At 71.0% G+C, this 55,466-nt stretch carries 56 protein-coding genes (1 of these 56 running past the window's edge); 36 read left to right on the top strand and 20 right to left on the bottom strand.

The features are described 5' to 3' along the window. Positions 1-580, top strand: the 3' portion of a protein-coding gene (locus QOZ89_RS20600; protein WP_071053232.1) for an SDR family NAD(P)-dependent oxidoreductase. It extends 167 nt beyond the left edge of the window; the window shows 580 of its 747 coding nt (coding positions 168-747); its start codon lies beyond the left edge, outside the window; the stop codon is at positions 578-580. 4 nt (positions 581-584) lie between these two features. Continuing rightward, positions 585-1,538 carry an LLM class flavin-dependent oxidoreductase gene (locus QOZ89_RS20595; RefSeq protein WP_083419814.1) on the top strand — a complete coding sequence of 318 codons (954 nt, stop codon included), beginning with the start codon at positions 585-587 and terminating at the stop codon, positions 1,536-1,538. A gap of 87 nt (positions 1,539-1,625) precedes the next feature. On the opposite strand, the gene QOZ89_RS20590 is transcribed toward QOZ89_RS20595, so the two are convergent. Together QOZ89_RS20590 and QOZ89_RS47435 are read right to left on the bottom strand one after the other, a co-directional pair. After that, complete coding sequence (locus QOZ89_RS20590) at positions 1,626-2,489, bottom strand: alpha/beta fold hydrolase (protein WP_071053231.1); 864 nt, start codon at positions 2,487-2,489, stop codon at positions 1,626-1,628. A gap of 33 nt (positions 2,490-2,522) precedes the next feature. After that, entirely contained in the window at positions 2,523-2,693 is a 171-nt protein-coding gene (locus tag QOZ89_RS47435) for an SDR family oxidoreductase (RefSeq protein WP_397428815.1), read from the bottom strand. A 233-nt stretch (positions 2,694-2,926) separates the two neighbouring features. Here QOZ89_RS47435 and QOZ89_RS20585 point away from each other — a divergent pair, with 233 nt between their 5' ends. The 9 genes from QOZ89_RS20585 to QOZ89_RS20545 are packed head-to-tail and all read left to right on the top strand — an operon-like array spanning position 2,927 to position 11,134. Beyond that, positions 2,927-4,210 (top strand): aromatic ring-hydroxylating oxygenase subunit alpha, encoded by a 1,284-nt coding sequence (locus QOZ89_RS20585; protein ID WP_071053230.1) that lies wholly within the window; start codon positions 2,927-2,929, stop codon positions 4,208-4,210. An 8-nt stretch (positions 4,211-4,218) separates the two neighbouring features. Further along, complete coding sequence (locus QOZ89_RS20580) at positions 4,219-5,181, top strand: DODA-type extradiol aromatic ring-opening family dioxygenase (protein ID WP_071053229.1); 963 nt, start codon at positions 4,219-4,221, stop codon at positions 5,179-5,181. Continuing rightward, positions 5,178-6,077, top strand: coding sequence for an alpha/beta fold hydrolase (locus QOZ89_RS20575; RefSeq protein WP_198543569.1), 900 nt, complete (start codon positions 5,178-5,180; stop codon positions 6,075-6,077). Before QOZ89_RS20580 ends, QOZ89_RS20575 begins: the two co-directional genes overlap by 4 nt. Before the next feature lie 26 nt (positions 6,078-6,103). Further along, entirely contained in the window at positions 6,104-6,241 is a 138-nt protein-coding gene (locus QOZ89_RS20570) for a hypothetical protein (RefSeq protein WP_157910615.1), read from the top strand. Between the two features lie 11 nt (positions 6,242-6,252). Beyond that, positions 6,253-7,131, top strand: coding sequence for an alpha/beta fold hydrolase (locus tag QOZ89_RS20565; RefSeq protein ID WP_198543568.1), 879 nt, complete (start codon positions 6,253-6,255; stop codon positions 7,129-7,131). Further along, positions 7,128-8,129 (top strand): quinone oxidoreductase family protein, encoded by a 1,002-nt coding sequence (locus QOZ89_RS20560; protein WP_198543567.1) that lies wholly within the window; start codon positions 7,128-7,130, stop codon positions 8,127-8,129. Before QOZ89_RS20565 ends, QOZ89_RS20560 begins: the two co-directional genes overlap by 4 nt. A 47-nt stretch (positions 8,130-8,176) precedes the next feature. Next, positions 8,177-9,025 carry a 2-keto-4-pentenoate hydratase gene (locus tag QOZ89_RS20555; RefSeq protein WP_312624613.1) on the top strand — a complete coding sequence of 283 codons (849 nt, stop codon included), beginning with the start codon at positions 8,177-8,179 and terminating at the stop codon, positions 9,023-9,025. After that, positions 9,022-10,353, top strand: a complete 1,332-nt coding sequence (locus QOZ89_RS20550) for a M20/M25/M40 family metallo-hydrolase (RefSeq protein ID WP_071053226.1) — start codon at positions 9,022-9,024, stop codon at positions 10,351-10,353. The genes QOZ89_RS20555 and QOZ89_RS20550 overlap by 4 nt, the downstream gene beginning before the upstream one ends. Positions 10,354-10,363: 10 nt before the next feature. Further along, positions 10,364-11,134: an IclR family transcriptional regulator gene (locus tag QOZ89_RS20545; protein WP_071053271.1), complete on the top strand. Its 771-nt coding sequence runs from the start codon at positions 10,364-10,366 to the stop codon at positions 11,132-11,134. A gap of 9 nt (positions 11,135-11,143) precedes the next feature. Here QOZ89_RS20545 and QOZ89_RS20540 read toward each other — a convergent pair whose 3' ends face one another. From QOZ89_RS20540 to QOZ89_RS20500, 9 genes are all read right to left on the bottom strand, one after another. Then, positions 11,144-11,959: an enoyl-CoA hydratase/isomerase family protein gene (locus QOZ89_RS20540; RefSeq protein ID WP_083419813.1), complete on the bottom strand. Its 816-nt coding sequence runs from the start codon at positions 11,957-11,959 to the stop codon at positions 11,144-11,146. Beyond that, positions 11,956-14,268: a CaiB/BaiF CoA-transferase family protein gene (locus QOZ89_RS20535; protein WP_312624609.1), complete on the bottom strand. Its 2,313-nt coding sequence runs from the start codon at positions 14,266-14,268 to the stop codon at positions 11,956-11,958. Before QOZ89_RS20535 ends, QOZ89_RS20540 begins: the two co-directional genes overlap by 4 nt. An 86-nt stretch (positions 14,269-14,354) precedes the next feature. After that, the gene (locus tag QOZ89_RS20530; RefSeq protein WP_312624607.1) at positions 14,355-15,284 is read right to left on the bottom strand and encodes an ABC transporter substrate-binding protein; all 930 of its coding nucleotides are present in this window, start codon (positions 15,282-15,284) and stop codon (positions 14,355-14,357) included. 167 nt (positions 15,285-15,451) lie between these two features. Next, a complete protein-coding gene (locus QOZ89_RS20525) occupies positions 15,452-16,168 on the bottom strand; it encodes an ABC transporter permease subunit (protein ID WP_312624605.1) in 717 nt (238 codons plus the stop codon). A gap of 101 nt (positions 16,169-16,269) precedes the next feature. Next, entirely contained in the window at positions 16,270-17,115 is an 846-nt protein-coding gene (locus tag QOZ89_RS20520) for an ABC transporter ATP-binding protein (protein WP_071053223.1), read from the bottom strand. 649 nt (positions 17,116-17,764) lie between these two features. Beyond that, a complete protein-coding gene (locus tag QOZ89_RS20515) occupies positions 17,765-18,991 on the bottom strand; it encodes an acyl-CoA dehydrogenase family protein (RefSeq protein WP_071053221.1) in 1,227 nt (408 codons plus the stop codon). 59 nt (positions 18,992-19,050) lie between these two features. After that, positions 19,051-19,362: a hypothetical protein gene (locus tag QOZ89_RS20510; RefSeq protein ID WP_071053220.1), complete on the bottom strand. Its 312-nt coding sequence runs from the start codon at positions 19,360-19,362 to the stop codon at positions 19,051-19,053. 146 nt (positions 19,363-19,508) lie between these two features. Next, positions 19,509-20,318 carry a FadR/GntR family transcriptional regulator gene (locus QOZ89_RS20505; RefSeq protein ID WP_083419810.1) on the bottom strand — a complete coding sequence of 270 codons (810 nt, stop codon included), beginning with the start codon at positions 20,316-20,318 and terminating at the stop codon, positions 19,509-19,511. A gap of 7 nt (positions 20,319-20,325) precedes the next feature. Continuing rightward, positions 20,326-21,153, bottom strand: coding sequence for an enoyl-CoA hydratase/isomerase family protein (locus tag QOZ89_RS20500; protein ID WP_071053219.1), 828 nt, complete (start codon positions 21,151-21,153; stop codon positions 20,326-20,328). A gap of 242 nt (positions 21,154-21,395) precedes the next feature. Here QOZ89_RS20500 and QOZ89_RS20495 point away from each other — a divergent pair, with 242 nt between their 5' ends. The 10 genes from QOZ89_RS20495 to QOZ89_RS20450 all read left to right on the top strand — a co-directional run bounded on the left by QOZ89_RS20495 (position 21,396) and on the right by QOZ89_RS20450 (position 31,874). After that, positions 21,396-22,553, top strand: a complete 1,158-nt coding sequence (locus QOZ89_RS20495) for an acyl-CoA dehydrogenase family protein (RefSeq protein ID WP_071053267.1) — start codon at positions 21,396-21,398, stop codon at positions 22,551-22,553. Between the two features lie 11 nt (positions 22,554-22,564). Beyond that, positions 22,565-23,347 (top strand): enoyl-CoA hydratase/isomerase family protein, encoded by a 783-nt coding sequence (locus QOZ89_RS20490; protein ID WP_071053266.1) that lies wholly within the window; start codon positions 22,565-22,567, stop codon positions 23,345-23,347. A gap of 99 nt (positions 23,348-23,446) precedes the next feature. Next, positions 23,447-24,679 carry an acyl-CoA dehydrogenase family protein gene (locus tag QOZ89_RS20485; RefSeq protein WP_241842314.1) on the top strand — a complete coding sequence of 411 codons (1,233 nt, stop codon included), beginning with the start codon at positions 23,447-23,449 and terminating at the stop codon, positions 24,677-24,679. Between the two features lie 76 nt (positions 24,680-24,755). Continuing rightward, positions 24,756-26,195 (top strand): OB-fold domain-containing protein, encoded by a 1,440-nt coding sequence (locus tag QOZ89_RS20480; protein ID WP_312624597.1) that lies wholly within the window; start codon positions 24,756-24,758, stop codon positions 26,193-26,195. A gap of 3 nt (positions 26,196-26,198) precedes the next feature. After that, positions 26,199-27,401 carry an acetyl-CoA acetyltransferase gene (locus tag QOZ89_RS20475; protein WP_071053217.1) on the top strand — a complete coding sequence of 401 codons (1,203 nt, stop codon included), beginning with the start codon at positions 26,199-26,201 and terminating at the stop codon, positions 27,399-27,401. Positions 27,402-27,458: 57 nt separating this feature from the next. Beyond that, positions 27,459-27,872, top strand: a complete 414-nt coding sequence (locus tag QOZ89_RS20470) for a Zn-ribbon domain-containing OB-fold protein (protein WP_241842313.1) — start codon at positions 27,459-27,461, stop codon at positions 27,870-27,872. Continuing rightward, positions 27,869-29,020, top strand: a complete 1,152-nt coding sequence (locus QOZ89_RS20465; RefSeq protein ID WP_071053215.1) for a thiolase family protein — start codon at positions 27,869-27,871, stop codon at positions 29,018-29,020. The genes QOZ89_RS20470 and QOZ89_RS20465 overlap by 4 nt, the downstream gene beginning before the upstream one ends. A gap of 129 nt (positions 29,021-29,149) precedes the next feature. Beyond that, on the top strand, positions 29,150-29,998 hold the full coding sequence (locus tag QOZ89_RS20460; protein WP_071053214.1) for an enoyl-CoA hydratase-related protein: 849 nt from the start codon (positions 29,150-29,152) through the stop codon (positions 29,996-29,998). After that, complete coding sequence (locus QOZ89_RS20455; protein ID WP_083419808.1) at positions 29,995-30,915, top strand: enoyl-CoA hydratase-related protein; 921 nt, start codon at positions 29,995-29,997, stop codon at positions 30,913-30,915. The genes QOZ89_RS20460 and QOZ89_RS20455 overlap by 4 nt, the downstream gene beginning before the upstream one ends. Positions 30,916-31,028: 113 nt before the next feature. Continuing rightward, positions 31,029-31,874 carry an acyl-CoA thioesterase gene (locus tag QOZ89_RS20450; RefSeq protein ID WP_157910613.1) on the top strand — a complete coding sequence of 282 codons (846 nt, stop codon included), beginning with the start codon at positions 31,029-31,031 and terminating at the stop codon, positions 31,872-31,874. A gap of 110 nt (positions 31,875-31,984) precedes the next feature. Here the strand turns inward: QOZ89_RS20450 and QOZ89_RS20445 are convergent, their stop codons facing one another. Both QOZ89_RS20445 and QOZ89_RS20440 read right to left on the bottom strand, forming a co-directional pair. Further along, complete coding sequence (locus QOZ89_RS20445; protein WP_071053213.1) at positions 31,985-32,470, bottom strand: MaoC family dehydratase; 486 nt, start codon at positions 32,468-32,470, stop codon at positions 31,985-31,987. 241 nt (positions 32,471-32,711) lie between these two features. After that, positions 32,712-33,788, bottom strand: coding sequence for an amidohydrolase family protein (locus tag QOZ89_RS20440; RefSeq protein WP_071053212.1), 1,077 nt, complete (start codon positions 33,786-33,788; stop codon positions 32,712-32,714). A 247-nt stretch (positions 33,789-34,035) separates the two neighbouring features. On the opposite strand from QOZ89_RS20440, the gene QOZ89_RS20435 reads away from it, so the two are divergent. Both QOZ89_RS20435 and QOZ89_RS20430 read left to right on the top strand, forming a co-directional pair. Further along, on the top strand, positions 34,036-35,535 hold the full coding sequence (locus QOZ89_RS20435; RefSeq protein WP_312624586.1) for an aldehyde dehydrogenase family protein: 1,500 nt from the start codon (positions 34,036-34,038) through the stop codon (positions 35,533-35,535). Next, positions 35,532-36,398, top strand: coding sequence for an SDR family NAD(P)-dependent oxidoreductase (locus QOZ89_RS20430; RefSeq protein ID WP_071053210.1), 867 nt, complete (start codon positions 35,532-35,534; stop codon positions 36,396-36,398). Before QOZ89_RS20435 ends, QOZ89_RS20430 begins: the two co-directional genes overlap by 4 nt. 291 nt (positions 36,399-36,689) lie before the next feature. Here QOZ89_RS20430 and QOZ89_RS20425 read toward each other — a convergent pair whose 3' ends face one another. Continuing rightward, positions 36,690-37,694, bottom strand: a complete 1,005-nt coding sequence (locus QOZ89_RS20425; protein ID WP_071053209.1) for an LLM class F420-dependent oxidoreductase — start codon at positions 37,692-37,694, stop codon at positions 36,690-36,692. Between the two features lie 33 nt (positions 37,695-37,727). Next, entirely contained in the window at positions 37,728-38,507 is a 780-nt protein-coding gene (locus tag QOZ89_RS20420) for an enoyl-CoA hydratase/isomerase family protein (protein ID WP_071053208.1), read from the bottom strand. Positions 38,508-38,591: 84 nt separating this feature from the next. Between QOZ89_RS20420 and QOZ89_RS20415 the strand changes: the two genes are divergently transcribed. The 3 genes from QOZ89_RS20415 (at position 38,592) to QOZ89_RS20405 (ending at position 39,897) form a co-directional block, all read left to right on the top strand. Beyond that, positions 38,592-39,083: an FAS1-like dehydratase domain-containing protein gene (locus QOZ89_RS20415; RefSeq protein ID WP_312624582.1), complete on the top strand. Its 492-nt coding sequence runs from the start codon at positions 38,592-38,594 to the stop codon at positions 39,081-39,083. Further along, positions 39,080-39,493 (top strand): MaoC family dehydratase, encoded by a 414-nt coding sequence (locus QOZ89_RS20410; RefSeq protein WP_071053206.1) that lies wholly within the window; start codon positions 39,080-39,082, stop codon positions 39,491-39,493. The genes QOZ89_RS20415 and QOZ89_RS20410 overlap by 4 nt, the downstream gene beginning before the upstream one ends. Positions 39,494-39,555: 62 nt before the next feature. Beyond that, positions 39,556-39,897 (top strand): LLM class oxidoreductase, encoded by a 342-nt coding sequence (locus QOZ89_RS20405; protein WP_071053205.1) that lies wholly within the window; start codon positions 39,556-39,558, stop codon positions 39,895-39,897. An 82-nt stretch (positions 39,898-39,979) separates the two neighbouring features. Here the strand turns inward: QOZ89_RS20405 and QOZ89_RS20400 are convergent, their stop codons facing one another. Then, on the bottom strand, positions 39,980-41,239 hold the full coding sequence (locus tag QOZ89_RS20400; RefSeq protein WP_312624580.1) for an ABC transporter substrate-binding protein: 1,260 nt from the start codon (positions 41,237-41,239) through the stop codon (positions 39,980-39,982). 121 nt (positions 41,240-41,360) lie between these two features. On the opposite strand from QOZ89_RS20400, the gene QOZ89_RS20395 reads away from it, so the two are divergent. After that, positions 41,361-41,945, top strand: coding sequence for a nuclear transport factor 2 family protein (locus tag QOZ89_RS20395; RefSeq protein WP_071053203.1), 585 nt, complete (start codon positions 41,361-41,363; stop codon positions 41,943-41,945). Between the two features lie 250 nt (positions 41,946-42,195). Here the strand turns inward: QOZ89_RS20395 and QOZ89_RS20390 are convergent, their stop codons facing one another. Then, positions 42,196-43,029, bottom strand: a complete 834-nt coding sequence (locus QOZ89_RS20390) for a FadR/GntR family transcriptional regulator (protein ID WP_083419805.1) — start codon at positions 43,027-43,029, stop codon at positions 42,196-42,198. Positions 43,030-43,180: 151 nt separating this feature from the next. Here QOZ89_RS20390 and QOZ89_RS20385 point away from each other — a divergent pair, with 151 nt between their 5' ends. The 5 genes from QOZ89_RS20385 to QOZ89_RS20365 all read left to right on the top strand — a co-directional run bounded on the left by QOZ89_RS20385 (position 43,181) and on the right by QOZ89_RS20365 (position 47,192). After that, complete coding sequence (locus tag QOZ89_RS20385) at positions 43,181-43,741, top strand: PaaI family thioesterase (protein WP_241842312.1); 561 nt, start codon at positions 43,181-43,183, stop codon at positions 43,739-43,741. Beyond that, a complete protein-coding gene (locus QOZ89_RS20380) occupies positions 43,738-45,042 on the top strand; it encodes a phenylacetate--CoA ligase family protein (protein WP_071053202.1) in 1,305 nt (434 codons plus the stop codon). Before QOZ89_RS20385 ends, QOZ89_RS20380 begins: the two co-directional genes overlap by 4 nt. Then, entirely contained in the window at positions 45,039-45,728 is a 690-nt protein-coding gene (locus QOZ89_RS20375) for a hypothetical protein (RefSeq protein ID WP_071053201.1), read from the top strand. The genes QOZ89_RS20380 and QOZ89_RS20375 overlap by 4 nt, the downstream gene beginning before the upstream one ends. Before the next feature lie 297 nt (positions 45,729-46,025). Continuing rightward, complete coding sequence (locus tag QOZ89_RS20370; RefSeq protein ID WP_071053200.1) at positions 46,026-46,868, top strand: mycofactocin-coupled SDR family oxidoreductase; 843 nt, start codon at positions 46,026-46,028, stop codon at positions 46,866-46,868. 141 nt (positions 46,869-47,009) lie between these two features. Beyond that, positions 47,010-47,192, top strand: a complete 183-nt coding sequence (locus tag QOZ89_RS20365; RefSeq protein WP_241842311.1) for a ferredoxin — start codon at positions 47,010-47,012, stop codon at positions 47,190-47,192. A gap of 200 nt (positions 47,193-47,392) precedes the next feature. Here the strand turns inward: QOZ89_RS20365 and QOZ89_RS20360 are convergent, their stop codons facing one another. Next, positions 47,393-48,643, bottom strand: a complete 1,251-nt coding sequence (locus tag QOZ89_RS20360; protein WP_071053199.1) for a cytochrome P450 — start codon at positions 48,641-48,643, stop codon at positions 47,393-47,395. A 326-nt stretch (positions 48,644-48,969) separates the two neighbouring features. Here QOZ89_RS20360 and QOZ89_RS20355 point away from each other — a divergent pair, with 326 nt between their 5' ends. Continuing rightward, positions 48,970-50,205 (top strand): CaiB/BaiF CoA transferase family protein, encoded by a 1,236-nt coding sequence (locus QOZ89_RS20355; RefSeq protein ID WP_071053198.1) that lies wholly within the window; start codon positions 48,970-48,972, stop codon positions 50,203-50,205. A 21-nt stretch (positions 50,206-50,226) separates the two neighbouring features. On the opposite strand, the gene QOZ89_RS20350 is transcribed toward QOZ89_RS20355, so the two are convergent. Further along, complete coding sequence (locus tag QOZ89_RS20350; RefSeq protein ID WP_312624569.1) at positions 50,227-50,733, bottom strand: carboxymuconolactone decarboxylase family protein; 507 nt, start codon at positions 50,731-50,733, stop codon at positions 50,227-50,229. 197 nt (positions 50,734-50,930) lie between these two features. On the opposite strand from QOZ89_RS20350, the gene QOZ89_RS20345 reads away from it, so the two are divergent. Beyond that, the gene (locus QOZ89_RS20345) at positions 50,931-52,115 is read left to right on the top strand and encodes an amidohydrolase family protein (protein ID WP_071053196.1); all 1,185 of its coding nucleotides are present in this window, start codon (positions 50,931-50,933) and stop codon (positions 52,113-52,115) included. Positions 52,116-52,252: 137 nt separating this feature from the next. Continuing rightward, on the top strand, positions 52,253-52,819 hold the full coding sequence (locus QOZ89_RS20340; protein WP_083419801.1) for a MarR family winged helix-turn-helix transcriptional regulator: 567 nt from the start codon (positions 52,253-52,255) through the stop codon (positions 52,817-52,819). On the opposite strand, the gene QOZ89_RS20335 is transcribed toward QOZ89_RS20340, so the two are convergent. Next, positions 52,758-54,446 (bottom strand): N-acyl-D-amino-acid deacylase family protein, encoded by a 1,689-nt coding sequence (locus QOZ89_RS20335; RefSeq protein WP_071053195.1) that lies wholly within the window; start codon positions 54,444-54,446, stop codon positions 52,758-52,760. The genes QOZ89_RS20340 and QOZ89_RS20335 overlap by 62 nt on opposite strands. 116 nt (positions 54,447-54,562) lie before the next feature. Between QOZ89_RS20335 and QOZ89_RS20330 the strand changes: the two genes are divergently transcribed. Then, the gene (locus QOZ89_RS20330; protein ID WP_071053194.1) at positions 54,563-55,411 is read left to right on the top strand and encodes a mycofactocin-coupled SDR family oxidoreductase; all 849 of its coding nucleotides are present in this window, start codon (positions 54,563-54,565) and stop codon (positions 55,409-55,411) included. Positions 55,412-55,466: the final 55 nt, after the last annotated feature.

Below are 55,466 nucleotides of genomic sequence, written 5' to 3'. Positions count from 1 at the left end.
CGTGGGCGTCGACATCACCGACGCGGCGGGCGTCAGCGCCGCCGTCGCACGGGTGACGGGGGCTCTCGGCCCCGTCGAGGTCCTCGTCAACAACGCCGGCGTCGATGTGATCAAGCCGTTCCTCGAGTCCACCGAGGAAGAGTGGGCCCGCATCGTCTCGGTGAACCTGCTCGGCACGATCCGGGTGACCCGGGCCGTGCTCGACGCGATGGTGGAACGCGGCTGGGGTCGCGTCGTGATGATCGCCTCGGACGCAGGCCGGGTCGGCTCGTCGGGCGAGGTCGTCTACAGCGGCTCCAAGGGCGGAGTGATCGCCTTCGGCAAGGCCCTGGCCCGCGAGGTCGCCCGGCACGGCGTGACGGTGAACAGCGTCTGCCCCGGGCCGACGGACACCGCGCTGCTCGACCAGGTCGCCGCCGTCAGCCAGAAGCTCTATGACGGCCTGGCGAAGGCGGTCCCGATGCGCCGGATCGCCACCCCCGAGGACATCGCGCCAGCCGTCGTCTTCCTCGCGTCGGACGGCGCCGGCTACACGACCGGCCAGACTCTGTCCGTCAGCGGCGGCCTGACGATGGCCTGACCCGGTGGCCACGTCGACCAGGCCGGCCGCAGCCGGCGCGGCACCGGGCGGCCTTCGCGTGGGCCTGCGGGTCCCGCGCGGCCTGTTCGCCGCTGGCCGCCTGCGGGCGGCCGTGGACAGTGCCGAGGCCGCCGGCCTGGACCTGCTCGCCGTGGGGGACCACGTGACCTTCCACGGCGGGCAGGGCGGGGACGGCCTCGTCCAGGCCGCCGCCCTGGCCGTGCTCGCCCGCCGGGCGCGGGTGGCGGTGTCGGTCTACCAGCTGGCGCTGCGCCATCCCGTCGCCGTAGCCCGCCAGGTCGTCGACGTCGCCGCCCTTGCCCCTGGCGGCCTCACCCTCGGCGTGGGGGTGGGCGGCGAGGACCGACGGGAGGTGGAGGCGCTCGGTGTCGACCCGGCCACCCGGGGCCGCCGGCTCGACGAGGCGCTGACGGTGCTGCGTCGGCTCCTCACCGGCGAGCCGGTCAACCACGACGGCCGGTTCTTCACGCTGTCCGGAGTGGCTGTCCGCCCCGCGCCGGTTCGACCTGTGCCGATCATCGTCGGCGGACGGTCGGACGCGGCGCTGCGCCGGGCCGCGCTGCACGGCGACGGCTGGCTCGGAGTCTGGGTCTCGGCCGCCCGGTTCGCCGAGGCAGTACGGCAGGTCGAGGCGATCGCCGCCGACGCGGGGCGGGCGACGCCCGCCTGGCGCCACGGGCTACAGGTCTGGTGCGGGTTCGGCGACGACCCGCGACGCGCCGCGGCGACGCTGGCCGCCGAGATGGAGGGGCTGTACGCCCTGCCCTTCGAACGGTTCGCCCGTTGGTGCCCGGCCGGGCAGCCCGAGGACGTCGCGGAGTTCCTCGCGCCCTATGCGGCCGCCGGCGCGCGCGACGTGTGCCTGATCGCCGTCGCCGACGACCCGCTGGAGGCGGTCGCCGGCGCCGCGGCCGTCCGCGAGCTGCTCGCCGGGTAGCATCCCGCTTCGCCGGGGCGCCTACGACTGAGGGTGGGTCGCGGCCCACGTAGCCCGATCGATGGCGTGGACGCCGTGGTCACAGCCCTAGCGGCCGAGGAAGCCCAAGCGGCCGAGGAAGTCGGTCACAAGCTGAGCCACCCGCTCGGGCTGCTGCTCCATCAGGGGGATGGTGCCGTCCTCAATGACCGTGACGTCGACCGAGCGGGCGTTGACGAGATTCGCCTGCAGCTTGGCGACAGCAGGGAGCGCGAAGGGGTCCGCCTCGGCCCCGATCAGCAGGACCGGCGCCGTGACGAGGGGGATCCGGTCTTCCATGAGGTAGCGGGCACAGGCACGGTGCCCCTCCATGGGGTCGACCCCTGGGGCCAGGGCATCGCGGATGAAACGGTCGAGCAGGTCCGGCCGGCCGGCGGGATAGTAGGGCCGTCGCAACGACCAGAGTTCCAGGAGGTGAGCGCCGTCTTCCGCCACCGTGGCCGCGTCGACCCCCGGCCCGTCGGCGTGGGACGCGCGGTAGTCCGCGTTCGTCCACGGGCTGGAGGACAGCACCAGCGCATCGACCCGCCCCGGTGCGCTCGCCGCCATCTCGACCGCTACGACCGCCCCCGTATGGTGCCCGATCAGGACGGCAGAAGCGATGCCGAGGGCGTCGAGCAGGGCAAACGCTCCCTGCGCCAGCTGCTCAATAGTCTGCGGCCGCGGCAGGGGAGCACTCATTCCGAACCCCAGCATGTCCATCGCGATCACTCTGTGGCCGGTCGCCAGGAGCGGCTGTACCTCCCGGAACTCGTCGTGTGAGCGCGGTGTCTGATGGAGCAGGAGCATCGTGGCCCCTGTGCCCTGTTCGGCGTAGTGGAGTTGACCGAACCGGGTGTCGGCATACGCGCGCCGTAGCCCCGAGGATCGAGGTGAGTCGGCGGGGGGGACGGCGGAAGCCGTGATGGTCATCGCATGCTCCTGTTCGCGGTTCGGAGGGCTGGGTCAATGGGCCGTGTAGCCGCCGTCTACGTGGATGGCGGCGCCCGTCGTCCAGGCGGACTCCGCCGCCAGCAGGAAGAGCGCCGCGTGCGCGATGTCACCCGGGGTTCCCCATTGGCCGAGCGGAACCCGCCTGGTGAACCTCTCGTCCGCGGCGGCACGACGGAATGGGATGGAGCCGTTCGCGACCGAACGTAGGTCGCCGCTCGGAACGGGTCGCCTCAGCCGGACCGCTGAACGAAACCTGAGACGGGTGACTCGGCTGGGCGGCGGAGAGTCGGCCTCGGTTCCGTCAGGCGAACCAGTGATCTTGTCCTCGCTCCGCGCTCGGTGGTCTGCTCGCTGAATCCAGCACGTCGTGTACTCGACGCATGCGTCCGTTGCCGTGAGCCAGACGTGGAGCAGACATGAACGAGTCCGTGCACCCGAGGGTCGAGGCGCCCGAGGCCCGCACCGCCAGGTCGCCCAGAACGAGGGGCGCGGGACACCGGGCGGGCGAGCTCCCGGGACGTCAGGACTGGTCGACCTGGCCGCACTACCAGGCTGCCGAGGCCGGCTTCCGCGGCTACTGGTACCCCGTCTGCTTCTCCTCCCAGGTTGGCGAGAAGCCGCGCAAGGTGACCCTGCTCGGCGAGGACCTGTTCGTGATCCGCGACAAGGGCAAGGTCTTCGGGATGAAGGATCGCTGCCCGCACCGCGGGGTGCCCCTGAGTCTCGGCAACAAGCAGTTCCCGGGCACCGTCTCGTGCGTGTACCACGGTTGGACGTTCGATCTGGAGACGGGCGAGCTCAAAGCCGCCATCACCGACGGCCCGCAGTCGCCGATCTGCGGCAAGGTCACCCAGCCGACATACGACGTCGAGGAGCGCCTCGGCATGGTCTGGGTCTTCGTCGGTGACGGCGAGGAACCGCACTCGATCGACGACCAACTGCCGGAAGAGCTCGTCGGGAAGGCGGCGGTAGTGGGTGCTCGTATCCAGCCTCGCCCGGGTAACTGGCGGTTTGCGTGCGAGAACGGCTATGACGAGGGCCATGCCAAGTACCTGCACCGGACTTCCCTGTGGCGGCTGTTCAAGCCAATGCCGGTGTGGAACACGACCAAAATTGTACGGCGCGGCCGCTGGATCTACCGCGTCCAGCAGGAGCAGTTCTGGGAAGCGGAGTTTCCTGGTCTGGGTCGCTGGTCGGGCCAGGCCTGGTACAAGCTCAAGCCACCCAGGGAGACGAAGAACGTCGGAAACACCACCTCGCACCGCGCGGTGAACCCGGTGATCGCCGCGCAGGACTTTCCCGGGTTCGCGTCCGTGAGTATGCCGGGTATGCTGCGGATCGTCTACCCGACCTTCATCCACTACGAGTTCTATGTGTCGGTGGATCGCGACCACCACCTGTACGTCGGCGTCCTGGCTGACTTCAAAAAGGGCCTCCGGACGCTCCCGTTCTACGCCAAGTATCTCGGCGCCGTTCGCTGGCTCTTCCACGGGCAGTTCTCCGCGCAGGACAAGTGGATGGTCGAGATGACCGATGCGCCCCCGGAGAAGCTCTACCGTCCGGACGACTCGCTGCTGCAGTGGCGCAAGCTCGCTGACAACACCGCCAGGGACCGCCTCGCGGCGCTGCGCGAGAAGGGCCTGGACCCTGTTGTCGCGACGGCGGACCGATCCGGCGCGCGGACCGTGGGCGAGAGCTGACGGCCTCGATGTCGTCGATCGTGCTGGGTGTGGGCGCCTCCCACTCCACCCTGATGAACACGCATTGGGACGAGGCCGTGCACACTGATCGCGCCGAGGCTTTCCGGGTGGCGCTCATGGCGGCCCGGGACAACATCGCGCGGGTCCGACCGGATGTGGCTGTCATCGTCGGATCAAATCACTTCCGCGGTTTCTGGCTGGACCTCATCCCGGCCTTCACGATGGGCGTCGGTGAGGTCATCGCGTCGGGTGAGGCCGGCACGCCGGCAGGCCCGCAGAAGACCGACCCGGAGTTCGCGAGATCCCTTGCGGCGGAGCTCGTCGAAGCCGGCACGGAGGTCGCCGTCTCCGCTCGGCTGCAGATCGACCACGGGCAGTCGCATGCCATCCAGTACCTCCTGGACGGCATCGACATACCGGTAGTGCCGCTGGTGGTGAACGTGTTCGCGGCACCGCTGCCGAAGCTTTCTCGGTGCGTCGAGCTGGGTGGCAACATCGCGAATGCGGCTGGTCGCGTCGGCGGCGACAGGCGGGTGGTGGTCATTGCCTCCGGCGGCCTGTCGCACCGGCTGCCCTGGCCGAGTGACTGGAGTGCCCCAGCGGGCGCTGACGAGGCGTTCCTGGTCGAGGCATGGCTCAACGGCCGAGGTCAGTGGGAGCGTTATGACAAGCGGCGGCGCGAGATCATCGTCGCGGCCCAACCCGCTATCCGCGCCGAGTTCGACAAGCAGTTCCTCGCCGACCTGGAACGAGGACAGCTGCGCCGCTACGCATCTATGAGCAGCGGCGAGATCGAGGCCGTTGCCGGCAACGGCGGCCAGGAGCTGCGGACCTGGCTGGTGATGGCGTCCGCCCTGGGCTTCCAGCCCGGCCGGGCGCTGGTCTACTCGCCGATGCCCGAATGGCTGACGGGTATGGGCGTCGCTCTCATCGAGCCGTCCGAACGTCTCTGCGGAGGGGGATCCCTGTGAAGACTGCCACCGACGCCGCTGACCGACTCGCCTCGCCCGCCGCGGGCCCGATGCCCGCCAGCCGGTTCGCCGCGGCCAGCGGAGTCCAGTACCACTATCTTGAGCTCGGCTCGGGGCCGGACACGATCTTCCTCCACGGCGGAGGCCCGGGCTGCACGGGCTGGAGCGACTTCGGGCCGGTCGCTCCCTACTTCGCGGTCGACCGCCGCTGCGTCATCGTGGATATTCTGCAGTACGGACAGTCCGAGAAGTGCCATATCTCCGGGCCCATGTGGGACTTCCATGCCGCGAAGACCGTCGCCCTGATGGACGCTCTCGGAATCGGGACCGCGGACTTCATCTGTAACTCATGGGGCGGGACCATCGCCCTCTGCCTGGCTGCCCGCCACCCCGCACGAGTTCGCTCGCTCGTGATCACGGGCAGCATGCCGGTGTTCTACGGGCCACTGGCGCCGCTTCCTGAGGGTGGCCGGCGCGGCCGGAACGCGCGCGATGTCTACTACGGCGGCACGGGCCCGACGCGGGAGAAGATGCGTGACCTCATCAGCAGGCTCGAGTGGCACGACCCGGACCGGCTCCCCGGGGAAACCGTCGAGATGCGCTGGCGACAGAGCCTCGACGAGGGCGAACGCGAACTCGCCGCCAGGTCGGACTCCCCGCGCGGCGACTGGCAGGACCTCACCGACGAACTCGCTCTCATCGAGGCTCCGACACTGTTCATGTGGGGCCGCGAGGACGCATTCCTCACCCCCGACTATCCGATGATGCTCGCGCGGATGGTCAAGCGCGGGAGTCTCCACGTCATGGACCACGTCTCACACCATCTCCAGGAGGAGCGCCCCGCCGCATACCACGCCGTGGTGGACGGCTTCCTCCGCTCCGTCGACCACCCATGAATCCCTCCCGCCAGTTCAGGACACCGATGAAGAAGCTCCTCGCCCTGCTCGTCGTCGGCGCCGCCGCTGCCTACGCGCTGCCCAGGCTGCTGGCCCGCAGCAACACGCAGGTGCACCGCATCAACCAGAATCGCGCGGCACCTGGAGCGTCCACCCATGGATGATGGAGCAAAACGTGACCACTGACGATGTTGCCCGGACCATCTGGACAGAGTTGGCCGGCTTCGACTTCGGCCTGACCACGGTGCGTGCGGGCGGGATCCCGACCCGCGCGCTGCGCGCCGGCTCCGGCGAGGCCGTGATCTTCCTTCATGGCACGAGCGGTCACCTGGAGGCGTTCATGCGCAACATCCGTGCGCACGCCGCCAGCTACGCCTGCCACGCCATCGACATGCTCGGCCACGGATATTCAGGAAAGCCCGACTATCCCCATGAGATCCCGCGTTACCGCGACCACCTGTTGGCCTATCTGGACGCCGTCGGGGTGGAGAAGGCGCACATTGTCGGTGAATCTCTGGGCGGCTGGGTCGGTGCCCGCACGGCGATGGACAATCCCGACCGGGTCGCCTCGCTGCAACTGCTCTGCGCCGGCGGGACGGTGGCCAATCCGGAGGTGATGGCACGCATCCGCACCAGCACGCGTAGAGCGGTCGAATCGGACGATGTCGACATCACCCGTAGTCGGCTGCGCCTGCTGATGAACGATCCCGCGGATGCGACCGAGGAGCTTGTCGCGGTTCGACACGCGATCTACCACCAGCCCGACTTCGTCGCCAACCTCGACAACCTGCTGTGCCTGCAGGACCTCCAGACCCGGCTGCGCAACCTTCTGCAACCCGAGGACCTGGCCCAGATCACCGTGCCGACGCTGGTCGTGTGGGGCCGCAACAACCCGTTCGGCGAGGTGCCGGAGGCGAACGCGATGCATGAGGCGATCGCCGGCTCGGAACTCGTGCTCTTCGACGAGTGCGGGCACTGGCCGCAGCACGAACAGGCCGACCGCTACAACGACCTCAGCCTCCAGTTCCTCGCCAAGCATCCCGCGGTGTCATGACCGGGCAGACGATGCGCGCCGTGCGCGTCCACGGGTGGGGAGGTCCCCTGCGTGTGGACGACGTACCGGTACCGCGACGAGGCGAGGGCGAAACCCTGGTGAGGGTCGAGGCGGCGGCCGTCGCCCACCTCGATCTCACCGTGGCCAGCGGAAACTTCACCATCAAGCCCGAGCTGCCCTACGTCGGCGGGGTCGAAGGCTGCGGCGTCGTGGTCGAGTCCGATGCGCTCGAGCCCGGCACCCGCGTCCTCCTGCGCGGTGGCGGCCTCGGCCTGATCCGCGGCGGCACCTGGGCCGAGTATGTCGTCACCAGGTCGAAGACGCTCGTTCCGGCGGTGGAGGGCCTGTCGCCCGAACTCGGGGCCTGCTTCTTCGTTCCGACCACGACGGCCCACGTCGCCCTGCACGAGGTGGGCCGGATCGGCGCCTGGGGTGTCGAGGGGGTCGAGAAGACCAGCGACGAGGTGGTGGTCGTCGCGGGTGCGGCCGGTGCGGTCGGGTCGATGGTGGTGCAGCTCGCGTTGCGAGCCGGGTGCTCGGTGATCGGCCTGGTCGCCCGGGAGGAGCAGCGCGGGCTTGTGGCCCCGGGCGCCGAGGCGATCGCGGCTGATCAAGCCGATCGGCTGGCAGCCCTGGCGAAGGACCGCACCGCGACACTTCTCGTCGACACGGTGGGGGGCGCCGACCTGCCGGGCCGCTGCACGTGGGTCCGCCCCGGTGGCCGGGCCGTACTCGTCGGGTACGTGGCCGGTACCGACATCGACATCCATCTTCCGAACTGGCTGCTCGACGATGTCGCGTTGCTGCCCGTCAACATGATTCGGCGCGAAGTCGCGGCCCGCGAACACGCTCACGCGCTCGCGGAGATGCTCGTGAGCGGCGACCTGACCCTGGGCGTGGAGAGCTTCCCGATGGAGGAAGCGGGCCGGGCGATCGATCTGCTCGCCGCCGGCCGGGTCGGAGGTCGCGCCGTGATCGTCCCACCTGCCCTTGAGTGACGTCGACGAACGAGTCCGATGAGCCAGTCCGATGAACGAGGTGGAAAATGGCAGCTCCCAGCACGGTCCCTGCCGTGGTCCAGCAGGCCTCGGAGCGGCTACGCCTGGCCGGGTCGCTGCGGCGACCGTGCCCTCCCGTCCGTGACCTGATCGACGAGATGGACCTGGACACGGCGTACGCGGTCCAGCGTCACGTCACCGAGCTCCAGCTCATCAGCGGTGCCCGGCCGGTGGGGCGCAAGATCGGGATGACCTCACCCGCCGTGCAGCGCCAGCTTGGCGTGAGCCAGCCCAACTCCGGGGTCCTGCTGGACACCATGCACGTCAACGATGGTGCGGCGGTCGCGACCAGCCGCCTGCTGCAGCCGTTGATCGAGGCCGAACTGGCCGTGGTCCTGCGCGCCGACCTGGACGGCGACGACCTGACCCTCGAGGACGTCAGGTCGGCGGTCGGGACCGTCCATGCCGCGCTCGAGATCGTGGACAGCCGCATCGAAGGCTGGGACATCACGATCGTCGACACGATCGCGGACAACGCGTCGTCCGGCGTGTACGTGATTTCCTCGGACTACCAGCAGCTGGGGGACCGTGACCTGCGGACCATGGAGATGGAGCTGCGGCGGAACGGCACGGTCGTCTCCGCCGGCACCGGTGCGGCATGCCTGGGCGACCCGCTGCACGCTCTCGCCTGGCTGGCAGCGACGGCCCAGGCCCAGGGAGTGCCGCTGCGGGCGGGCGAGACCGTCCTCACTGGCGCCCTCGGCCCCATGGTGCCGATCGCCGAGGGCGACACCTTCACGGGAACCATCGGCGACCTCCGGCCCGTGTCGGTCCGGTTCCTGGCCTCGGCCGAGCTGTTGGCCAGGGGCGTTGAGCGTGGAGAGAGCGTCCCATGACGGCGCGGACCGGACCGGACGACAAGCTCGTCGCCCGGGTCATGCAGTTCGCCACCCGTGACCTCCTCGAGGAAGCCGTCCGCGGTGTCGTCGGCATCGCGAGCCCGACCGGTCACGAAGCTCCGCTGGCCGAGTGGATCTCGTCGCAACTGGCGGGCCGTGGGCTGACGACGCGGATACAGCGCCTCGACCCGTGGCAGGCGAACGCGGTCGGCGTCCTCCCGGGTCGAGGGGACGGGCCCTCCGTTCTCCTGTACGCGCCGCTGGACACGTTCACGACCGGTGACCCCGAGCGGGACCTGCCCTGGGCCGGGCCCGTCATGCGCACGGACATGCTGGCGCGGGCAACCGTGCACGGTCACCTGGTGGAAGGTCTGGGCGCCGGGAACCCGAAGGGGCACGCGGCGTGCGTCATGGTCGCATGCGAGGCCCTGGCGGCCGCCGGTGTCGCGCTGCCGGGTGACGTGGTCGCGGGGTTCGGGGCCGGCGGGATGCCCAGCTTCGCCGTCGACGGGGCCGGCGCCAGCGGCCGGGCCAACACCGGCCACGGCGTGGGTGCCGGCTTCCTGCTCGAGCGGGGATTCACCACGGACCATGCCGTGATCGCCAAGCCGGGCTGGCATGTGTCCCACGAGGAGGTCGGCCTGGTGTGGCTGGACGTCCTCGTCCCCGGCATCCACACCTATGTCGGCAGCCGCCACCGGCTGCCGTACCGCAACGCGGTGGCCGTCGCCGGTGAGGTCGCCAGCCGGCTCGAGTCCTGGTTGGAGGGCTACGCAGGCCGGCACGAGCACGCCACAATGAAGCCGCAGGGGGTCGTCTCGTCCATCCAGGGCGGCTTCGAACGACTGGCGGCCTCGACCCCGGCAATGGTGCGGATACGGCTGGACCTGCGCATCACGACGCAGCAGACACCGCCGGGGGTGGTGCGGGAAGTGGCTCGCGAACTGGCCCGGATCGGGCGCGAGCTCGGCGCGGACCTTCGGGTCGAGCAGGTGGCGGCCATCCCGGCGAGCCGGACCCCGCCGGACGCCCCCGTGGTCCGGGCCGCCGTCGCGGCCTGGGAAGCGGTCGCCGGTGCGCGGCACGAGCGGGTCCTGGCGAACAGCGGGGCCACCGACGCCAACATCCTGCGTATGCGGGGCGTTCCGACGGCTCGCGTGGGGATGCCCAAGGTCGTGGTCGCCCCGGACGGCGGACCGGTCGACTTCACCCGGGGCATGAACCTCGTTGACCTACGCGAGATGCGCCGACTGACCGAGGTCCTGGTGCGCACCGTTCTAGGGCTGGTTGACGGGGACGTGCCGCCGCGGCAGGAGATCGACTGACGTGACAGAGATGCGCTCGAGCGGGTACGGCGAGGGCCTCGGCGATGGGGCCAACAGCGTGCTGGGCAAGGCGCGCCTGATCCTCGAGGCGTTCCAGATCGAGGATGTCGACCTGTCGCTGTCAGAACTCTCGCGCCGCACCGGCATCTCCAAGGCGTCGGTCCATCGCCTTGCCCAGGAGCTGCTCAGCTGGGGGATGCTGGAGCGGTCCGGACAGGAGTACCGGCTGGGGATGCGGGCGTTCGAGCTCGGCAGCCGGGTCCCGCGTTTCCGGGTCCTGCGGGACGCGGTTCGTCCGTTCATGGAGAGTCTGCACTTCGCGACCAGGGAGACCATCCACCTGGCCGTTCTCGACGGCCTGGAGGTGCTGTACCTCGAGAAGATCACCGGTGTGCGGCAGACCACGCGGCCGTCACGGATCGCCGGCCGGATGCCGCTGCACTGCACCGCGACCGGCAAGGTGCTCCTCGCCTACAACCCACCGACGCTGCTCGACGACGTCGTTGCCACGGGCCTGCGGCGGATGACACCCTCGACGATCGTCCTTCCCGGAGTTCTCGCCGAGCAGCTACGCAGGGTGCGCGCGAATGGCCATGCCACCGAGCACGAGGAGACGAGGACGGGCTACTGCTCGGTCGCCGTGCCGCTTTTCGGCGGCAGCGGCCTGCTTCTCGCCGCCCTTTCCATCACCGCCCCGGCTTTCCGGGCCGACGTCAACAAGTTCGCCGCCGCGCTGACCGCGGTAACCCGCAACGTCGCGGCCACCGGTTTGATCAACTGATGCTCGCGGTCAGCGGCCGGTGAAGCGGGCGGGCCGTTTGTCCAGGAAGGCCTGGAGGCCCTCGGCGGCGTCCGCCAGCTCAAGGTTCCGCAGGACGTGCTGTTCCTCGACCGCCATCGCCTCGTCCATGGGCAGTCCCCACCCCTGGTCGATGACCTGCTTGATCAGACCGATGGTTGCCGTGGGCCGCGAGGCGAGGCGGTCGGCCTCGCGGTCGACCACGGCGTCGAAGTCGTCTCCCGCCACCATGTCGACCAGGCCCCAGGCGAGCGCCTCCTCGGCGGCGAGCCGGGTGCCGTCGATGATCAGGCGCTTCGCCCGGTGCGGGCCGATCAGCCGGGGCAGCCGCTGCGATCCGCCGGCGCCCGGGAAGATCCCCAGGTTGGACTCCGGAAACCCGAATGTCGCACCCGCCTTCAGGATGCGCAGGTCGCAGGCGAGGGCCAGCTCCGCGCCGCCGCCGAGGGCATGACCATTGAGCGCGGCGATGACCGGCTTGGCGGCCAGCTCCAGCATGCGCTGGACGTCAACCCAGCGGCGCATCGCCTGGTAGATGTCGGGGTCCAGGCGCCGCATGACGGAGATGTCGGCCCCGCCGACGAAGATCTTTCCCTTGCCGCGAACGATGATGCAGCGCACTGCTGGGTCCTGGGTGATGGCGGGCAGGTGTTCGATCAGTCGCGCGATGAGGCCCGGATCGACGATGTTCACCGGCCCGTGGTCGATCACCAGGGTGGCCACGGGCCCGCGGCGCTCGATCCGGAATCCCGCCTCCTGCCGGACTGGACTGGTACCGGTCTCGGTCTCGGTGCTCGACGGTGTCATTCCAGCGCCCCTTCGTCGTGCAAAGTTCGCAGCTCGTCCGGGCCGAGGCCGAGCAGCTCGACCAGCAGTTCGTCGGTGTGCTGGCCGAGCAGGGGGGCTGGCCGCCGGATGGCGCCGGGTGTCTCGCTCAGATGGGCGACGACCCCCTCGTGTGCCACCTTCCCGACGAGTGGGTGTTCGAGGTCGACGTAGAAGCCCCGAGCCGCCAGCTGCTCGTCGGCCTCCACCAGGTCGCGCCCGTCTCGCACCGGGTAGGCCGGGACTCCCAGCTGTTGTAGCTGCGCGGCGAGTTCGTCGGCGTCGCGCTCCGCCACCGCGGTACTGATCATGCGGGCGAAATCGGTATGCTCGTCGGCCTCGCGTTCGATCTTCAGGGCGGTGGTGAGAAGTTCCGGCGCCGCCGAACCGATCGCGATCCAGCGGTCGTCGCCGCGAGTTCGGAAGACGTCGGGCAGGACGGCGTGACGCCGAGTGCCTCCCAGCCTGCTCTCGACGAGGGCCGGTCCGAGCTGTGCGGCCATGGCCTCGAGCTGGGAGAGGTCAACGTGCCCGCCGTGGCCGGCATACAGCAGCTCCAGCGCCGCCAGCGCGGCGGCGTTCGCGGCCACCATGTCCCCGAGGCCGAAGGTGAGTCCCTGGGGAGCCCGGCCCTCGCCGCCGGTCTCGTAGGTCAGCCCCGACATGGCCGCCAGGGTGTCGGCGAACGTGACTGCCGGACGCCAGGGCCCGGTCTGTCCGACGCCCGCCATGGACACCAGGATGACGTCCGGGTTGATCTTGCTTAGTTCTGGATAGGCAAGGCCCCAGCGGGCGAGGACGCCAGGACTGAAGTTCTCGACCACGACGTCGACCTCTGCGGCGAGCCGTCGCAGGATCTCCTGCGCGCGCGGCTTGCGGAGGTTGAGGGCGAGACTCCGTTTGTCGCGGTTGAAGTTGATGAAGTAGCCGCTGTCGTCGTGGGAGGCGCCGGGGCGCAGGCGCATGGAGGGAGCGAATCGGGTCGGGTCCTGGCGATGGGCCGACTCGACCTTGATGATGTCCGCTCCGTGCTCACCGAGGATCTTTGTCATGTATGGCCCGGCGAGCACCCAGGTGAGGTCCAGTACCCGCACTCCGTCCAGGGCCTGCCCGGGCGCGCCGCCGGCCTTGTCGTCGCCGGGCCGGTTGCTGACCAGCCGCCGCCTGATCCGCGGCGGGCCGTGCGGACTTGCCTCGGGACCGTCGAGCCATCGAACGTCGGCGCCGACGTGCTGGGGCTCATCGAGTCGGACCGGGCGCGGGAGCGCCCGGGAGGCAAACGGGAACCCGACGTCGGCCACCCGTCCCACGGACGTCTCGATGTCGACGAGGAACTCGCGGTCGCGAAGCTGCGGGTTCTCCAGGAGACGAGCGGGTGAGACGATCTCAGCCCAGGGAAGCGAACGGCGGCGCGCCTCCTGGCTGAAGTCTTCAGCGGTGTGCCGCGCCACGAATCGGCCGACAACGTCGTCGACGTGCGGACGCCGCTCCCAGCGCAGCACGGGATCCTGCCACCGCGGCTCCGTGAGGTCCTCGGCCGCGCGCTGTTCGTCCATCCAGGCGAGCAGGTCGTCCCACATCCGGTTGCTTCCGGAGTAGCCGCCGGCGAGATAGCCGTCCGACGCCGCGAAGACCCGATGGGCGACGTGCCCGTACACGCCGGAGGTACGGCCGGGGACCGTGCCGGCGTGGATCCACGAGATGGCGCCGGTCTCCAGCGTGGCGGCCACGGCCTCCTGTACCGAGAGGTCGGCCAGCTGCCCCCGGCCGGTGCGCCGGCGGGCGACGAGCCCGAGCAGCGCCGCGATGGCGGCGTGGGTCCCGGCCAGCTGGGTGGCCTGCTGTCGGGGTGGTGGCTGCGGTGCCTGACCTGGGTCGCCGCCGAGCCAGGCCATGCCCCCGGCTGCGGTCGCGACGAGGTCATCGGCCAGCCAGGTGCTTCTCGGCCCGGTGAGGCCAAACGGCGTGACGACGACGTGTGACACCCGGCTCCACGCATCCGGGTCGGCGTCTCGTAGGCCCAGTGTCCGCAACGTGGTGACCGGACCGGACTCGAGGACGATGTCGGCGTCGGGCAGCAGCCTGACCAGGACCGTCTCCAGATCGGCGGACCGGCAGACGCGCTTTCCGGCGTGCCAGTGCAGGTGGTCCGCTGTTCCGAGGGGCACCGCCGGACGGTCGGTGACGCGGATGACGTCGGCCCCCAGCCCGACGAGGAGCCGAGCAGCCTGGAACGCGAGGTCGTCGGTCAGATCCAGCACGCGCAGAGTGGACGTGGATAGCGAGGTCACTGTTTCTCCGGATCCTGTCTTGTCGGGGACAACCGGCCCGGTTCGCTCCGGGCGCGGGCGACCGGGCCGGTACCGCCCAGATCAGATCAGGTCGAATTCTTGGTGAACCAGCCCTTGAGGATTGCCCGGTCGATGTCAGGCGACGAGTCCATCAGCTTCTCCTGCTGGAAGAAGGTCACGATCTCGCGGGAGCTCACCAGGTCCTCCTTGGTGAAGTCGCGGACCGCGAAGGTAATCTCTGGCAGCACCTTGACTGTCTGGTCGGCTGGGATCTTCACTTCCTTCTCGGTGGCGTCAGCGGCGCGCTGTGGCTGCGTGGTGACAATCTCGCTCGCCTCCCCGATCACCTTGATGATCTTTGTGGCGAGGTCCGTGTGCGCGTCCAGCCACGTCCGATCGGCCACGATCCACTGGACGTACTTCACGCCGAAGTCGCCAATCGTCTCGGTGACATGGCCACCGGCCTCGACTCCTCGGGTCACCCAGGGATCGAAGGCCACGTAGCCGTCCACCTCGCCCTTGCTGAGCAGCGTCGGGAAGTCCGGCGGCCCGGCCTTGACGAACTGAACCGAGGCACGGTCGATCCCCTTGCTCTCCAGGTAACGCACGGTGGACAGGGTCAACAGCCCGGGCGCGACCGCCATCTTCTTGATCTGATGCGGGTCGGTGATCCCCTTGCCGAGCACTACTTTGAGGTACTTCGACGACTCCTGGAACACCGCCACCGCCCGGAGGTCGGGCGCCTTGGCCATCAGCGGAAGGATCGTGGCGTCGGAGTTGCCGGCGAGCTGGGCGGCGCCGGCGATCACGGTCTGGGTGGGCGCCGGCCCACCCTCGGTCTGGGTGAGCTCGACATTGAGGCCGGCCTTGGTGAACAGGCCCTCCTGCTTGGCGACGTAGAAGGGCGCAAAGGCGGCGTCCACCCCGACCGCGATCCGGACCAGGGGCTGCGCGTCGCTGGATCCGGAGGCTGGGCGACCACAACCGCTCAGCGCCAGCACGAGCGTGGCCGCCAATCCGATAACCGCCGTCAGGTAGAGTCGACCGGACCGGGCCGCCCGCGGCGGGCGGCTCCGCGGCTCGAAATTCTCGCGAAACATGACAAACTGCCCTTCAGTGGGGATGGCTCACCGCGACGCCGCAGTGGGGACAACAGGTAGGCCGCCGGCGTGTGGCGGCGAGGTCACACCTTCACGCCGTAACGCCGCAACAGGCGGCCGGCCACGATGCGGATCAAACGGTCGCAGGTAAATCCGAGCACGCCGAGGACGATAATGCCAAGGAAGATCCAGTCCACCCGGCCGTAGTTGCGGGACTGCCAGATCAGAGCGCCGATGCCGTTGTCCGCGGCCACGATTTCAGCGGACACGATGGTCAGGAAGCTGTTGCCCATGGCCAGCCGCGCGCCGGTGACAATGTGCGGCACTGTCGCGGGCAACACGACGGCGTGCAACACCTGCCAGCGGTTGGCCCCGAGGCTCACGGCGGCCCGAAGTTTTGACTCGTCGATCGCCAGCACGCCGGCGATCGTGTTGATGGTGACGATGAAGACCGACGTATAGAAGATCAGCACGATCTTCGACGTCTCGCCGATGCCGAACCACACGATGGTCAGCGTGACGAAGGCGATCGGCGGGACGAAGCGAAAGAACTCGATGTAAGGGTCGAGCAGCCGCCGGATCGTCGCGACCCGCGCCATCAGGATGCCGATCGGGGCGCCAACGACCACCCCGAGCCCCCAGCCCAGCAGGATGCGGCGGACCGAGGCGAGTACGGCGTCGCCGAGGGTTCCGTCCCGTGCAAGATCCACGCCCGCCCGCAGGGTCTGCGCCGGGGTGGCGGCCAGGGCCGGGCCGTACCACCAGGCGACCAGTTCCCAGACACCCAGCCCGAGCAACACGGTCAGGACGGTGGGCGCCGCCGCCCGCAATATGACGTGGCCACCGCCGCGCGGACGGGTTCTCGATGGCGCCAGGCTGACCGTGCTGCGTGCCATGTCGGTCATGCCGCCGCTCCTTCAATATCCGCGCCCTGCACCCGCAGCGAGGCGCGCACCTCGTCGCCGATGTCCTGGCGCAGGCGGCGGCGCAGGTCCGTGAAGGCGGCACTGTCCTCCTGGCGGGGACGGGGCAGCTCCACTCGGTAGCTGCTCTTGATCCGGGCTTCCGGGCCGGCCGACATCACGACCACCCGGTCGGCCAGCAGGATCGCCTCGTCGATGTCGTGGGTGACGAACACGACGGTGCTGCGGTGGGTCTGCCAGATCCGGTCCAGTTCCCCCTGCATGACCTCCCGGGTCTGCGCGTCCAGGGCCCCAAACGGCTCATCCATCAACACCACCCGGGGCTGGTTGGCCAGTACCCGCGCGAGCTGGACCCGTTGCCGCATGCCACCCGACAGCTGGTTCGGGAAGTGGTCGGCGGTGTGCCGTAGGCCCACCAGTCCGAGAAACTCGTCGACGATCTCCCGTTGCCGGGCACGCGGCACGCCGCGCATCCGCGGGCCGAACGCCACGTTCCGCCGGACCGTCAGCCAGTCGAACAGCGCCTCAGTGCCCTGGAACACCACGCCGCACTCCGGGTTGGGGCCGGTCACCTCGCTGTCGCCCAGTCGGATAGAGCCGCGGTTGGGTGCGACAAACCCGGCGAGCGCCATGAGCAAAGTCGACTTTCCGCAGCCGCTGGGGCCTAGCAGGCAGACAAATTCGCTGTCTTCGATCTCGAGGTTGATGCCGCTGACCGCCTGATAGCCGCCAAAGCCGATGCCGAGGTCCCGGAACACGATGCGAAGCCCGCCGGACCGCGCCGCGTCGTCCGCTCTCACCACGTTGTTGAGGTCACTCACCATTACCCCGTCCGCTAGGGTGCCGCCGGTCAACCTGGCTGTTTGCCGGAGTTCACAGAGGTATAGCCGCGCCCTCACCGTCGCAGCAATGCCCGTGGTCCGCTGAGCGGACCCCATCCGGGATACTTCGGCGACATCGGAACGTAACTTTGACCTCGTCCACAGAGACCGGTCAGCTGCGGTGTGTTACCCCAGAACGGGCATGTCGCCGTGGTTAGGTTGGTGCCGAGCGCGACGAGGTGCTTGGCGAGGAGTTGTGCAGACATCTGGCGCCGCTGGCCCCCGCGTGGGGGCGCCGGTTCCTCTATCCGGACCGGCTGCCGGTGGACGACCAGGCCGCACTTAAGGGGTTCCTGTGGGTGCCGCGGAAGGCGCCCTTGCATTGTGAGGAGTCGGGCGCACCGAGCGTCGGCGGCTTGATGATCAGACGGTGACGCAACCGCCTCGCTCGTCGGCACGGAAAGTGGCGCCCAACAACCGCCAACTGGGGAAGATGGCGATAAGCGTTCGCCTCCGTTCGTCCGCCCTGGCGGTGACTGCCGCGACGATCCGGTGTCCGCCCCGTTACGGGAACCGAACTCCTGGTTGGACTCACCCGCGGTGGCGTGCCCGCTCTTGCGGTCCCCAGGGTCGCCCCACCTCGTCTTTCCGCTCAGGTCGGGCGGGGCTCGCGGGGCAGGCCTAGGATCGTCTCGGCGATGATGTTGCGCTGGATCTCGGAGGCGCCGGCGTAGATGGTGCCGGAGCGCGCCGCCATCCAGGCACCCGCCCACGAGGCGGTCGAGCTGGACGGCACGCCCGGGTCGTCGGCCCGGTAGGCCCGCAGCGGCGGGCGGCCCTGGAGCACCTGCCCCCGGAGGCCGAGGATGTCCTCGGCCAGGTCCGTCACCCGCTGGTGGTACTCGCTCCAGTACAGCTTGGCGACCGACGCCGTCGCGGCCAGCTCGCCGCCCCGGGCCAGGCCGGTGAGGATCCGGTAGCCCAGGTGGCGCATGACCTCGACCCGGGCGACGGCGTCGGCGAGCCGCTGGCGGACCACCGGGTCGCCGGCCTTGCCGTCCTGCTGGGCCAGCCGGATCAGCCGGTCGAGCTCGGAGCGGAACAGGATCGGGTTGGTGGCGGCCTCCTCGCCGCGCTCGTGGCCCAGCAGCGCGGTCGCCACCTTCCAGCCTTCACCGGGCGCGCCGACGACGTTCTCGGCGGCCGTGCGCGCCTCGGTGACGAAGACCTCGCAGAACTCGCTCTCGCCGGTCATCTGGCGGATGCGCCGGATCTCGATGCCGGGCTGGTGGATCGGGACGAGCAGGAAGCTGATCCCGCGGTTGCGCGCGGCATCGGGGTCGGTGCGGGCGAGCATGAAGATCCAGCCGGCGTGGAAGGCGTGCGACGTCCAGATCTTCTGCCCGGTGACGACCCACTCGTCGCCCTCGAGATGGGCCCGGGTGCGCAGCGCGGCGAGGTCGGAGCCGGCCTCGGGCTCGGAGTAGCCCTGGCACCAGTGCTCCTCGCCGGACAGGATCCGGGGCAGGAACCGCTCCTTCTGCGCGGGTGTGCCGAAGCGCAGCAGGGTCGAGCCCAGCATCTTGATCGCATAGGTGTCGTACGGCGCCCCATAGGGGACGCCGGCGCGGGCCAGCTCCTCGACGAGGGCGACCTGGTGCAGTCGGGAAAGGCCTCGGCCGCCGTACTCGACGGGCCAGGTGACCCCGAGCAGCCCGCGTCGGTACAGCGTCGCCCGCCAGCTCTCGACGAAATCCTCCGCGGCGGTCCGGTCCTCGATCGCGCCGAGGCCGGCGAAGTCCGCCGGGAGTTCCTCGGCGAGGATGGCGCGCACCTCGGCGCGGAAGGCCTCGACGTCGGGCGGATAGCGCAGGTCCATGAGATAAAGATAGATTATTTATCTAATTTGGGTGGGTGATGTGGCCCCCGTCCTGACTGTCAGCCCGGCCCGGTGGCGCGGCCGCGACGGCGTCCGATCCGGGCGGGCCGGGCGGCGGGCCGCCGCGACGGGGGGCGCGCGGCCCGGTCGGCCCGGTGGGCGGCCACCGGCTCGCCGTCGCGTGCGGGCTCCCCGGTCCGCGGCGCCACATCGGGGTCCAGGCAGTCGAGCTCGTGGATGAGCGTCGCCTGCCAGTAGCCGGCCCGGTCGCGCCGCAGGTCGAGCACTCCCGCGCAGCAGTGGGTCGAGTAGGCGGCGGCCGCCTCCAGTAAGAGCCGTGGCGGCTGCTCGTCGGCGACGATGAACCTCATCCTGGGTCCTCCCGCGTCGTCTGCGTCGGAATGCGGCCGCCGTGTCCGGGCCGGGTGCCAGCTGGCTGCCCACCCGGCCGGCGACCGCCTCCGATAGCGCTAAATCATCGTGCTTGCTTGGCGGTCTTGCTAGGGGGTGCGGTCGCTCAGCTCATCAGGTCGACGGCGGTCTCGGCCGGGATGCCCGTGAGCAGGAACGTGCTCACCGACTCCAGGTGGCGGGTCCAGTAGGCCTCGACCTCGCCGGCCGTCCCGTCCCGCAACAGCGTGACCAGCCTCCGGTGGCTCCGGTGGGTGCGCTCGCGCAGGGCGGCATGGGTGTCCGGCGGCGCGACGGACGTCGACGAGACATTGGCCGTCTCGACGACGGCGTAGAGCATCCGCACCAGCAGGCTGAGGGTGGGGCTGTCCGCGAGCTCCACCAGGCCCAGGTGTAGGTCCTGGTCGGCGGTGAGGAAGTCGTTGTGGCGGCCGGCGTCGTGCGCGTGTGCCTCCGCGGCGAGCAGCTCCTCGATCCGGGCCACCTTCGCCGCGGTACGGGCCGCCGCGAGCCGGGCCGCGGCCTGGCCCTCCAGCAGCGTGCGGATCTCGAAGACGTCCTTCAGCCGGGCTCGGCGGTGCTGCAGCACGGCGCCCGCCTGACGGGCGAGCGCCGCGGGGCTGGGCACCTGGACCCGGGCGCCACCACGGGACCCGCGCAGCACGGTGATGAGGCCCTCGGCCTCGAGCATGCGAAATCCTTCGCGCAGCGTCGGCCGGGAGACGCCGAACTGCGTCATCAGGACCGACTCCGACGGGAGCATGGTGCCCTCGGCGAGCTCGCCTCGCACGATCCTCCCGCGTACCTGGCTCGCGACCAGCTCCCCGGCCTTGGGCACGCGGACCTGGCGACCTGGCCCGGCGCCACCCTGGCCGGCGCCGGACGGGCCGGGGCGCCCTTCGGACGTGGTCGTCATGGCCGGCTCAGCTGGCCGGCGGGGTGTCGTCGTCGCCGGTCGCGCCGGTGAACCGCGCGGGGCGCTTCTCCTGGATCGCCGCCATGCCCTCGACCGGATCGGGCCCACCGAAGCCGTAGAACTCCAGCGCCAACGACGCGTCGAAGCTCGGGCCCATCGCGCGGTACCAGTTGTTCAGCGCGTACTTCGTCCAGCGGACCGCGCTGGGGGAGACGGCCATCAGCTTGCGCGCGACGCCGAGCGCGGTCTCGCGCAGGTCGGCCTCGTCGACGGCCAGCGACACGAGCCCGATCCGCTCGGCCTCGGCGCCGGTGAGGGTGTCGTTGGTGAGCAGGTAGTACTTCGCCTTGGCCATCCCGGCGAGGATCGGCCAGCTGATGACCGCGTGGTCACCCGCCGCCACGCCCAGGCGGGTGTGGCCGTCGAGTATCCGGGCGGTCTTGGCCGCGATCGAGACGTCGGCGAGGACGCCGACGACCAGGCCCGCGCCGACGGCCGGGCCGTGGATGGCCGACACGATCGGTTTCGAGCAGTTGATGACGTTGTAGACGAGGTCGCGGGCCTCGCGCATGACCCGGGTGCGGGTGGAGTAGTCGCCGGTCATCTCGGCGAGCAGGTCGAAGCTGCCGCCGGCGGAGAACCCGCGGCCCTCGCCGCGGACCACGACCACCTGTGTGTCGGGATCCCGGTCGATCACCCGCCAGACCTCGGCTAGGTCGCGGTGCATCCGGGGGCTCACCGAGTTCAGGCCGGGGCCGTCGAAGACGAGCTCGAGGACGCCGGGCTCGGGCCGCTCAAGCCGAAGACTGGGGAAGTCCGTGTACAGGTCGGACATCGGGCCGTCCTTCCAGGTCGCGTGTCACAGGTGGGGCGGTGGTGACCGGGCTCACGCCCGTACGACTCCGGCCCGACTGGTGGACTGGTGCCAGTGAAGCCGCAATGAGATAGTTAATTACTACAAGTGCATCTTATCGAACCTCGCGGGGTGTGGCCAGAAGGGCCGACGCCGGGGTGCTCATGGTGTCCCGCGCCACCCGCCCCCGTCGGGGCCCCGTGTATCCCCAGGAGGCGGACACCGTGCAGCGCAGGCACTTCGAGGTGGAGCACGAGGCGTTCCGCGACCTGTGCCGGTCGTTCTTCGTCAAGGAGTGCGCACCTCGGGTCGAGGAGTGGGAACGGGCAGGCCAGGTCGACCGCGACGTCTGGCGGCGGGCCGGCGCCGCCGGGATGCTGCTCTGGGAGGCGCCCGAGGAGTTCGGCGGCCAGGGTGTGCGGGACTACCGCTACTCCCAGGTGCTTGCCGAGGAGATCTACGCGACCGGCAGCGCCGGCCTCGGGTTCGGCCTGCAGAACGACGTCATGCCGCCCTACCTGATCGACCTGACCAACCAGGATCAGAAGGCCCGCTGGCTGCCAGGCTCGGTCACCGGCGACACCATCTGGGGCCTGGCCATCAGCGAGCCGGGCGCGGGCAGCGACGTCGCCTCGATCCGCGCCACCGCGCTGCGCGACGGTGACGTCTACGTCGTCAACGGCACGAAGGCGTTCATCACCAACGGGCTGCTGCTCGACAAGGCCGTCGTCGCGGTCAAGACCGACCCGGCGCAGCGGCACAAGGGCGTGAGCCTGCTCGTCGTCGAGGACGGCATGCCCGGCTTCGAGCGCGGCCGGCACCTCGACAAGGTCGGCCAGCGCTCGCAGGACACCGCGGAGCTGTTCTTCCGCGACGTGCGGGTGCCGGTGACGAACCTGCTCGGCGAGGAGGGCAGGGGCTTCGGCTACCTGATGCGCAACCTGCCGCAGGAGCGCCTCGGCGCGGGCGTTGCCGCCACCGGCGTGATGTGGCGCGCCCTCGGGCTGACCGTCGACTACGTCCGCTCCCGCCAGGCCTTCGGTCAGACCCTGGGCGGCTTCCAGAACACCCGGTTCGAGCTGGCCGAGGTCAAGACGCTGTGCGAGGTCGCCCAGGCCTACGTCGACAAGGCCGTGGTGGAGCACCTCGCCGGCGACCTCTCGCCCGAGGACGCCGCCGGGCTCAAGCAGTGGACGACCGATACCCAGAACCAGGTCGTCGACCGCTGCCTGCAGCTGTTCGGCGGCTACGGCTACATGAACGAGTACGAGATCGCGCGGCTGTGGCGCGACAGCCGGGTCCAGCGCATCTATGCCGGCAGTAACGAGGTCATGAAGGAGATCGTCGGCCGCGCGCTGCGCCTCGAGGGCCCGGCCGCCTGATGGGAGCCGAGATGACGCAGCCCTCCGTCCGCCTGCACGTCGCCGGCGGTGTCGGCACGATCCGGCTGGACCGGCCGCCCGTCAACGCGCTGGATGCCGAGATGCGCACGCGCCTCGCGGCGGCGGCGGCCGAGGCCGGCCGGCGCGGCGACGTTCGAGCGGTGGTCGTGTACGGCGGGGAGAGGAGCTTCGCCGCCGGGGCCGACGTGCGGGAGCTCGCGGCGGCCGACCTCGCTGGCATGGTCGCGGACGTCGGGGAGTTGCAGGCCACGCTCGGCGCGGTCGCCGGCATCGGCAAGCCGACCATCGCCGCCCTGACCGGCTTCGCGCTCGGCGGCGGCCTGGAGATCGCGCTCGCCTGCGACTTCCGGATGGCGGCGCAGGACGTCCGGCTCGGACTGCCCGAGGTCCTCCTCGGCACGATCCCGTGCGGCGGCGGCACCCAGCGGCTGGCCCGGCTCGTCGGCCCGGCGGTGGCCAAGGACCTGCTGTACACCGGCCGGCAGGTGCGAGCCGACGAGGCGCTCGCGACCGGTCTCGTCGACGCGGTGCTCCCGGTGGGGGAGGTCTACCAGGCGGCGCTCGCCAGGGCGGCGGCGTTCGCAACCGGCCCGGCGCTGGCCCTGCGGGCACTCAAGCTCGCGGTCGACGAGGGCCTCGAGGTTCCGCTGGACACCGGCCTGGCCATCGAACGCGCCCACTTCATCGGCCTGTTCGCGACGGAGGACCGCGCCGAGGGCATGGCCTCGTTTCTCCAGCGCGGCCCGGGTAAGGCGGTCTTCACCGGCTGTTGACGGCGCTCGCGGCCTCGGGTCCGGCCTGGTCACGCCTTGCTGTACATCTGAAATCGTGTAATTATCTAACGAATATCTCGATGGGTGCGAGCTCCAGTCGTGGATGTCGGGGCCGCGCCCCTGCGCGACGCCCGCGAGGCGACGGACCGCGAGCCCTGGATGGTGACCCGGGATGGGGACATGGACTTCGGACTGACTGACGAGCAGCGCCTGCTGCGCGAGACGGCACGCGAGTTCGTGGCCAAGGTGTGCCCGCCTGAGCGGGCGAAGGCGTGGGACGAGGCGGGGACGTACCCCGCCGAGCTGTTCACCGCGATGGCCGAGCTGGGCTGGCTCTCGCTGCCGTTCCCCGCCGCGCTCGGCGGGGACGACGGCGGGATCGTCGAGCTGTGTCTGCTGGCCGAGGAGCTCGGCCGTGCCAGCCTCGACATCGCGATGTGCTACGCGGGCACCTTCATCCCGGGGCTGACGCTGCTGCGCTGGGGCAGCGCTGCCCAGCACGAGCGCTACCTGGCCGACATGATGGCCGGCCGAACCCGCTTCGCCGTGGCGATGAGCGAGCCCGACGTCGGCTCCGACGTGGCGGCGCTGCGCACGTCCGCGGTGGACGCCGGCGACCACTTCGTCGTCAACGGGCAGAAGGCCTGGTGCACCGGCGCCGGCGTGCCGGGCGCGGTGATCGCGATGTACGTGCGGACCGACCCGGACGCACCGCGCCACCGCGGGCTGTCCCTCCTGCTCGTCGACCCGGCCTCGCCCGGTGTGGAGATCCGCCGGACGCCGACGCTGGCCCGCCACATCCTGGGCACGAACGAGCTGTTCCTCACCGACGTGCGAGTCCCCAAGGAGAACCTCGTCGGCCCCCTCCACGGCGGCTGGCGGGTCATGCTCTCCGGCCTGGACGTCGAGAAGATCCTCATGAGCGCCGCCTATGTCGGCACCGCGCAGGCGACGCTCGACGAGGCGCTGGCCTACGCGCGCGAGCGGCAGGCGTTCGGCCGCCCGATCGGGGAGTTCCAGTCGCTCGCGCACGCGCTGGCCGACCTGCAGACCGAGATCGACGCGGCGCGGCTGCTGTCCTACCGCGCGGCGTGCCTGCTCGCGGCCGGCGAGCCGTGCACCCGCGAGGGCGCGATGGCGAAGCTGAAGGGCTCCGAGACCTATGTGTCGGCGGCCCGCTGGGGGATGCAGATCCTGGCTGGCCACGGTTTCTCGACGGAGAGCGTCATGAGCTTCCGCTGGCGGGAGTCGATCGTGGCGACGATCTCCGGCGGCACCAGCCAGATCCAGCGCAACGCGATCGCCCGCAGCATGGGCCTGCGCTCGTACTGACCCCGGGCCCGGGACGGCGCTGGCCGTCCCCGCCCAGCTGACCACCTGACAGTTCTGATCGTTTGTGGGAGGCCGCATGGCGAGCTCCGTCGGAATTACGGGCTACGGCGCGTACGTGCCGTACTGGCGTCTGACGCGCGCGGCGGTCGCCGCGGCGCTGGGGACCGGGGGCGGCAAGGGCACCCGGGCGGTGGCCAGCTACGACGAGGACACGACCACGCTCGGCGTCGAGGCGGCGCGTGTCGCGCTGCGCGGGCAGGCCGACGAGCCGGGGACGCTGTACTTCAGCACCACTGACCCCGCCTATGCCGACAAGTCCAACGCCACCGTCGTCCATGCGGCGCTCCGCCTCGGCCGTGACGTGCTCGCGGTGGACTTCGGCGGCGCCGTGCGCAGCGGCATCGGCGCCCTGCTCGCCGCCGCCGGCGCCGCGGCGGGCGGCGCGGCAGGGCTGGTCGTGCTGGCGGACACCCGCACAGGCCTGCCCGGCGGGCAGGACGAGACGGCTGGCGGCGACGCGGCGTCGGCCCTGCTCCTCGGGCGGGACACGCCGGGCGCCCCGGTGCTGGCCGAGCTGCTCGCCCAGGCCAGCGCCACCGCGGAGTTCCTCGACCGGTGGCGGGTTCCCGGCGCGTCCGCGTCCCGCGTGTGGGAGGAGCGCTTCGGCGAGCAGGCCTACCTGCCGCTCGCGCACGAGGCGTTCGCCGCCGCGCTCAAGGACGCCGACCTCACGCCCGACCAGCTCGACCGCGTGATCGTCGCCGGCACCCATGCCCGAGCGGTCCGCGCGTTCGCCGCCCGCTGCGGCGCCCGCCGCGACGCGCTCGCGCCCGACCTCACCGATGCGCTCGGCAACCCCGGGACCGCGCAGGCCGGGCTGCTGCTCGCCGATGCGCTCGACCGGGCCGAGCCCGGCCAGACGATCGCCCTGGTCGTGCTCGCCGACGGCGCGACCGCGACCGTCTGGCGGGCGACCGACGCCCTGCCCGCGGGCCGGCCGGCCGTCGGCGTCGCCGACCAGGTGGCCGCCGGCAACGACACGCTGCCGTACGCCTCGTTCCTGACCTGGAAGGGCTTCCTGGACCGGGAGCCGCCGCGCCGCCCCGACCCGGCCGCCCCGGCGGCGCCGCCGTCGCTACGGAGCGCCGCGTGGAAGTTCGGGTTCGTCGCGTCGAAGTGCACCGCGTGCGGCGACGTCCAGCTGCCCCCGGGCAGGGTGTGCAAGAAGTGCGCGGCGGTGGACGAGGCGACACCGGTCGCGCTGGCGGACACCCCCGCAAAGATCGCCACCTTCACCGTCGACCGCCTCGCCTACACCCCGAGCCCGCCGCTGGTCGGCGTGGTCGTCGACTTCGACGGCGGTGGGCGCACCGACTGCGAGCTGACCGACAGCGCGGGCGACGTCGCCATCGGCCAGCGGGTCGAGATGACCTTCCGGCGCGTGGTCACCGCCGGGAACGGGATTCACAACTATTTCTGGAAGGCCCGGCCGGTTCGTTTCACCAAGGAGCGTTGAGCAATGGCGTCAACGGGTATCCGCGACCGCGTCGCGATCGTCGGGATGGGCTGTACGGCCTTCGGCGAGCACTGGGACAAGGGCGTCTCCGACCTGCTGATCGAGTCGTCCACGGCCGCCATGACGTCCGCCGGGGTGACCCGCGAGGACATCGACGCCTACTGGCTGGGCACGATGGGCTCCGGCACCAGCGGGCTGACGCTCTCCCGGGCGCTGCGGCTGGACAACAAGCCGGTCACCCGCCTGGAGAACTTCTGCGCGACCGGTTCGGAGGCGCTGCGCAACGCCTGCTACGCCGTAGCGTCCGGCGCCTATGACATGGCGATGGCGATCGGCGTCGAGAAGCTCAAGGACTCGGGTTTCTCCGGCCTCGTGCCCACCCCGGTGCCCGGGGACGGCACGGGCAGTGACCTGACGGCGCCGGCCGCGTTCAGCCTGCTCGCGCCGGCCTACGCCAGGCGCTACGGCGTCGACGACGCCGAGCTGAAGGATGTGCTGGCCAGGATCGCGTCGAAGAACCACCACAACGGCGCCCGCAACCCGCGGGCGCAGTTCCGCAAGGAGGTCAGCCGCGAGACGGTGTGCGCCGCGCCGCTGGTCGCCGGGGCGCTGGGCGTGTTCGACTGCAGCGGCGTCTCCGACGGCAGCGCCGCCGCGATCGTGGTCCGCGCCGAGGACGCGCACCGGTACACCGACAAGCCGATCTACGTGAAGGGCCTGTCGTTCGTCGCGGGCCCGGCGACCGGCACGTCCGACCCGGCCTACGACTACACGACCTTCCCCGAGGTCGTCGCGAGCGCGCGGGACGCCTACCGGCAGGCCGGGGTGACGGACCCGCGCCGCGAACTGGCGCTGGCCGAGGTCCATGACTGCTTCACGCCCACCGAGCTGGTCCTGATGGAGGACCTCGGCTTCGCCGACCGCGGCTTCGGCTGGAAGGAGGTCCTCGCCGGGACCTACGAGCTCGGCGGGGACCTGCCGGTCAACCCGGACGGCGGGCTGAAGGCCTTCGGCCACCCGATCGGCGCCAGCGGCCTGCGGATGATGTTCGAGTGCTGGCTGCAGCTGCGTCATGAGGCGCCGCCGGAGCGGCGGATCGCCTCGGTGGACGCTGGCCGGACGCTGGCGCTCACACACAACCTCGGCGGCCGGCCGGGTGAGTGCGTCTCGTTCGTCAGCGTCGTCGGCTCCGAGCCCAGCGCCTGAGTGCTGCTAATTAGTTAACTTCTTGCTATTATCCAACCTATGGTTGCGCAGGTACCGGTGGCCGGGGGCTTGTTCACCTGGCCGTCCGACGAACCCCGGCTGATCGGCTCGGAGCGGGACGGGGTGATCTCCTTCCCCGCCCGACCCGGCGAGCAGGAACACCTGCTCGGCCGCCGCGGCACGCTCTGGAGCTTCACCACGCAGCAGTTCCGACCACCGTCCCCGCCCTACGACGGTCAGGACACGGCGGAGACGTTCGCGCCGTATGCGCTGGGCTATGTCGAGTTGCCAGGCGAGCTGCTCGTCCAGGGCCGCCTCACCGAGGCCGACCCGGCGAAGCTCGCGATCGGCCAGGAGATGGAGCTGACGGTCGTGCCCTACACGACTCGCCCCGACGGGACCGAGGTGCTGACCTTCGCGTTCATGCCGGTCGGCGGCGCGGACGAGCAGGAACAGGATGGTGACGCATGAGCACGGCGGACGTCGCGATCGTCGGGGTAGGGCTGTTCCCGTTCGGCCGGTACGGCGCGAAGCCGTGCATGGAGATGGGTGCGGAGGCGGCCCGCGCGGCGCTGGCCGACGCGGGCGCCGACTGGGCCGACGTCCAGACCGCGTTCGTCGGCAGCTACGAGGTGTCCAACCCGGACGCCGTCGTCGGCCTGCTGGGCCTGACCGGCATCCCCGTGCGCGGCGTGTTCAACGGCTGCGCCACCGGCGGGACGTCGCTGCAGATGGCGACGCGGGCCATCCGCTACGGCGAGGCCGACGTCGCGATGGCGATCGGGATGGACAAGCACCCCCGCGGCGCGTTCGCCGGCGACCCCGAGGCCATGGGCCTGCCGGCCTGGTACGGCCAGACCGGGATGTTCCTCACGACGCACTTCTTCGGCACGAAGATCAACCGCTACATGCACCAGTACGGCGTGACGCGGGAGACGCTGGCCCGGGTCGCGGCGAAGAACTTCGCCAACGGCACCCGCACCCCGCACGCCTGGCGGCGCACCCCGATGACGGCCGAGCAGATCCTCGACTCCGAGATCGTGAACTACCCGCTCACCCGGTACATGTACTGCGGCCCGGACGAGGGGGCGGCCGCGCTCGTGCTGTGCCGGGCGGACCTCGCCCACCGGTACACCTCCGCGCCGGTGTACGTACGGGCCGCGGAGTTGCGCAGCCGCCGCGCGGGCGCCTTCGAGGTGCAGAGCCCGTCCCTGCCGCTGGACGCGGCGCCGAGCCCGACGGTCGACGCGTCCCGCGCCGCCTACGAGGCGGCGGGCATCGGTCCGGGAGACGTCGACGTCGCGCAGCTGCAGGACACCGACGCCGGCTCCGAGGTCATCCACATGGCCGAGAACGGCTTCTGCGCGGACGGCGAGCAGGAGAAATGGGTCGCCGAGGGCGCCACCGAGCTGACGGGCCGGCTGCCGGTCAACACCGACGGCGGCCTGATCGCCAACGGGGAGCCGATTGGCGCCTCCGGCCTGCGCCAGGTGTACGAGATCGTCCTGCAGTTGCAGGGCCGCGCCGGCGACCGTCAGATCGGCGGCACGCCGCGCGTCGGCTACACCCACCTCTACGGCGCCCCGGGGGCGTCAGCGGTGTCGATCCTGTCCCGCTGAACGCACGCACCGAGGACGGGCACGTCCGCCATCGGCGCGGCTCCGGCCCGCTTCGCGCCCGGCCGGCGCCCGCGCCCCAGGGGGCCGGCCGGGCGCCATCGGCGCGCCGGCCGGCGGGAACGGAAGGGCATGAGCACGCTCGACCAACTGACCGTGGCGCCCGAGGACACCGTCCTCTACGACGTCCAGGCGGACGGGGTGGCCGTCCTGACGTTGAACCGCCCAGGCCGGCGCAACGCCTGGGGATACGACATGGAGGCCCGCTACTACGCGCTGCTCGACGAGGCCGCGGCGGACCCGGCCGTCCGGGTCATCGTGGTCACCGGCGCTGGCGGCACGTTCTGTCCGGGCATGGACATGGACATCCTGCGCCGCGCGTCGACCGACCCGACCTACCAGCGGCCGGCCCGCCGGCCGCAGACCCACGCCCGCACCGTGCCCAAGCCCGTCGTCGCGGCCGTCGACGGCGCCTGCGCCGGCATCGGGTTCGTGCAGGCGCTGATGGCGGACCTGCGGTTCACCACCGCGCGGGCGAAGTGGACGCCGTCGTTCACCCGGCTCGCGCTGAGCTCCGAGGACGCGGTCAGCTGGCTGCTGCCCCGCCTCGTCGGCGCCGGCCACGCCGCGGACCTGCTGCTGTCCTGCCGGGTGGTGCGGGGTGAGGAAGCGGCGCGCCTCGGCCTGGCCAACCGCTGCGTCGAGCCCGACGACCTGCTGTCCGCCGCGCTCGCGTGGGCAGGCGACGTGGCGCGCAACTGTGCGCCCTGGGCGCTGGCCCAGGTCAAGAACCAGCTGTCGCTCGACATGACCGCGACGCTCGAGGAGGCGCGGCTGCGTTCGAACGAACTGCTGACGCAGGCCCGCGACCGGGTCGACTACGCCGAGGGCGTCGCCTCCTTCCGGGAGCGCCGGGCGCCCCGTTTCGAGGGACTGCCCGCCGACCACCCGGCGGTCGAGCTTGCTGGGCTGGGCCGATGAGCGCGGACGGCTCCGCCCCGCCCGTGCCCGTGGCCGGCTCCGCGGTGGCCGCGGAGGCGCCGGCTGAGGCGGGAGAGCCGCGGGGCCTCGTGGGGTACGAGGTCGACGACGCCGGGGTGGCGGTCGTGACCCTGGACGACCCCGAGAACCGCAACGGCTGGTCGCCGGACATGGAGAACGCCTACTTCGCCGTCCTCGACGCCGCCGCGGTCGACCCCGCCGTGCGCGTCGTCGTGCTCACCGGGGCCGGGCGTACGTTCTGCCCCGGGCTGGCGATGAGCAGGCTCGGCGCGGTCGCCACTGGCGGCCTGCGGCTGGCCGACAGGCGGCCGCAGTACACGCCCCGGCTGTTCCCGAAGCCGCTGATCGGCGCGATCAACGGTGCCTGTGCCGGGATCGGCCTCGTCCAGGCCCTGCAGTGCGACGTCCGGTTCGCCGCCCGCGGCGCCCGGTTCTCGACCGCGTTCGCCCGCCGCGGCCTGTCCGCCGAGTACAACCTGGCGTGGGTGCTGCCGCGCCTCGTGGGCGTCGAGCGCGCGCTGGACCTGCTGCTGTCGGCCCGCACGTTCGACGCCGAGGAGGCCCACCGGATCGGCCTGGTCAGCCGGCTGTCCGAGCCTGGCGAGGCGCTCGCCGACGCGCGCGTCTACGCCCGGGACCTTGCCGTCAACTGCGCGCCGACCGCGCTCGCGGTGATCCGCCGCCAGGTGTACGCCGACCTGGACGTCGACTTCAACGAGGGCCTGCGGCGCTCGTTCGCGGCGATGGCCCACATGAACGCCCGCCCGGAGCTCGCCGAGGGGGTCGCGAGCTTCCGCGAGCGGCGCCCGCCGGACTTCCCGCCGCTGCCGGCGGATTTCGACGCGGCCGCGGTTCTCGACGCCGCACCGGCCCCGTTCCCGCGGCCGGTGGCCTGACCCGCGCACCGGCTCCGCCCGCGCCCGGGGCACGAAGAATCGATCAGCTATCTCGGTGGAAGAGGTGCGCCCTGACCGCCCAGCATTCTGGCCGCCTGGGCCCGCTGCTGGACGTGCGGCCCGCGGGTGGCGACCTGTTCGCCGGCCCGGAAGGCCCGCCGCAGTCGGGCACCCGGGTCTTCGGCGGCCTGCTCCTCGCGCAGGCGCTGGTGGCCGCCGGCCGCACCGTCGAACCGGGCCTGGCCGTCAACAGCCTGTACGCGGGCTTCCTACGCCCAGGACAGGCCTTGTCGCCGCTCGAGTACGAGGTGGACCGGGTCAAGGATGGGCGCAGCTTCAGCTCCCGCGCGGCGCGGGCGACCCAGAACGGGGCCGTGCTGTTGCGGATGGAGGCCTCGTTCCACGCCGGGGAGAGCGCGCTAGCCCACCAGCTGCCCGCGCCCGACGTGCCGGCGCCGGACGCGCTCGCCCCGTCAGAGAGCTGGTTCGACGGCGCCGGCCAGGACCCGGCGCGCTGGGCGCACGCGTTCCTGGGCAGCCACCCGGTCGACGTCCGTTTCCTGTCGGAGCCGCCGCCGCTGTCAGTGCGCCGCGGCCCGCAGCCGCCGTGCCTGGCGGTATGGCTGCGTTGCCGCGGGCCGCTAGGCGACGACCAGCTGCTGCACGCCGCCGCGCTGGCCTACGCCTCCGACCTGTTCCTGCTGAGTTCGGCCCTGCTGCCCCATGGGGAGGCGCTCGCCGGCGTGGGCGCGTTCTTCGGCACGACGCTGGGGCACGCGCTCTGGTTCCACGAGCCCTGCCGGGCCGACGACTGGCTCTACTTCGAGCAGGTCAGCCCGTGGACGGGGCACGGCAGGGCGATGACACAGGGCCGGGTGTTCGACCGCGACGGCGCGTTGGTCGCCACCGTCGCGCAGGAGGGCCTACTGCGCCGCCGGGAGGCGGCCGGCGCGTCGTAGACGCCTGTGGCCACGGCCGGGTCTGTCGAAGGCGGACTACTCGCGTGCGGGTACGGGTACGGGTACGGGCGCGGGGCGGCGGCGCTCGGTCGCGCCGCCGGCCCGGGTAGTCAGCCGACGTCGCCGCCCTTGATGAGGCGGACCGGGGTGTAGGTCATGACGGTCTCGCCGCGCTGGTTGAGCACGGTGTTGCGGGTCGTGACGACGCCCCGGTTCCCGCGGCTGGCGGGGCGGGACTCGGTCACCTCGACCACGACGGTCAAGGTGTCGCCGACGTAGACCGGCGCGCTGATCGACAGGTCGGTCCGCATGAAGGCCATGCCGGTGCCGTGCAGCACGTTTGTTCCGATGACCAGGCCCTCAGCGTAGGAGAACACCATCATCCCGGGACACAACCGGCCGGTGTACCCGGCGGACGCGGCGTGCTCGGAGTCCATGAACAGCGGCTCCGTGACGCCGACGAGCTGGCGGAACAGCACCAGGTCGGTCTCGGTGATCGTGCGCGCCGGCGTGCGGAACGTGGTGCCGACGGTCATCTGCTCGTAGGTCTGCCCGACCACCAGCGGCGGGGCGTCGGTCGGCGCCGTCGTCGTCATGTGTGCTCCCTTCGAGGCATCCGGCCCGGGCGCCGGTTGGCGCGCGCGGCGGGAGGATCAAACAGTTTATTAGTTAGATAATATGCCTATTGGGAGTTTCGTGGTGGCCCGGGGCGAGCCCAGCGGCGGGCGACTGCCCGGCCTCCGTGGAGTCGCGGATGGGCCAGGCCGCGGGGCTGGCGGCCTGGCCCACCGCGTCCGGACGCGGCCCCCCGTTGTCGGGGGACGCTCGACCGGGGTCTCAGGCGGCTTGGGCCGGCATCGGCGGGACGTCGAACAGCTCGGCGAACGCGCCGCCGAGCACCCGGTCGCGCACCGCCGGGTCGACGTCGTCGAACAGCTCGTGCAGCACCTTCTGGGTGTTGGGGAACGTGCCCTCGAGGTGCGGGTAGTCGCTGCCCCACATGACCTTGTCGTAGCCGAGGGCGCTCACGGCGAGCAGCGCGCTCGGGTCGTGCTGGAACGAGGTGTAGACCTGCGAGTAGACGATCTCGCGGGGTGACCGGGCGAGCTTGGGCCGGACGAACATGTCGTGCTGGCGGTAGCCCTCCTCCATCCGGTCGGCGAGCGCGGGAATCCAGGCGGCGCCGGCCTCGGCGACGAAGATGCGCAGGCCCGGGTGGCGGTCGAGCGCGCCCGAGGCGACCAGGTGCGCCACCACCCGCTGCCCGGGGAAGAAGGTCTCGACGTAGTTGATGACGCTGCCGCCGGGCCCGCGGGAGATGACCTGGGGCATCATGCCGGTGCCGATGTGGAAGCACAGCGGCGTGCGCGACTCGTCGGCCAGGGCCCAGAGCGGCTCCCAGACCTCGGAGTTGTAGGGCCGGTCCGGCGGGGGAGTGGCCGGCATGTACACCGCCTGGAAGCCAAGCTCCCGGGCGCGGGCCAGTTCGGCCACCGCGTCGCCGGTGTCCAGCACGGACGTGATCGCGGCGGGCAGCAGCCGGGGACTGGCGGCGATGAGCGTGCCCGCGGCCCAGTCGTTGTAGGCCGCCGCGCTCGCCCGGGCCAGCTCCGGGTCGGTCATGTTGTGGATCCAGAAGCCGCGCGAGGGGAACACGACCTCGCCCCAGATCCCCTGGTCGTCCAGATCGACGAGCCGGATCGTGACGTCCTCGGCGCCCGGCGGGCGGATCGCCTCGGCGAAGGACAGCGGGTCGCGGCGCATGATCTGGCCGTCCACGTAGACCGTCTCGCGGTTGTCCTTGCGCTCCACCCGAGGCGCCCGCTCAGCCAACCGCGCCGGCAGCGCCCGCTCCCACAGGTCAAGCGGCTCCAGCGCGTGTGAGTCGCCCGAGTTCGCCCAGATCTTCGCCATGGTGATCTCCCTTCTGGCGGCACGACTTCACAGCGCGGAGCTTACGGGCCGCAAGATCGTAAAGTGATGTGCCGCAAGATCCCGGGTGGTCCCGGTCTTTGGTTGCCGGCGCCTTGACGGTGTCGCGCGGCGGGGGGCATACTGCCGCGCAGTCAGCTAAATCATAGAACTAATTGAGTGATAGTGGGGCGGATGCTGGCCAGCTCGGAGCCCCACGGCCTGTCGGCATGTGACCGAGGAGAAGACGATGGCGCTGGACACAGAGCCCGAGGGTCGGCTCTACGTCGGCGGGCAGTTCCGCGAAGCCGGGGCCGGCGGGCGGTTCGACGTGCTCAACCCGGCGGACGAGACGCTGGCCGGCACCGCCGCCGACGCCCAGGCCGAGGACGTCGCCGCCGCCGTCACCGCGGCCCGTCGCGCCGCGGATGAGACGTCCTGGGGCGCGGACCACACCTTCCGCCAGCGGGTGTTACGCCAACTGCAGGAAGGGCTGCGCAAGGAGGCCGCGGCGGCCAGGCGGCTGCAGGTCGCCGAGGCCGGCACCCCGGTCTCCAACATCGGCAACCACATCGACGTCATGACCGAGGACATGACGTTCTTCAACGACCTCATCGACCGGTTCCCCTGGGAGGCCGACGTCGGTGTGCACCAGGGTGTGGGGCTGCCGAGCAACCGCCGGGTCCGCTACGAGCCCTACGGCGTCGTCGGCGCGATCACGCCGTGGAACGCGCCGTTCATGACAAACATCTGGAAGATCCAGCACGCGCTCGCGACCGGCAACACGATCGTGCTCAAGACCGCGCCGGACACGCCGCTCGCCGGCGCCTTCATCGCCCGGGTGGCACACGAGCACACCGAGCTCCCGCCCGGCGTGCTCAACGTCGTCAGCTCGCGCGACAAGGCGGCGGCCGGCGAGGCGCTCACCGGAGACCCGCGGGTGGACATGTACCACTTCACCGGCTCGCCCCAGGTGGGGCAGCGGATCTACGAGCGGGCCGCGGTGGGCATCCGCAAGGTGTGCCTGGAACTCGGCGGGAAATCGGCGAACATCGTCCTCGACGACGCCGACCTGGCCGTGGCGATCCCGGTCTCGGTCGGGATGTGCATGGCCAACAGCGGCCAGGGCTGCGCGCTGGCCACCCGGATGGTGGTCCACGCCTCGCGCTACGACGAGGTCGTCGACGCGGTGACCGCGGCCGTCGCGGCGCTGCCCTGGGGCGACCCCGCCGACCCGGGCAACCTCGTCGGCCCGATCATCAACGCCGCGCAGCTCGCCCGCATGGAGGGCCTGGTCGACCGGGCCGTCGCCGCCGGCGCGCGGGTGACTGTCGGCGGGCGGCGCGGCGCGTCCCCAACGGGTGGCCGGGGCTTCTGGTATGAGCCGACCGTCGTCGCGGACGCCCACGAGGACTCCGAGATCGCACAGTACGAGGTCTTCGGACCCGTGCTCACGATCGTCCGCTACGACGGCGACGACGAGGAGGCCGTCCGCGTCGCGAACAACTCCCGCTATGGCCTGTCGTCCTACATCCAGACCTCCGACCCGGAGCGGGCCTGGTGGCTGGCGAACCGGATGGCCGCCGGCACGGTCAACATCGGGCCGTCGTTCTACCTGTCGCCGGACACCCCGTTCGGGGGCTACGGCATCAGCGGCGTCGGCCGCGAGCACGGCGAGGACGGGTTCCGCGAGTACCTGCAGGCCAAGACCATCGCCAGCCCGGCCTTCCCGATGGGGGCTGGGGCGTGAGCGGCCGGCTCGCGGGGAAGACGGCGCTCATCACCGGCGCCGGGTCGGGCCTCGGGCGGGAGTCCGCGCTGCTGTTCGCCGCCGAGGGCGCGAACGTCATCGTCACCGATCTCGTGCCGGCGCGGGCCGACCGCGTCGTCGCCGAGGTCGTGGCGGCCGGCGGCGTCGCCGTCGGCGGGAAGACCGACGTCCGCGAGGCGCAGGAGTGCGTCGACGCGGTCGCGCTGGCGGTCGACACCTACGGGCAGCTGGACATCCTGATGTGCTCGGCCGGGGTGCCTGAGGAGGGCTTCGGTACGAAGGCCTTCGAGGACATCTCCGTCGAGGGCTTCACCTCGATGCTCGCCACGAACCTCACCGGGGTGTTCCTCGCGGCGCGCGCGGCGGTACCGGCGATGAAGCGGCAGCGCCGCGGCACGATCCTGGCGGTCTCGTCGATGGCCGGCTTCGTCGCCTACCCGGGCTTCCCCGGCTACGCCGCCGCCAAGCATGGCGTAAACGGGCTGGTCAAGGGCATGTCGCTGTCGCTCGGCGCCTACGGCATCCGCGCGAACGCGCTCTGCCCGGCCCACGGCATGAGCATCAACTTCGCGATGCCGCCGGACGCGGAGGTGCTCGGCAAGAGCTACGAGGAGATGCAGCCCTGGGACCCGGGGGCGACCTCGATCCCGCTCAAGCTCGACCGGCCCCCGTCGCTGCGCGACAACGCGAACGCGGCGCTGTTCCTGGTCAGCGACGAGTCCGCCTACATGTCCGGGGTGTGCCTGCCTGCCACCGACGGCGGGAACCTGGCCCGCACCTCGATCATCTTCCCCGGTGACCTGGGCGGTGAGGCCGGCGTGCTGCCGGAGGCCCTCCGCTAGCGCGCCCGCCCCGCCCGTCCGGCACCCGCCGGCCCCTCGGACACACGCCGGTTGGACGAGGGGCCGGCGGGTCCTCCGTCCGCCGGCCACGCGATGTGCCGGCTATGGTTACGTTCCGCTGTTCGGTTGAGTGCGCTGCGCTTGGGTTTCAAGCAGCGGGGTGATCCTTGTCGGTCAAGGTGGGACCTGGGCCCGGGTTTGCCGGCCGGGCTCGGAGGCTGGGGAACTGTGTCAGGCCGAAGGGCGCGCGACGATGGCGAAGCCTCGCGCGCCCGGAGGCCGCTTCAGGTATCAGCGCAGCGCGGCCAGCACCTCGGGCCAGACGGCCGGGTCCGACTCGTAGGTCGCGTAGAACGAGACGCGGGTCGACACTGCGGCCAGCTTCGCGCTCAGGCTCTTGGCGACGTCGGCGGGCGTCCCGACGACGCTGAACTCGTGCAGCATCTCGTCGGTGATCAGCTTGCCCATCTCCGACCAGCGTCCCTGCTTGGACAGCCGCGTCAGCTCCGGCTGCAGGTCGCCCCACCCGTGCACGTCCAGCACCGGGCGGTAGGCGGGCGTCGAGGCGTAGAACGCGATCTGGTCCTTCGTGCCCTTTACCGCCGTCGCCAGCTCCCGCTCGTCGCGCCCGACGGTGACGAAGGACGGCCCGCAGACGGCGAAGCCCTCTGGCGTCTTGCCCGTCTTGGCGCGCCCGCGTTCGAGCGCGGGAAGCGTGACCTCGTCGAGGTAGCGCCGGGTGGTGAACGGATGCACGAAGAACCCGTCGGCGACCTCGCCGGCCACCTCGGTCATGACCTCCCCGACACCGGCGACGAACACGGGCGGGGGCCCGAACTCGTGCGCCGGCGGCGCGAAGAACGGCGTCATCAGCGTGTGCGTGTAGAAGTCGCCGCGGAAGTCCAGCGGGGTGCCGTCCTGCCAGGCCGCCCAGATCGCCTTCAGCGCCAGCACGAACTCGCGCATCCGCGGCGCCGGGTGCGACCACGGCATCGAGAACCTGCGCTCGATGTGTGGCCTGACCTGGGAGCCCAGGCCGAGGACGAAGCGACCGCGGGAGTAGCGGGCGAGGTCGTACGCGCTGTTCGCGAGCGTCATCGGGGTGCGCGCGAACGCGATCGCGATGGCCGTGCCGACGGTGCTTGTGTCGGTCGCGTCGACGGCGTGCAGGGCCTGCAGGAACGGGTCGTGCTTCGTCTCGCCGATCCACATTCCGTCGTAGCCGGCGTCCTCGATCGCGCGGGCGCCCGCCTTCGTGGCCGAGATGTCCTTGCCGAGGCTGGCGTCGATCTTCATGAGGTCCTCTCGGTCGTGTTCGGGACGGGCGCGTCAGCCCTTCCGGCGGGCCTTCTGACGGGCGAACTGGTCGGGCACCGCGAGGTATTCGGCGGTGTCGTGTGACTGGCTCTCGGCCGCCAGGCCGTAGCCGAGCGCCGCGACCGCGGAGGCGCGCAGCTGCTGGTTGAGGAGCGCCTTCGTCTCCTGCACGGCCTGGTGGGGCAGCGCGGCCAGCCGTTCGGCGAAGGCCCGCGCCTCGTCGAGGAGGCGCTCGCGGGGGACGGCGAACGTCGCGAGGCCGAGACGGACCGCCTCGGCGGCCGGGATGCGGTCGCCGGTGAGCAGGTAGCGCTTGGCGGTCAGCAGCCCGGTGTGGTGCGGCCAGGTGACGGCGCCGCCGTCGCCCGCGACGAGCGCGACGGCGACGTGCGGGTCCGCCAGGTAGGTGTCGTCGGCGATGAAGACGATGTCGCACAGCGTGCTCAGCGTGCAGCCGAGGCCTACCGCCGGGCCGTTGACGGCCGCGACCACCGGGACGTGGACGTCCAGCATCTCGGTGACGACGCGGCGGGCGTCGCGCATGGTGCGCCGGCGGCGCGCGAAGTCGGCGTGCAGCACGGGGAAGTCGTCGAGGTTGCCGCCGGCGCAGAACGCCCGGCCGGCGCCGGTCAGCACGACCGCGCGGACGTCGCGGCTGTCCTCCACCTCGCGCCACACGTCGTTGAAGGCTCGGTGCAGCGCCGCGTCGAAGGAGTTCAGCTCCGCGGGCCGGTTGAGCGTGACGGTCCAGACCGGTCCCGACCGGTCCAGCAACAGCACCTCGTCGCCCATGGCCACCTCCACGTGATCACACTCGATCTGATGAAATCATATTAATGAGATAGTTATATTGGCGCGAGAGGTCGAGGAGGGCAGATGGCGGACTACCGCTTCCCCGTCGAGGCGGGGCAGATCATGTTGTTCGCGCGGGCTGTCGGTGACCCGAACCCGGTGTATGCCGACCCCGAGGCGGCGAAGGACAGCGACGCCGGCGCGATCATCGCCCCGCCGACGTTCGTTCAGGCCGGCGCGCAGTACGACCCGGACTACCCGCTGCGGCCCCGACCGGGCGAGCCCTGGTTCGGCTCGGGCCGCGCGGCCACCGGCGTGGATGCGCCGCCGGCCGGCGGCGGTGGACTGCACGCCGAGCAGCACTTCGAGTACCACCGCCCGCTGCGGGCCGGCGATGTCCTCGCCGTGACCAGCCGACCGGGCAAGACCTGGGAGAAGACGGGCCGTCGCGGCGGCCGGATGGTCTTCGTCGAGACGGTCATCGAGTACCGGGACGGCGCGGGCGAGCTGGTGGTGACCGCGCGGGGCGTGTCGGTCCGGCCGGAACGGCCGGTCGAGACAGGGGAGGACGCATGAGTGGGAGCGGCCTGGCCGTCGGCGCGGCCCGGGAGGTCGTCCTCACCGACGACCTCACCCGGACGCAGATGGTCATGTACGCCGGCGTGTCCGGTGACTACAACCCCCTGCACACCGACGAGAGGTACGCCCGGGAGGCGGCCGGATACCCGGGGGTCTTCGCCCACGGCATGCTCACCATGGGCCTGACCGCCCGCGCCGTCACCGACTGGGTCGGCGACGGCCGGCTGCTGCGCTACGGCGTCCGTTTCCGTGCCCAGGTCTGGCCCGGTGACCGCCTGACCGCCCGGCTGAGCGTCCGCGAGGTCCGCGACGAGGACGGCGTCCCGGTCGTGGACCTCGACGTCGTGACGGTCAACGGCGACGGCGCCGAGGTCGTCACCGGCTACGCCACCGCGAGCCTTGCGTAACCGAGCGCGTTCTCGCGCCGAGCCACGCCTGGCCGAAGCCAGCCCAGCGCCCGCACCCGCCGGTGTTGCTGGGGGTGCCGGCGAGCGAGCGGAACTTCCGGCGGATCGCGGCGTGGGCCGACGGCTGGATCCCGATGGGCTCGCGCTTGCTGGAGCCGGTGTTCGACGACTGGCTCGCCTCCCTGCGCCGGCACTGCGAGGCCGTCGGGCGCGACCCGGCGACGGTCCGGGTCACTGCCCTGTGCGCGGGCATGCGCGTCGGCCAGCTGCCCGCCGCGGTCGAGCGCGCGGCGGCGCTCGGCGTCGAGCGGGTACTGGTCAAGATCGATGATGGGAAGGCCGACGTCGTCCTGCCGGTTCTCGACAGGCTCGCGGCAGCCCTGGAGAAGACGCTGGCCGGGTGACCCCGGGGAGGTCCGGCGAGCCCGGGCGGACGGCGATCCCTCGTCGGCCACCCGGCCCTGCGTGGCATTTCTCCTTCGGTCCTCAGCCCTCGATGCGGTGGCCGCACCAGGCCTGGCCGCCTGGGCCGGCCCCTCCGGGGACGACGTCGAAGTCGCTGCCGGCCGGGTTCACCCGGACGAAGTTGTAGCAGGTGTTGAGCTGTCCGAACCCGGCCGTCATGTCGAGCGGCTGGGCGAGCAGGCCCCCCGCGTCATAGTCGCGCACGGCGCGTAGCCCGCTGAGGAACGCCGCGCGGGTGGGGCACGGTCCCGCCGCCTCAAGACCGCGGACGAACAGATCGGCGGTGATGTAGCCCTGCAACGTGGTCTCCTGCTGGGCGTCGGCCTGCTCCGGTGCGTAGGTCGCTATGGCCGCCCGATAGGCGTCGAGGGCCGCGGACTGTGCCTGGAAGGAGGGTGTGGTGAGGTAGACAGACATCCCGGCGATGTCGGCTCCGTACCTCCCGAGCAGGCTCCGGTCGTAGCCGTCCGGCCCGACGGCGGCCTTGAGGGAGATTCCAGCCGCGCGAAGCGCCTGGACGATCGTGGCGAGCGCGTCGCCCGAGAGCTCGGCGACGACAACATTGGCCTGCTGGTCACGGGCAGCGTCCACGACGACCTGGGAGCCTGTCACCTGCTCGGCGTAGCTGACCTGCCCGACCACGGAGACCCCCGCCGACCGGAGGCTGGCGGCGTCCTTCTCGGCGACGCCGTGCGAGGACGGGTTGACCGCGCTCACCACCATGATGGCTCGGGTTCCGCCCGCCTTGGCCACGTAGGTACCGAGCGTCGTGACCGAGGGGCCGGTCGTGTACGGGTAGGCGAACGCGAACATGTTGCGGTACTGGCCCCATACCGACTCGGCCACGATCCCCGCGACGGGGATGCCTTTGTCGGCGAGATAGGAGGCGGACCCGGAGGCCACGGCCGTCTCCTCGAGGAGACCGAAGACCCCCACGTTCTCGACCAGATCGCGTGCGGCGGTGAGGTTCGCCGACGGGTCCGACTTGTCGTCGCGCCAGGTGACCTCGATGCGGCGGCCGCCCACGCCGCCGGCCGCGTTCTGCTTGGCGATGCGTGCCTCGACGCCGGCTCGGACCGTCTTGAACGGTCCGGATAACGGCCCGCTGTCGGGGTAGACGAGGCCGACCTTGATCGCGTCCTTGCTGACCCCTGGGCTGGGGCAGCTGGTTGTGCCGGTCGAACCGGTCGATCCGGCGGGCGCGGAGCACCCGACGATCGCCGACGTGAGCGCGACGGACGCGACCGCCGCGGCGTGCCGCCAGACCTGCCTGTGGGCCACGGCATCTCCTATCGTTAAATGATTTGACTTGGGATATAAATATCGTGTCAGCGTCGGCGTCGCCGCGGCAGGGTCCCCTCGGCCCACGTGGCTCGACCGAGCCCGTGAGGGGAGAGACGCCTTGGGTGACCAGGAGTTGGCGGCCGTTCGCGCCCAGCTGGCGGTGCTGGAGGCACGGGAGGCGATCCGGGACCTGGCGGCGCGCTACGCCGCCGCTGTCGATGCCCGTGACCTCGACACGCTGACAGGGTTGTTCGTCGACGACGTGCGGTGCGCGAACGGTGTCGGGCGCGCGGCGCTGCGGGAGTATTTCGTCGACCTCGTCGGCCGCCGAGCGCCGTTCACGACGACGGTGCACCTGGTAGCCGGCCATGTCATCGACCTCGACCCCGCCGACCCGGACGCCGCGCGGGGCACCGTGCACTGTCGGGCCGAGCACAAGGTCGGCGGGCACTGGGTGGTGCAGGCGATGCAGTACAGCGACCGGTACGCGCGCCGAGACGGGCGCTGGTACTTCCGGAGCCGCCGCCCCCGTTCCTGGTACAACGCCGACGTCCTTGAGCAGCCCGCCACAGGCGACCGCCTCAAGTGGGCCCTCGAAGACGTTGGGCTTGCCCCAACCGCCGAGCTTCCCGAAATCTGGCCTACCTGGACCGCCTTCTACGCCGAGATCAGCGACCCGGAGACGACGGCCACCGCCGAGTAGGGCGGGCGCTGCGCGCCCCGGACCTGCCGGATCGGCTTCACCGATCCGGCAGGGACCCCGGGAAGGAGCTGGCGCGCCGTTCTACCCTCGTCGGGGGTGTGGCCTGGATGTCTGGGGTCTGTAGCGGGTTGTGGCCGGTATCCGGGGTTGCGTCGGCGGCGTTCGGCTTGACGGGGCCCGTCTGAGGCGGTCGGGACGGGCGCCGCCCGCCGCGCTTCGCGCCCCGCCGGCCGCGGTGGGCGGGGCGCGGTCAGCCGAGCAGGTCGAGGACGGTGCGGGCGCCCGGGCCGGTGCGGAAGTGGTCGCCCTGCTCCTCGAGGTGGCGCCGCCAGAGGCTCTGGGCGTTGTCGGCGTCCCGGTCGCGCAGGTGCTCGAGGAGTTTGGCGTGCGCGCGCTGACCCTTCAGCGCCGCCCGACGCTGGGCGGGCAGCGCGGCCTCCGCGGTGACGTAGGCCCGGTTCGCCCGGTCGACGATGGTGCGGAGCATGCCGGTCAGAACGGTGAGGGTCTGGTTACCGGTCAGCTCGACCAGGAGAAGGTGGAAGCGGTCCTGGGCGTCGAGAAGCGCGAGCGGGTCGTTCTTGACCCGCTCGGCCTCCTCGTACAGCTCCTGCAGGCGGTCGGTGTCGCCCTCGGACCAGGTGCCGGCGAGCAGCGCGGCGCACGGCGGCTCGATGATGGAGCTGGCCTGGAACACGTCGCCGACCGTGGTCTCCCGGAACTCGAGCACCAGGCCGGCGTAGCGGGCGGCGATCTCCCCGTTGGGCGCGTGCACCCGAGCCCCGCCGTGGGCACCGCGTCGGACGCTGATGAGCGCCTCGGCCTCGAGGACCCGGAACGCCTCGCGGAGTGTCGGCCGCGACACGCCGAACTGCTCCATGAGGACCGACTCGGGCGCGAGGGCCTCACCCTCGCGCAGCTCACCCTTGATGATCTGCCGGCGCAGCTGCGCGGCCACCAGCTCGGCGGTCTTCGGCACGCGGATCTGCTGGCCGACCGGCCGGACCATGGGGTGGGCGCTCTCGGCCGTTGCTGTGCCGCGGACCGCCGAGCTGCCGCCGACCGCTGTGCCGCCGACTGCCATGCCGCGCCGCCTCTCGTTGAAATTATTTCTCTAATAGTACCTAGTGATGGGCCGTGTCCCGGGGCGGCCGCGGCGCGCGCCATGGCATGGCGGCGCCTCCGGGAGCGGGAGCCTGGTGGCTAATCGTCTAACTAAGATGTATGTTCGCGCTGTGGTCCCTGACACAACAGACGAGGCGTGGGCTGGTGGTGACTGGCAGCGTCCCGGACGGTCTGCCAGCGGTGTCGCGCTGTGCGGCGGCTGCCAGACGGCGGAACGCTGCCGGCTCGGGATCGAGACCGAACAGCTGGTGGACGGCGGCGTCGTCTACACCCTGACCTGCCCCTGGGAGTCCGAGGGCGGCCCGCGGGTGGCGCACGGCGGGTGGACGGCAGGGGTGCTCGACGAGGTAGTCGGGCATGTGCCGCTGCTTCATGGCCAGCTGGCGGTGACGGGCCAGCTGGCGGTTCGCTTCGTCAAACCGGTGCCGGTGGGCTGGCCGCTGCGGGCCACCGCCCGGCTGACCGGGCGGGAAGGGCGCCGCTGGCACGTCGAAGCCGAACTGACGCTCGCCTCGACCGGGGCATTGCTGGCCGCCGCTCAGGCGGTGCTGGTGGCCCGGGACGTCGACCACTTCGCGCGCCACGAGGCGTGGCTCGCCGAGCAGGACCAGTCCGCGCGAGCGTCCGGGGACCAGTCGGCGCCGGACGGGAGAGAGGAGGAGCGAGGGTGACCTACCTCGAACCGGACCTGGAGACCGCCCCGGCGGACAGGATCGAAAGCGAACAGACCAAGCGCCTGCTGGAGGTCGTCCAGCTGGCGCACGAACGCTCGGCGTTCTACCGCGAGGCGTGGGACTCAGCCGGTCTGCGGCCGGACGACGTGACGTCGACGGCGGACTTCCGCCGCCTGGTCCCCTTCATGGACAAGGACGCGGTCCGCGCGTTCCGTGACCGGACTGGCGACGGCTTCGGCGGCCTGCTGTGCGTCGGCCCGGCGGACCTGACCACCGTGACGTCGAGCTCGGGAACCACCGGGGACCCGACGTTCTTCAGCGAGGTGTGGCCGGGCCTCGCCTGCGCACCCTTACCCGCCGGCTACCTGCGCGCCTTATGGATGATGGGGGCGCGACCCGGCGACCGTGTGCTGTGCAACGCCGCGATCTTCCGAGGCTGGATCGAGGACGCGTTCCGCGCGCTGGGACTGGTCCCACTTCTCGTCGACACCTGGATGGGCAACTGGGGCGAGGTGCTCCGCGTCGTCGAACAGCACCGGCCGGTCTACGCCCAGCTGATGAGCCCCAACCTGGTCGAGCTGGAACACCTCGCCGCCCGCCACGACCTGCGCAAGCTGTTCGACTCGTTCAAGGCGGTCTCGTTCGCCGGCGAGCCGTTGGGAGCGCGGATGCGTGCGCGGCTGTCCACCGAGTGGGGCCTGGACGTCTTCGTCTACACCAGCGCGGGCGACACCGGCCTGGCCTGGGAATGCTCCGAGCACGACGGCTACCACCTGTGGTGGGACGAGGTCCTCCTTGAGGTGGTCGACCCGGCCACCGGACAGCGGGTCGCCGAGGGCGAGGTCGGGGAGATGGTGGTGACCGCGCTCGACAACGACGTCGCGCCGCTGATCCGCTACCGCACGGGTGACCTGGTCCGGCACAGCACCGCCACGTGCCCGTGCGGCCGAACATCGCCCCGCGTGTGGGTACTCGGCCGGGGCGGAGACGAGACCGTCGTCGCTGGGCGCGCGGTCCTGCCGCAGGAGGTCTGGACGGCGGTCGAGCGCGTCGACGAGACGCAGACGGGCCTGTTCCAGATCATCCGCCCGACCCGGGAGGTCGAACGGCTACGGCTGCGGGTGGGCTACGACGCCTCCCGCGAGGTCGATCTGGACGGGCTCGCTGGCCGCCTCGCCGCGTCCGTCGCCGACGTCGTGCGGCTGCCAGTCGAACTGGTGGACATCGCACTGGAGACGGAGGAGGCGCTGTTGCGACGAGGATCGGCGGCCAAGGTGCCCAGGGTGGCGAAATCATGACGCTCCAGTCCGTCAACGAGGCCGCGCTGCGGTTGCCACGTCAGCCGCTGTTCGGCATCTCGTGGTGGTACACCGGCGAGGCCGTCGAGTTCGCGATCAGCCATGAGGACGTCGCGCGCGACACGGAGTGGGCGACGAGCCAGCTCGGTGCCACCGGCCTCGGCTACGGCGACGTGCTGATCCCGGTGGCCGGGCCCTTCGAGGGCGGCTGGATTCAGCCCTTCTCCCGTGCCGCCGGCGCGCTGCGCGCGACCGTCGCCCATGCCGACAGGTTCGCCTGGGACGCGGGCCGGGTCGAGATGTTCACCCGCCGGCTGCCCGTGCGGGTGCTACTGGGGCTGCCCGGAGAGGTGGCCTCGGCTCTGGTGCAGCGCGACCTGCTCGCGAACGTGGCCGCCGTCCCCGTCCTGCTCGCCCGGCCCGACGCCGTCAGCCCGCTGCGGGCGGCCGGCGCCGCGTGCGGCGTGTTCGCGCTGATCGGTCCCGCGGTTGCCCTGACCACGAGCACGTCGCCCGGCGCGCCGCTCGCCTACGACACCGCCGAGTGGCGTTTCGAGGACGACGGCGCCGGCGAGCTGCTCGTCACCACCGTCGGCCCCAGGGCCACCCGGTTCGAGCGTGCCCGCACGGGTGTGGCCGGTCGGGCGGCCGGCGACGGCCTGGTCGAGCTCCACCTGCCTGCCTGACCGACGACGTGGGCCGGCGCCTTCATCGCACGGACTGACCTGGTTGTCTCGGCTCGGCGACAGGTGCCGATCACGAGTGCTCAGATTCCAGAGCCATGCCGGGAACAGTTCCCGGGCATTCGTCAGCGGGTCACCGTTGCCTGATACCCAGCGCGCGCCTTCATCCCCGGCCGACCACCCACCTGATCGGCTCCGCCTGCCGCCAGCTGCCGACAAAATTGGCTACACATCTATCTATTTACACCGTAGATTCGGATTTCGAGAACCGTTGAAACATTGAGGGAGGAGGTGGCGGAGATGGGTCGTGTCGACGGCAAGGTCGCCTTCATCACGGGTGCCGCGCGGGGCCAGGGCCGGTCGCACGCGGTCCGGCTCGCGGCGGAGGGCGCGGACATCATCGCGGTCGACCTGGTCACCCCGGACGCATACCCGTGGATGACATATCGGCAGGCCGAGCAGGATCAGCTCGACGAGACCGTGGCGCTCGTCGAGAAGACGGGCCGCCGAATCGTCGCCCGCCGAGGCGACGTCCGGGACCGCGCGAGCCTCCAAGCCGCGCTCGACGCCGGCCTCGAGGAGTTCGGCCAGATCGACATCGTCAGCGCCAACGCCGGCATCAGCCCCTTCGGGCCGGAAAGCTGGAACATCTCCGCTCAGCAGTGGGCCGACGTCCTCAATACCAATCTCACCGGGGTGTGGAACACCACCTCCGTCTGCATCCCCCGGATGATCGAGGCAGGGCGCGGCGGCTCCGTCATCCTCACCAGTTCGGGCGCGGGCACCAAGGGTGTACCGAATCTCGCCGACTACTGCGCATCGAAGTTCGGCGTGATCGGTTTCATGAAGAGCCTCGCCAACGAGGTCGGTCGCTACAACATCCGCGTCAACGCGCTGACCCCCGGCACGGTGGCCACCGACATGGTCCTCAACGAAGGGCTGTACCGGCTGTTTCGGCCGGATCTGGAGCACCCGACGAAGGAGGACGCGGTGCCGATCTTCACGAACACGGTCAACCTCATGCCGCAGCCGTGGGTCGAGCCGATCGATATCTCCAACGCCCTGCTGTTCCTCGCCTCGGACGAGGCTCGCTACGTCACCGGTCAGGTCTTCGGCATCGACCTCGGTTCCAACATCAAGTAGCCGCGGGCACAACGGGCGCCGGCGTCGCCGATCGTCGCGCCCCCGCAAGGTCTTATGCCGCGGGCCTTCACCTGGGACGGTCCGGGATTGATCGACACGCTGATCCGAGGATGGGAAGGAACTCAGTCGGTGCGTATCCGGGTGGACGAGGACGTGTGTCAGGGCCACACGCTGTGCGCGATGAACGCGCCGGCGCTGTTCGATCTCCGGGCCGACGACGGCCACGCTGTCACGCTTGTCGAGGAGGTGCCAGGCGAACTCGATGCGGCGGCGAGGCTGGCTGCGCGGGGATGCCCCGAGCGCGCCGTCGTCATCGAGGAGTGACGACGGCACCACCGCGGCGCACGGCTCCGCGCGAGTCGTGCCTATGTGTGCTTCGCTGACCGAGCCGACATCCCTCGCGCAGCGGTCGAGGGCACTGGATTGAAGCAGTCAGCGTCGTTGCGACCACTTCGCGTGCTGAGGGTCCCCGTGTCTTCGTCACGGGGACCCTCAGTAAGATCTTCACGACTGCACCGGCATCTTCACGGCGTGAAGGCCGTGCCCCCGATTCGGTTGGTGGGGGTGAAGGCCATGGGCATGCGGGACCAGCCGTTTACCTGGCCGATGGTCTCATAGCGCTCGCCGTGCTCTTCGTCGACGACGAAGTCCGGGATGCGGCGGAGAACCTCGCCGATGATCACCTCGAACTCGATGCGGGTGAAATTGGAGCCGAGGCAACGGTGGATGCCGAGGCCGAAGGCCTGGTGACGGTTGGGGAAGCGGTCGAGGACGACCTCGTCGGGACGCTCGAAGACCTCGGGGTCGAAATTCGCGGCTCCCAGATTGAGCAGGACACGGTCGCCGCGGTGCAGTAGCGTGCCGCCGATCTCGACGTCCGTCGTGACGGTTCGGGCAAGCGTCTGTGTCGGCGTGAAGTAGCGCAGGAACTCCTCGCATGCCGGCGCCAGCCGCTCCGGGCTCTCGGCCAGCCAGGCGCGCTGCCGCGGATGGGCGGACAACCAGTGCATCGCGTTGGCGACGAGCGCCGTTGTCGTGTCGTTGCCGCCGGCGAGGACCAGGTTGCAGATTTCCATGATCCTCTGGTCGGACAGCGACTCGTCGTTGACGCGAGCTGTCGCCAGGACGCTGAGAAGATCGTCAGTAGGCTCGGCGCGGCGGTGCGCGACCGTTTCGGCGCAGACCTGAAGGCTGTGCATCACCTTTGCGGCGGCCTCGTCGAAGCGAGGGGTGCCCGGGACGCTGTAGACGATCGCGTGGTAGGCCTCGGAATAGAGGGGCCAGTCGTTCAGCGGCAGGCCGAGGGTCGCGGCGGTCAGCAGAGCGGGTATGGGGCTCGCCAGGTCGGCGACGACATCCATCTGCCCGGTCTCGACAACGCGATCGAGCATCGCCGTCGTGACGTCGACGACGAAGGGGCGCCAGCGTTCGGACGCCGCGGGCGAGAAGTGCGGATTGAGAATCCTGCGGTAGTCGAAGAACTCGGGCGGATCCATCTCGATCGGCACCGAAACGACAGGGGTGGGGGGCTGGACGATTCCCAGGTAGATGCTCTCCGGCTCCGGTTCGTGTCGCGAAGCAAACGTCGCGTCGTCCTTGATGGCGCGGGCGACATCGGCATACCGGGTCAGCACATAGAATCCACCGTGCTGATCGCTGTGCGCGACGGGACACCGCGCTCGCAACTCTAAGTTGATCTCTCGCCATCGGCACGCATAGTCGGCGGAATGATGATCGAACGCGCCAGTCGCCTTGTCGGCAGCGCTCACGCTCATCGCGGCCCCCTTCATTGATCATGGAGAGTGGTGGGCGTCTCGGCGGGAATGCTGGAACGGCTCATCCGACCCGCGGGCCCAACCACGTACATTGTAAGCGATTAGGCTTACGGGTCAAGGGCCGGGTGCGGCGAACCCGCGCGAGGGCTTCGGCGAACACCAGCGGGACGCCGGTCGTCGACGTCCGTGCCTCATTCGGCGCATCGCTCGCCTGGTGCTACTATGGCTGCTATATTAGAGGGCGAACATAGCCTAAGCTGAGGAGCGCCGAATGGCCTCGAAGCCCCGCGTCGAGGCGCCGGGAGAGTGGTTGAGGAGACGGTCTCGTGACTGACTTCCTTCAGGGGATCCGCGTACTTGAGGCGGCCGTCCTGCTCAACGGAGACGCGTTGGGCATGTACCTCGGCGACCAAGGGGCGGACGTCATCAAGATCGAGGCTCCCCCGCGCGGCGACTATGTGCGGGACATGCACGGTCAGGTGGTGCCGCGGTACAGCGTGACCCACCTTCAGTGCAACAAGAACAAGCGGTCCGTCGCTCTCAACCTTCGCACCGATGAGGGTCGCGAGGTGTTCTGGAAGCTGCTTGAGACGGCGGACGTCTTCGTCGACGGGTTCGCCGGGGACGCCTGCTCCAGGCTCGGGATCGGCTACGAGGAGCAGCAACAACGGCGGCCAGAGATCATCTACTGCCAGGTGAGCGGCTTTGGGAGCATCGGGCCCTACGCCGCGATCCCCACCCACGGTCAGATGATGAATGCTCTTGCCGCGAGCACCCCCGTCGCGATGGGTGAGGACGGCCTGACGCATGCCGCGAATGCCAAGATGACCCACGGCGTCTTCGGCGTGGGCATCGGCCCCGATGTGGCCGCCCTGCACGCCGCGTACAGCATTACCTCCGCCCTGTTACGCAGGAACCGCACCGGCAACGGTGCGCACATCGACGTTTCGGCCGCGGACGCCGTCGTCGTGTCGGGCTGGCGGGCGCTGTGCCAGTACCTGAACGACGAAAGGATCAGTGACCGGCGAGGCGTCATTCCGGAGCGCGAGGAGTCCGACGCCGCGAAATACCAGTACTACGAGACGGCGGACCGGAAATTTGTGTTGTTCTGCTGCATCGAGCACAAGTTCTGGGACCGGTTCTGCGAGCTCGTCGATCGTGCGGACCTCACGTCGCGCAAAGACACCGCTGGACCCGTTGACTTCGCGTATGGCGACGTCGAGCTTCGCGGCACGCTCCAGCGCATCTTCTGGACCCGTGACCTGCGCGACTGGATACGCGTGGCGAGCGAGCACGAGTTGCCGATCGGCCCCAACTATTCCAGCACGTCCGACCTGCTCGCCGACGAGCACCTTGCCGCCCGTGGGGTTTTCACGGACGACGTGCACCCGGTCGCGGGGCCCTTCACCTACACCGGCCGGGCTGGGGTCGTCGTCGGCGAGCCGGCGTACCGCGTGCGGCGGCCGGCGCCCGCGTTCGGGGAGCACACCGACGAGCTCCTGCGGGAACTCGGATACGGCCCGGCGGATGTGGCGCGGCTGCGTGCGGTCGGCGCGATCTGAGCCCTGTCCGCCTCACTGGCGTCAGCGCGCGGCCAGCCCCACGTTGCCAGGACGGAGCAGGACTCGCAACGAGTTCTGCAGCCACGCGGTCATCGCGTAGGTGCCCACCAGCTGGATCAGCTCGATGAGTTGCGGCGCGTCCAGCCGCTGCGCGAGTATCGCCCAGGTCTCGTCGCTGATCACGCTGTCCGCGTGAAGTTCGTCGACGGCCCGGATGATCGCCGCATCGTCCGGCGCCCAGGCTTCGTGATCGGGTCCAGCGATCACCTGTTCGATCTCGGCGGTGGTGAGGCCGACCTCCCTCGCGATCTCGACGTGCTCGCCCCACTCGAGTTGGCCTCGGCACAGCCAGGCGTTTCGCAGGACAGCCAGCTCGCGGTCCCGCCCGGGCAGCGTCCCTCTGGTGAGGAGGAAGGTGGCGTACCGCGCGTACTGCCGGTACAGCCTCGGGTGCCGCACCAGGGTGGTGAGGTACTCCGCTCGGCGCGGCTGCCCGTCAGGCGTCCCCCAGGAGAGGAGCTCACGCATCTCCTCGGTCCACTCGCTCTCCGCAAGGGGACCGACCCGGGGCTCTGGCCGAACCGGATGAACGTGCACTTGCTGATCACCACCCGTCGAGGGTCTTCGAAACGTGCGGCATCTGGCCGCGACGGCGCCTGCCGCGCCATGGAGGTATGGTAGGCCCCTAAGATAGGGCACGACAACCTGCGCTCAGGGGGCTGCCGGTGTATCGACTGTTCAGTGTCGACGACCATGTGATCGAGCCGCCGGACGTCTGGTCCAGCCGCGTCCCGGCGAGGTTTCGGGATGACGCGCCTCGCGTGGTCGAACGGGAAGGCCGCGAGGTCTGGGTCTACGAGAACCAGGTCTTCCCGACCATCGCGTACGGCGTCGACGCGGCCCGGTTCCGACTGGGTGGCGGGGAGCAGGCCGCCATGCCGCTCGACACGCTTGACCAGATGGCTCGATGGGGGCTCGCCCGCTTCGAGGACATGAAAGCCGCATGCTACCGCCCGGCGGAGCGGGCGAAAGATCTTCAGTCCAACGGCGTCTACGCCAGTATCTCGTTCCCATCATTCCCGCGCTTCGGGGGAGCGCGATTCCTTGATTTCGAGGACAAGGAACTCGCCGCAGTCTGCGTGCGCGCATGGAACGACTTCATCCTCGACGAGTGGTGCCCCGGAGGCCCGCCTGGCCAGTTCGTCCCCATGACGCTCGGCCTGCTCTGGGACCCCCAGGCAACAGCGGCCGAGGTGCGCCGTTGCGTGGCCAAGGGCGCGAAGGCGCTGTGCTGGGTGAGCAACCCGGCGCCCCTCGGGCTACCGAACATCTGGGATGAGTGCTGGGACCCGGTCTGGGCGATCTGTGCGGCGGAGGGCCTGCCGATCTGCATGCACATCGGCTCCGACGGGAGCACCTTCAACCCATCACCGGGAGTGGACGCTCCGCTCCCGCAGGCTTTGACGATCGGTTCCTGGATCGACTCCGTCAACTTCATGCTGAGCCCGGTGCCGCGCAAGTTCCCGGACGTCAGGCTGGTGTTCGCCGAGGGCGGCATCGGCTGGATCCCGGCGGCGTTGGAGCGCGCTGACCGCGCCTGGGCGCGCCACGGGTTCGAGAAGAACCGTCCGCACCCGTGGCCCTCCGAAGTCTTTCGACGCAACATGTCCGTCTGCATGATCGATGAGCCGACGGGCATCGGGTTGCATGATCTGATCGGCATCGAGAACATCCTCGCCGAGCTCGACTACCCGCACGTCGACACCAGCTATCCCGACACACAGACGGTTATGGGAGAACTTCTGCAGGGCATGCCTGACGAGAAGGCTCAACTGGTCGCTCATGGAAACGCCGAGCGTCTCTTCGGGTGGACGATGGCAGAGCCGAGCTCCGTCCTGGCGGGAACGTGACAGTGAAGGCGGCGGCCACGTGACAAGATTCGGGTCACGGCTGGCGAGGGGAGGGCGATGTGGCGCGCGCCGATGAACGTCGCCGGCCGCGGGGCGCCTCGGAGGATGTCGGACAACCGGCACCGCGGACGCGCGCCATGGCGGCGCTGCGGCGTCTTGGCCGAGCCTGGACAGCGGTGGCCGACGAGCTGCTGGCCGAGGAGGGCGCGACCTTGGCGCAGTATGCCGTCCTCACCGCGTTGTCGCAGGACACGCCCCTGTCTGGCGCTGAACTCGCTCGCCGCTGTGGAGTGACTGCCGCGACGATGTCGGCGCTGTTGGCCAATCTCGACAACCGAGGTCTCCTTGCCCGCGCGAAGGACCCGTCCGGCGGCCGGGCCGTCCTCACGCGCCTGACCCCCGCGGGGACGGCGTTGTTGGAACGCTGCGATCCGCACATCGACGCCATCGAGCGGCAGTTCCTCGCCGAGGTCAGCGAGTCCGAGCTTCGCGGGGTCGAAGACGTGCTCCTGCGCTGGGCACGTCGCTTCGAGGAACTCCAGCAGCCAGCAAGGTTGTCTGACACGATCGCGCGAACACCGCGCGGTACGTCTGGACATTCAACGTCCCTGTCGGGCCCGGCGGGCCCACGTCGCGGGGCTCTCAGCCGGCCGCCAGGAACCGGCCCGGACGGGCACCCGTCAGCCCGCCTGCCTCCTGGGTGACCTTGCCGGCGACGACGGTGTAGCGGTAACCGCCCGGCGGGCGGCGCAGCCGGGAGCCGCCCGCCGGAAGGTCGTCGACGAAGACGTCGGGCTGCCAGGCCAGCTCGTCGAGGGCGAACACGACCAGGTCCGCGACCCCGCCCGCGCGCACGGCGCCGCGCCCACGCAGCCCGAAGGCCTCCGCCTGCCGTCCGGTCAGCGCGTGGACCGCCTGCTCGAGAGACAGGTCGCCGCGGTCACGGACGTGGCGGGTGAGCAACAGTGTGCTGTCGCCCGTGGCGCACATCATCTGCAGGTGCGCGCCCGCGTCGCTGTTGCCGATCAGCGCCGCCGGGTGCGTGAGCGTCTCCGCGACCCCGTCGGGATCGGAGTTGGAGACACCGACACCGACGAGGCCCGGATCCAGGTCGTTGGCCAGCACCCAGTCGGCGAGCACGTCGGAGGGGTGGCCGCCGCGTTCGGCGACCAGGTCGGCCAGGGTCGCGCCCACCCATCGGTTCAGCTCCGGGCGGCGGACCTCGACGAGGCGCATCCGTTCGGGGAACTTGTGCGGGATCATCGTGCGCGGGACTCGGTCCCACTCCTCGCGGGCAAGCGCCCGCCAGGCTGGGTCGACCAGCAGCGCGCACTTGCTGACGGCGTCCGCCTGGACCATCCGGTGCCAGCTCTCGGCCAGCGCGAACCATGACATGCCGCCGAACCAGTTCACCCGGATGTCCAGCGTGCGCGGCGAGACCTGCGGCAGGGTCCGCACGCCGCGCTGCTGGAGGGTGAGCGCGTGGTCGAGCATCCGCGTGGCCGCGTGTGGGCGGTCGGCGTCGTGGAAGACGCCGATCCAGGTGTGGATGATCCCGCGTGGGCCGCACAGGGCGGCCATCCGCTCGACGTCGGCCCGCATCGCCCGCCCGCCGGTCTGGTCGGGGATGAACTGCACCGCGCGGCCATGGGCCGCCACCACGTCCAGGAGCGCGGCGAGCTCGGCTTCGTCCGCGAGCCGGCTCGGCACCGGGCGCTTCTCGCGGTCCTCGTCGAAGCCCAGCGACGACGACAGGCCCAGCGCGCCCGCGGCCAGGCTCTCGTCGAGGACACGCGCCATCTCGGCCCGCTCGGCCTCCGTCGCCGGCCGCTCCCACGCCTCCGCGCCGATGACGAACAACCGCAGCGGGGTGTGGCCGACGAACCCGACCGCGTTCACGCCTAGGCCGTGGGCCGCCGCGGCGGCCCGATAGTCGGGCCACGTCTCCCAGGTCCAGGGGATCGCGGCGTCGAAGGCGGATTCGGGCAGGTCCTCGATGTAGCAGAACAGACTGGTGACGCCAGCCCGGTCCGCGGCGCGCACCGGCGCCAGCGAGAGCGAGCAGTTGCCCATCATCACCGTCGTGACGCCGTGCTGCGGCATCGGGTCACACGAGGCGTCCCACCACAGGGACGGGTCCACGTGGGTGTGGTTGTCGATGAACCCCGGCGCGACCACGGCGCCGGCCGCGTCCAGCACGCGCTCGCCCGCCACGGCCAGGCCCGGCCCGACCTCGGCGACCCGGCCGCCCCTGACACGGACATCGGCCGCGCGCGGCGGCGCGCCGGTTCCGTCTACGAGCAGCCCTCCCTTGACCAGCAGATCAGCCATGGTGCACCACCGCGTGCCGGTAACGGCCGGCGGACCGGCGCGCGAGACGATCGACGGAGTCCCGGTATCGCATAAGCTAAAAGATACAACTAATTGATGCCAAAGGGGAGGTGCTGATGGGTGACCTGACGGGGAAAGCCGCGTTCGTGACCGGTGCGGCCCGCGGCCAGGGCAGGGCCCACGCGGTACGGCTCGCGCGGGACGGCGCGGACGTCATCGCGGTGGACGTGTGCGCACCCGTGCCGCCGTCGCGGATCCCGCCGGCCACGCTCGCCGACCTGGAGGAGACCGCCCGGCTGGTCCGCGAGACCGGCCGAGGTGTCGTCGCGCGGGTCGCGGACGTCCGTGACCTCGCGGCGTTACGTCGCGTGGTGGCGGAGGGCGTCGAACGGTTTGGCGGCCTGGACATCGTCGTGGCCAACGCCGGCATCGCCACCGGCGGCCCGACGGTGGATCTCACGGAGGACGCCTGGCTCACGACCGTGGACGTCAACCTGTCCGGGGCCTGGCGTACCTGCGCCGCCGCCGTCCCCGCCATGGTCGAGACCGGTCGCGGAGGGTCGATCGTGCTAACGAGCTCGATCGCCGGGCTGCGCGGCCTCCCGCTGGCCGCCGCCTATTCGGCGTCCAAGCACGGCCTCGTCGGGCTGTGCCGCGTGCTCGCCCTGGAGCTTGCCGGGCACGACATCCGGGTCAACACGATCCACCCGCACGGCGTCAACACCCCGATGGCGAACGTGCGCGAAGACCTCGCGCCGGGGGAGGCCGGGCGCGACCACGGGCGGGCCGCCCGGACTGGTGGCCTGGACCCGGCGGTCTTCGGGGTGCTCGGGCAGCTGCTGCCGGTGGGCCGGATCGCCGAACCGGAGGAGATCGCCGCGGTGGTGTCCTGGCTCGTCTCCGCCGACGCGCGGTTCCTCACCGGCGCGCAGATCCCGATCGACTTCGGCAACCAACTGCTGTGACCACGGGTGTGCCCGGCGCAGCCGCGCCGGGCCCACCCCCCCAGGGCGCGCGGCC

Source organism: Pseudofrankia coriaricola, assembly GCF_032027725.1.
Classification (GTDB): domain Bacteria; phylum Actinomycetota; class Actinomycetes; order Frankiales; family Frankiaceae; genus Pseudofrankia.
The sequence above is the reverse complement of the archived record's forward strand: the minus strand, read 5'-3'. Positions and strand labels throughout refer to the sequence as shown.

Bases quoted from the DNA above. Each gene is read 5' to 3' on its own strand.
- QOZ89_RS20510 (WP_071053220.1), bottom strand. From the start codon at position 19,362: ATGAGGTTCATCGTCGCCGACGAGCAGCCGCCACGGCTCTTACTGGAG.
- QOZ89_RS20375 (WP_071053201.1), top strand. From the start codon at position 45,039: ATGACGCTCCAGTCCGTCAACGAGGCCGCGCTGCGGTTGCCACGTCAG.
- QOZ89_RS20335 (WP_071053195.1), bottom strand. From the start codon at position 54,446: ATGGCTGATCTGCTGGTCAAGGGAGGGCTGCTCGTAGACGGAACCGGC.
- QOZ89_RS20440 (WP_071053212.1), bottom strand. From the start codon at position 33,788: ATGGCGAAGATCTGGGCGAACTCGGGCGACTCACACGCGCTGGAGCCG.
- QOZ89_RS20540 (WP_083419813.1), bottom strand. From the start codon at position 11,959: ATGACACCGTCGAGCACCGAGACCGAGACCGGTACCAGTCCAGTCCGG.
- QOZ89_RS20370 (WP_071053200.1), top strand. From the start codon at position 46,026: ATGGGTCGTGTCGACGGCAAGGTCGCCTTCATCACGGGTGCCGCGCGG.
- QOZ89_RS20445 (WP_071053213.1), bottom strand. From the start codon at position 32,470: ATGACGACGACGGCGCCGACCGACGCCCCGCCGCTGGTGGTCGGGCAG.
- QOZ89_RS20500 (WP_071053219.1), bottom strand. From the start codon at position 21,153: ATGTCCGACCTGTACACGGACTTCCCCAGTCTTCGGCTTGAGCGGCCC.
- QOZ89_RS20570 (WP_157910615.1), top strand. From the start codon at position 6,104: ATGAAGAAGCTCCTCGCCCTGCTCGTCGTCGGCGCCGCCGCTGCCTAC.
- QOZ89_RS20390 (WP_083419805.1), bottom strand. From the start codon at position 43,029: ATGGCAGTCGGCGGCACAGCGGTCGGCGGCAGCTCGGCGGTCCGCGGC.
- QOZ89_RS20465 (WP_071053215.1), top strand. From the start codon at position 27,869: ATGAGCACGGCGGACGTCGCGATCGTCGGGGTAGGGCTGTTCCCGTTC.
- QOZ89_RS20360 (WP_071053199.1), bottom strand. From the start codon at position 48,643: ATGAGCGTGAGCGCTGCCGACAAGGCGACTGGCGCGTTCGATCATCAT.
- QOZ89_RS20515 (WP_071053221.1), bottom strand. From the start codon at position 18,991: ATGGACCTGCGCTATCCGCCCGACGTCGAGGCCTTCCGCGCCGAGGTG.
- QOZ89_RS20555 (WP_312624613.1), top strand. From the start codon at position 8,177: ATGGCAGCTCCCAGCACGGTCCCTGCCGTGGTCCAGCAGGCCTCGGAG.
- QOZ89_RS20350 (WP_312624569.1), bottom strand. From the start codon at position 50,733: ATGCGTGAGCTCCTCTCCTGGGGGACGCCTGACGGGCAGCCGCGCCGA.
- QOZ89_RS20420 (WP_071053208.1), bottom strand. From the start codon at position 38,507: ATGGGCGACGAGGTGCTGTTGCTGGACCGGTCGGGACCGGTCTGGACC.
- QOZ89_RS20415 (WP_312624582.1), top strand. From the start codon at position 38,592: ATGGCGGACTACCGCTTCCCCGTCGAGGCGGGGCAGATCATGTTGTTC.
- QOZ89_RS20425 (WP_071053209.1), bottom strand. From the start codon at position 37,694: ATGAAGATCGACGCCAGCCTCGGCAAGGACATCTCGGCCACGAAGGCG.
- QOZ89_RS20455 (WP_083419808.1), top strand. From the start codon at position 29,995: ATGAGCGCGGACGGCTCCGCCCCGCCCGTGCCCGTGGCCGGCTCCGCG.
- QOZ89_RS20435 (WP_312624586.1), top strand. From the start codon at position 34,036: ATGGCGCTGGACACAGAGCCCGAGGGTCGGCTCTACGTCGGCGGGCAG.
- QOZ89_RS20585 (WP_071053230.1), top strand. From the start codon at position 2,927: ATGAACGAGTCCGTGCACCCGAGGGTCGAGGCGCCCGAGGCCCGCACC.
- QOZ89_RS20560 (WP_198543567.1), top strand. From the start codon at position 7,128: ATGACCGGGCAGACGATGCGCGCCGTGCGCGTCCACGGGTGGGGAGGT.
- QOZ89_RS20520 (WP_071053223.1), bottom strand. From the start codon at position 17,115: ATGGTGAGTGACCTCAACAACGTGGTGAGAGCGGACGACGCGGCGCGG.
- QOZ89_RS20490 (WP_071053266.1), top strand. From the start codon at position 22,565: ATGACGCAGCCCTCCGTCCGCCTGCACGTCGCCGGCGGTGTCGGCACG.
- QOZ89_RS20480 (WP_312624597.1), top strand. From the start codon at position 24,756: ATGGCGAGCTCCGTCGGAATTACGGGCTACGGCGCGTACGTGCCGTAC.
- QOZ89_RS20590 (WP_071053231.1), bottom strand. From the start codon at position 2,489: ATGACCATCACGGCTTCCGCCGTCCCCCCCGCCGACTCACCTCGATCC.
- QOZ89_RS20580 (WP_071053229.1), top strand. From the start codon at position 4,219: ATGTCGTCGATCGTGCTGGGTGTGGGCGCCTCCCACTCCACCCTGATG.
- QOZ89_RS20545 (WP_071053271.1), top strand. From the start codon at position 10,364: ATGCGCTCGAGCGGGTACGGCGAGGGCCTCGGCGATGGGGCCAACAGC.
- QOZ89_RS20505 (WP_083419810.1), bottom strand. From the start codon at position 20,318: ATGACGACCACGTCCGAAGGGCGCCCCGGCCCGTCCGGCGCCGGCCAG.
- QOZ89_RS20550 (WP_071053226.1), top strand. From the start codon at position 9,022: ATGACGGCGCGGACCGGACCGGACGACAAGCTCGTCGCCCGGGTCATG.
- QOZ89_RS20460 (WP_071053214.1), top strand. From the start codon at position 29,150: ATGAGCACGCTCGACCAACTGACCGTGGCGCCCGAGGACACCGTCCTC.
- QOZ89_RS20410 (WP_071053206.1), top strand. From the start codon at position 39,080: ATGAGTGGGAGCGGCCTGGCCGTCGGCGCGGCCCGGGAGGTCGTCCTC.
- QOZ89_RS20340 (WP_083419801.1), top strand. From the start codon at position 52,253: ATGGCGGCGCTGCGGCGTCTTGGCCGAGCCTGGACAGCGGTGGCCGAC.
- QOZ89_RS20330 (WP_071053194.1), top strand. From the start codon at position 54,563: ATGGGTGACCTGACGGGGAAAGCCGCGTTCGTGACCGGTGCGGCCCGC.
- QOZ89_RS20475 (WP_071053217.1), top strand. From the start codon at position 26,199: ATGGCGTCAACGGGTATCCGCGACCGCGTCGCGATCGTCGGGATGGGC.